The sequence below is a fragment of the Streptomyces sp. NPDC020845 genome (assembly GCF_044334165.1).
Taxonomy (GTDB): Bacteria; Actinomycetota; Actinomycetes; order Streptomycetales; family Streptomycetaceae; genus Streptomyces.
The window spans coordinates 1-57,671 of record NZ_JBIRSJ010000014.1 but is presented as its reverse complement, the minus strand read 5'-3'; the positions used below and the strand labels follow the sequence as shown (position 1 = coordinate 57,671).

45 protein-coding genes (1 of these 45 running past the window's edge) are annotated in these 57,671 nt (G+C 73.0%); 28 read left to right on the top strand and 17 right to left on the bottom strand.

Annotated features, from left to right (window positions below):
• The 9 genes from ACH4U7_RS34355 to ACH4U7_RS34315 form a co-directional block, all read left to right on the top strand.
• Positions 1-727, top strand: the 3' portion of a protein-coding gene (locus tag ACH4U7_RS34355) for a hypothetical protein (protein WP_398531690.1). It extends 878 nt beyond the left edge of the window; 727 of the gene's 1,605 nt are visible here — the last part of the coding sequence; the start codon falls outside the window, past its left edge; its stop codon occupies positions 725-727.
• Positions 728-767: 40 nt separating this feature from the next.
• On the top strand, positions 768-1,205 hold the full coding sequence (locus ACH4U7_RS34350) for a phage tail protein (RefSeq protein WP_014181553.1): 438 nt from the start codon (positions 768-770) through the stop codon (positions 1,203-1,205).
• On the top strand, positions 1,202-2,026 hold the full coding sequence (locus tag ACH4U7_RS34345) for a peptidase M23 (RefSeq protein WP_398531689.1): 825 nt from the start codon (positions 1,202-1,204) through the stop codon (positions 2,024-2,026). Before ACH4U7_RS34350 ends, ACH4U7_RS34345 begins: the two co-directional genes overlap by 4 nt.
• Before the next feature lie 2 nt (positions 2,027-2,028).
• Positions 2,029-3,981 carry a VgrG-related protein gene (locus ACH4U7_RS34340; RefSeq protein WP_398531688.1) on the top strand — a complete coding sequence of 651 codons (1,953 nt, stop codon included), beginning with the start codon at positions 2,029-2,031 and terminating at the stop codon, positions 3,979-3,981.
• Positions 3,982-4,047: 66 nt separating this feature from the next.
• Positions 4,048-4,323 (top strand): PAAR domain-containing protein, encoded by a 276-nt coding sequence (locus tag ACH4U7_RS34335; protein WP_398531687.1) that lies wholly within the window; start codon positions 4,048-4,050, stop codon positions 4,321-4,323.
• A gap of 6 nt (positions 4,324-4,329) precedes the next feature.
• A complete protein-coding gene (locus tag ACH4U7_RS34330) occupies positions 4,330-4,737 on the top strand; it encodes a GPW/gp25 family protein (RefSeq protein WP_398531686.1) in 408 nt (135 codons plus the stop codon).
• Positions 4,734-6,719, top strand: a complete 1,986-nt coding sequence (locus ACH4U7_RS34325) for a putative baseplate assembly protein (protein WP_398531685.1) — start codon at positions 4,734-4,736, stop codon at positions 6,717-6,719. The genes ACH4U7_RS34330 and ACH4U7_RS34325 overlap by 4 nt, the downstream gene beginning before the upstream one ends.
• Positions 6,720-7,280, top strand: coding sequence for a phage tail protein (locus ACH4U7_RS34320; protein WP_398531684.1), 561 nt, complete (start codon positions 6,720-6,722; stop codon positions 7,278-7,280).
• Positions 7,277-8,293, top strand: coding sequence for an NADase-type glycan-binding domain-containing protein (locus ACH4U7_RS34315; protein WP_398531683.1), 1,017 nt, complete (start codon positions 7,277-7,279; stop codon positions 8,291-8,293). Before ACH4U7_RS34320 ends, ACH4U7_RS34315 begins: the two co-directional genes overlap by 4 nt.
• A gap of 33 nt (positions 8,294-8,326) precedes the next feature.
• On the opposite strand, the gene ACH4U7_RS34310 is transcribed toward ACH4U7_RS34315, so the two are convergent.
• Positions 8,327-8,872 (bottom strand): tyrosine-type recombinase/integrase, encoded by a 546-nt coding sequence (locus ACH4U7_RS34310; protein ID WP_398531682.1) that lies wholly within the window; start codon positions 8,870-8,872, stop codon positions 8,327-8,329.
• Positions 8,873-8,987: 115 nt separating this feature from the next.
• On the opposite strand from ACH4U7_RS34310, the gene ACH4U7_RS34305 reads away from it, so the two are divergent.
• Complete coding sequence (locus ACH4U7_RS34305) at positions 8,988-9,491, top strand: metallophosphoesterase family protein (protein ID WP_398531681.1); 504 nt, start codon at positions 8,988-8,990, stop codon at positions 9,489-9,491.
• Between the two features lie 70 nt (positions 9,492-9,561).
• Here ACH4U7_RS34305 and ACH4U7_RS34300 read toward each other — a convergent pair whose 3' ends face one another.
• From ACH4U7_RS34300 to ACH4U7_RS34265, 8 genes are all read right to left on the bottom strand, one after another.
• On the bottom strand, positions 9,562-11,535 hold the full coding sequence (locus ACH4U7_RS34300) for an amino acid transporter (protein ID WP_398531680.1): 1,974 nt from the start codon (positions 11,533-11,535) through the stop codon (positions 9,562-9,564).
• 85 nt (positions 11,536-11,620) lie between these two features.
• A complete protein-coding gene (locus ACH4U7_RS34295) occupies positions 11,621-12,046 on the bottom strand; it encodes a hypothetical protein (protein WP_398531679.1) in 426 nt (141 codons plus the stop codon).
• A gap of 417 nt (positions 12,047-12,463) precedes the next feature.
• Positions 12,464-14,497 carry a DUF2264 domain-containing protein gene (locus tag ACH4U7_RS34290; RefSeq protein ID WP_398531678.1) on the bottom strand — a complete coding sequence of 678 codons (2,034 nt, stop codon included), beginning with the start codon at positions 14,495-14,497 and terminating at the stop codon, positions 12,464-12,466.
• A gap of 166 nt (positions 14,498-14,663) precedes the next feature.
• On the bottom strand, positions 14,664-15,644 hold the full coding sequence (locus ACH4U7_RS34285) for a hydroxyacid dehydrogenase (RefSeq protein WP_398531908.1): 981 nt from the start codon (positions 15,642-15,644) through the stop codon (positions 14,664-14,666).
• 35 nt (positions 15,645-15,679) lie between these two features.
• On the bottom strand, positions 15,680-16,594 hold the full coding sequence (locus ACH4U7_RS34280; protein WP_398531677.1) for a carbohydrate ABC transporter permease: 915 nt from the start codon (positions 16,592-16,594) through the stop codon (positions 15,680-15,682).
• Positions 16,591-17,541, bottom strand: coding sequence for a carbohydrate ABC transporter permease (locus tag ACH4U7_RS34275; RefSeq protein ID WP_398531676.1), 951 nt, complete (start codon positions 17,539-17,541; stop codon positions 16,591-16,593). The genes ACH4U7_RS34280 and ACH4U7_RS34275 overlap by 4 nt, the downstream gene beginning before the upstream one ends.
• A gap of 94 nt (positions 17,542-17,635) precedes the next feature.
• Positions 17,636-18,985 (bottom strand): ABC transporter substrate-binding protein, encoded by a 1,350-nt coding sequence (locus ACH4U7_RS34270; RefSeq protein ID WP_398531675.1) that lies wholly within the window; start codon positions 18,983-18,985, stop codon positions 17,636-17,638.
• A gap of 101 nt (positions 18,986-19,086) precedes the next feature.
• Positions 19,087-20,184 carry a LacI family DNA-binding transcriptional regulator gene (locus tag ACH4U7_RS34265; protein WP_398531907.1) on the bottom strand — a complete coding sequence of 366 codons (1,098 nt, stop codon included), beginning with the start codon at positions 20,182-20,184 and terminating at the stop codon, positions 19,087-19,089.
• A gap of 308 nt (positions 20,185-20,492) precedes the next feature.
• Here ACH4U7_RS34265 and ACH4U7_RS34260 point away from each other — a divergent pair, with 308 nt between their 5' ends.
• The 3 genes from ACH4U7_RS34260 (at position 20,493) to ACH4U7_RS34250 (ending at position 21,922) form a co-directional block, all read left to right on the top strand.
• Positions 20,493-21,002, top strand: coding sequence for a hypothetical protein (locus ACH4U7_RS34260; protein ID WP_398531674.1), 510 nt, complete (start codon positions 20,493-20,495; stop codon positions 21,000-21,002).
• Positions 21,003-21,109: 107 nt separating this feature from the next.
• The gene (locus ACH4U7_RS34255) at positions 21,110-21,382 is read left to right on the top strand and encodes a hypothetical protein (RefSeq protein ID WP_398531673.1); all 273 of its coding nucleotides are present in this window, start codon (positions 21,110-21,112) and stop codon (positions 21,380-21,382) included.
• Positions 21,383-21,622: 240 nt separating this feature from the next.
• The gene (locus ACH4U7_RS34250) at positions 21,623-21,922 is read left to right on the top strand and encodes a methylated-DNA--[protein]-cysteine S-methyltransferase (RefSeq protein ID WP_398531672.1); all 300 of its coding nucleotides are present in this window, start codon (positions 21,623-21,625) and stop codon (positions 21,920-21,922) included.
• Between the two features lie 84 nt (positions 21,923-22,006).
• Here ACH4U7_RS34250 and ACH4U7_RS34245 read toward each other — a convergent pair whose 3' ends face one another.
• Positions 22,007-24,028, bottom strand: coding sequence for an NAD-binding protein (locus ACH4U7_RS34245; RefSeq protein WP_398531671.1), 2,022 nt, complete (start codon positions 24,026-24,028; stop codon positions 22,007-22,009).
• 344 nt (positions 24,029-24,372) lie between these two features.
• On the opposite strand from ACH4U7_RS34245, the gene ACH4U7_RS34240 reads away from it, so the two are divergent.
• Both ACH4U7_RS34240 and ACH4U7_RS34235 read left to right on the top strand, forming a co-directional pair.
• Positions 24,373-25,593 (top strand): family 2 encapsulin nanocompartment cargo protein terpene cyclase, encoded by a 1,221-nt coding sequence (locus tag ACH4U7_RS34240; protein ID WP_398531670.1) that lies wholly within the window; start codon positions 24,373-24,375, stop codon positions 25,591-25,593.
• 5 nt (positions 25,594-25,598) lie between these two features.
• On the top strand, positions 25,599-26,510 hold the full coding sequence (locus ACH4U7_RS34235) for a geranyl diphosphate 2-C-methyltransferase (protein ID WP_398531669.1): 912 nt from the start codon (positions 25,599-25,601) through the stop codon (positions 26,508-26,510).
• Between the two features lie 78 nt (positions 26,511-26,588).
• On the opposite strand, the gene ACH4U7_RS34230 is transcribed toward ACH4U7_RS34235, so the two are convergent.
• Positions 26,589-28,055 (bottom strand): MFS transporter, encoded by a 1,467-nt coding sequence (locus ACH4U7_RS34230; protein ID WP_398531668.1) that lies wholly within the window; start codon positions 28,053-28,055, stop codon positions 26,589-26,591.
• A 101-nt stretch (positions 28,056-28,156) separates the two neighbouring features.
• Positions 28,157-29,365 (bottom strand): XdhC family protein, encoded by a 1,209-nt coding sequence (locus ACH4U7_RS34225; protein ID WP_398531667.1) that lies wholly within the window; start codon positions 29,363-29,365, stop codon positions 28,157-28,159.
• A 46-nt stretch (positions 29,366-29,411) separates the two neighbouring features.
• Here ACH4U7_RS34225 and ACH4U7_RS34220 point away from each other — a divergent pair, with 46 nt between their 5' ends.
• The 5 genes from ACH4U7_RS34220 to ACH4U7_RS34200 all read left to right on the top strand — a co-directional run bounded on the left by ACH4U7_RS34220 (position 29,412) and on the right by ACH4U7_RS34200 (position 34,847).
• Entirely contained in the window at positions 29,412-29,981 is a 570-nt protein-coding gene (locus ACH4U7_RS34220) for a (2Fe-2S)-binding protein (RefSeq protein WP_398531666.1), read from the top strand.
• On the top strand, positions 29,978-30,994 hold the full coding sequence (locus ACH4U7_RS34215; RefSeq protein WP_398531665.1) for an FAD binding domain-containing protein: 1,017 nt from the start codon (positions 29,978-29,980) through the stop codon (positions 30,992-30,994). The genes ACH4U7_RS34220 and ACH4U7_RS34215 overlap by 4 nt, the downstream gene beginning before the upstream one ends.
• The gene (locus ACH4U7_RS34210; protein ID WP_398531664.1) at positions 30,991-33,150 is read left to right on the top strand and encodes a xanthine dehydrogenase family protein molybdopterin-binding subunit; all 2,160 of its coding nucleotides are present in this window, start codon (positions 30,991-30,993) and stop codon (positions 33,148-33,150) included. The genes ACH4U7_RS34215 and ACH4U7_RS34210 overlap by 4 nt, the downstream gene beginning before the upstream one ends.
• Before the next feature lie 10 nt (positions 33,151-33,160).
• Positions 33,161-33,793 (top strand): TetR/AcrR family transcriptional regulator, encoded by a 633-nt coding sequence (locus tag ACH4U7_RS34205; protein ID WP_398531663.1) that lies wholly within the window; start codon positions 33,161-33,163, stop codon positions 33,791-33,793.
• A gap of 160 nt (positions 33,794-33,953) precedes the next feature.
• Positions 33,954-34,847, top strand: a complete 894-nt coding sequence (locus tag ACH4U7_RS34200; protein WP_398531662.1) for a siderophore-interacting protein — start codon at positions 33,954-33,956, stop codon at positions 34,845-34,847.
• A gap of 40 nt (positions 34,848-34,887) precedes the next feature.
• Here ACH4U7_RS34200 and ACH4U7_RS34195 read toward each other — a convergent pair whose 3' ends face one another.
• On the bottom strand, positions 34,888-38,583 hold the full coding sequence (locus tag ACH4U7_RS34195) for an AfsR/SARP family transcriptional regulator (protein WP_398531661.1): 3,696 nt from the start codon (positions 38,581-38,583) through the stop codon (positions 34,888-34,890).
• Between the two features lie 427 nt (positions 38,584-39,010).
• Between ACH4U7_RS34195 and ACH4U7_RS34190 the strand changes: the two genes are divergently transcribed.
• Both ACH4U7_RS34190 and ACH4U7_RS34185 read left to right on the top strand, forming a co-directional pair.
• Positions 39,011-39,664 (top strand): LysE family translocator, encoded by a 654-nt coding sequence (locus tag ACH4U7_RS34190; RefSeq protein WP_385615031.1) that lies wholly within the window; start codon positions 39,011-39,013, stop codon positions 39,662-39,664.
• 185 nt (positions 39,665-39,849) lie between these two features.
• On the top strand, positions 39,850-40,755 hold the full coding sequence (locus tag ACH4U7_RS34185; RefSeq protein ID WP_398531660.1) for an MBL fold metallo-hydrolase: 906 nt from the start codon (positions 39,850-39,852) through the stop codon (positions 40,753-40,755).
• Positions 40,756-40,846: 91 nt separating this feature from the next.
• Here ACH4U7_RS34185 and ACH4U7_RS34180 read toward each other — a convergent pair whose 3' ends face one another.
• On the bottom strand, positions 40,847-45,328 hold the full coding sequence (locus ACH4U7_RS34180; RefSeq protein ID WP_398531659.1) for an HAD-IC family P-type ATPase: 4,482 nt from the start codon (positions 45,326-45,328) through the stop codon (positions 40,847-40,849).
• Between the two features lie 140 nt (positions 45,329-45,468).
• On the opposite strand from ACH4U7_RS34180, the gene ACH4U7_RS34175 reads away from it, so the two are divergent.
• Together ACH4U7_RS34175 and ACH4U7_RS34170 are read left to right on the top strand one after the other, a co-directional pair.
• Positions 45,469-45,993, top strand: coding sequence for a hypothetical protein (locus tag ACH4U7_RS34175; RefSeq protein ID WP_398531658.1), 525 nt, complete (start codon positions 45,469-45,471; stop codon positions 45,991-45,993).
• Positions 45,994-46,196: 203 nt separating this feature from the next.
• On the top strand, positions 46,197-49,037 hold the full coding sequence (locus tag ACH4U7_RS34170; protein WP_398531657.1) for a SpoIIE family protein phosphatase: 2,841 nt from the start codon (positions 46,197-46,199) through the stop codon (positions 49,035-49,037).
• A 77-nt stretch (positions 49,038-49,114) separates the two neighbouring features.
• Here ACH4U7_RS34170 and ACH4U7_RS34165 read toward each other — a convergent pair whose 3' ends face one another.
• Positions 49,115-49,912, bottom strand: a complete 798-nt coding sequence (locus ACH4U7_RS34165; protein WP_398531656.1) for a DJ-1/PfpI family protein — start codon at positions 49,910-49,912, stop codon at positions 49,115-49,117.
• A gap of 204 nt (positions 49,913-50,116) precedes the next feature.
• Here ACH4U7_RS34165 and ACH4U7_RS34160 point away from each other — a divergent pair, with 204 nt between their 5' ends.
• On the top strand, positions 50,117-51,904 hold the full coding sequence (locus ACH4U7_RS34160; RefSeq protein ID WP_398531655.1) for an RNA polymerase sigma factor: 1,788 nt from the start codon (positions 50,117-50,119) through the stop codon (positions 51,902-51,904).
• Positions 51,905-51,932: 28 nt separating this feature from the next.
• Here ACH4U7_RS34160 and paaK read toward each other — a convergent pair whose 3' ends face one another.
• Both paaK and ACH4U7_RS34150 read right to left on the bottom strand, forming a co-directional pair.
• Positions 51,933-53,270 (bottom strand): phenylacetate--CoA ligase PaaK, encoded by a 1,338-nt coding sequence (gene paaK / locus ACH4U7_RS34155; protein WP_398531654.1) that lies wholly within the window; start codon positions 53,268-53,270, stop codon positions 51,933-51,935.
• Between the two features lie 239 nt (positions 53,271-53,509).
• Positions 53,510-53,995 (bottom strand): hypothetical protein, encoded by a 486-nt coding sequence (locus ACH4U7_RS34150; protein ID WP_398531653.1) that lies wholly within the window; start codon positions 53,993-53,995, stop codon positions 53,510-53,512.
• Positions 53,996-54,237: 242 nt separating this feature from the next.
• Here ACH4U7_RS34150 and ACH4U7_RS34145 point away from each other — a divergent pair, with 242 nt between their 5' ends.
• From ACH4U7_RS34145 to ACH4U7_RS34135, 3 genes are all read left to right on the top strand, one after another.
• Complete coding sequence (locus tag ACH4U7_RS34145; RefSeq protein WP_398531652.1) at positions 54,238-55,122, top strand: lysozyme; 885 nt, start codon at positions 54,238-54,240, stop codon at positions 55,120-55,122.
• Positions 55,123-55,347: 225 nt separating this feature from the next.
• Entirely contained in the window at positions 55,348-55,992 is a 645-nt protein-coding gene (locus tag ACH4U7_RS34140) for a DUF4142 domain-containing protein (protein ID WP_398531651.1), read from the top strand.
• A gap of 13 nt (positions 55,993-56,005) precedes the next feature.
• The gene (locus tag ACH4U7_RS34135; protein ID WP_398531650.1) at positions 56,006-57,526 is read left to right on the top strand and encodes a DUF1996 domain-containing protein; all 1,521 of its coding nucleotides are present in this window, start codon (positions 56,006-56,008) and stop codon (positions 57,524-57,526) included.
• Positions 57,527-57,671 lie beyond the last annotated feature (145 nt).

Here is a 57,671-nt window from a genome sequence, read left to right as displayed (position 1 = left end):
GGTCGCGCAGCGGTCGGTGCCCCTCTTCTCTGGCGTGCTGCCGCCCTCGGCCGACGGCCCGGCCGACGGCCCGTCGGGAGGTTCCCCGTCCCCCGCTGCCGAGCCTCCGGTCGTACCGGTGCGGTGGTCCGACCCGAACGACAACCCCCCGGCGGGCAGGGTCGTTGGCGTTTCAGGAACGCCCTCGGCTCAGCGGTCCGTCGCTTCGGCGGCCGCGCCCCCGCCGGTCTCCCGCTCCGTACCAGGTGTTACGCCGCCCCAGGCTGGGCCGTCGAAGTCCTCGGGCGGTCGGCTGGTCGACGCCGGGGCCGTGGCCATCGCCGCGGGTGTCGCGCAGCGTATGGCCGATGGGTCGGTGGTGTTCCGGCCCCCGTCACCAGGGCCCCCGTCGTCAAGGCCCTCTGCGCCACCGTCGCCCGCGCCGCCACCATCGGTTGCGGGCGCCCCTACCGTCTTCTCACTCCCACCGCCCGTCCAGCGCGACTCCGAGAACACCGAGCCCCCACCCCCCGAACCCGAGCCCGAACCCGAACCCACCCCCGAACCGCCACAAGGCTCCGAAGCCGCCACCCCTCCGGCCCCCACCGGCGACGGCAAGGGCGGCGGGCCGCCGAAGGTCGACGACGAGCTGGTCCGGGCGCTGTACGCGCCGCTGAGCCGACTGCTCAAGGCGGAGCTGCGGCTGGAGCGCGAGCGAGCCGGTTTTCTGATCAACACCAGGCACTGACAAGTCAGGCACTGACAAGTGCGGAGAGAAGGGAGACGGCGTGGCCGTTACCGATGACCCGGCGGTCAGCGTCTGCTTCGTCGTCACCGTCGACGGTATCGAGCTCGGCTCGTTCAACACCTGCGAGGGCCTGGGCTGTGAAGTGGTGCTGGAACAGCGCGAGGAGGGCGGCAACAACACCCATCTCTGGCAGCTGCCGACCCGCCTGAAGTACCCCAACATCAAGCTGTCCCGGCCGCTGACCCGCGACACCGAGAAGGTGGCCAAGTGGTTCGCGAGCATGACCACCGGCATCCGCCGCAGGACCGCGCATATCGAGGCGCGTACGGGCGACGGCCGCAAGGTGGCCCAGTGGGGGCTGCTGGAGGTCGTGCCGGTGCGCTGGACCGGGCCCTCGTTCAACCCGGAGTCCCCCAAGGTGGCCATCGAGACCATTGAGATCGCGCACCACGGTTATGTCATGGAGCCGGAGTCATGAGTTCACCCGTGGCGTTCAGCGCGGCGGGCGGGGCTGCCGCGGCCAAAGGTGCCAAGGGGGGCGGCGGTGCGCGGCCCAAGCTGGAGCATGCGTATCTGGAGCTGCGCACCCCGCCACCCGGCGGCGGGCTGACCCCGGGCGGCGCCTGCGGACGTATCGACTTTCAGTTCAACCCCAAGGAGCTGAGCCTGACCAAGGCCGCGGCGTGGAAACGCACTCCCGCCAAGGGCGCGAAGAGCGCCGGGCCGCCGGAGTACCAGGGGCCGCAGCCCAGCAAGCTGACGGTCGAGATGTTCTTCGACGCGAGCGACACCCAGGACACCAGCGTCGTGACCTCCGTGGAGCAGCTGTTCACCTGCTGCGTACCGACCAATGAGACCCGGCAGCAGCAGCGCTCCTCGCCGCCGTGGGTGGTGTTCCACTGGGGCGGGCTGACCGGGTTTCCCGGCTATGTGAGCCAAGTACAGGCGAAGTACACCCTGTTCACCACCTCCGGTGTGCCGATCCGCGCGGTGTGCCAGGTGACGATGGAAGAGATCACCGGGGACACCCCGGGCCAGAACCCGACGTCGGGCGCCCTGCACGCCCGCCGGGTGCACCGGGTGCGCGCCGGTGACACGCTGCCGCTGCTGGCCTGGCGGGAATACGGCGATCCGGCCGCCTGGCGGGTGATCGCGGAGGCGAACGGGATCGACGATCCGATGCGCCTGGCAGGCGGCCGTGAGCTGCTGCTCCCCGCCCTCGATGAGCTGGAGCGCCTTGAAGCCACTGCCCAGGAGCAGGGCCGGAGCGCCGACCACGGCAGGGGGGCGGTGAGCTAGGCATGGTCAATCAGAGTGTGGCGAAGTCCCTGGTCGTGGAGTTCGGCGGCCGTCCACTCCCGCCCGCCCTCGCCAACACGCTCGTCGAGGGGTACGTGGACGACAGCCGTACCCTGCCCGATCTGTTCGTGCTGCGCTTCCGCGACCCCAGCCGGGTGCTGCTGGAGCAGGCGGGGCTGACCATCGGCACCGAGGTACGGCTGCTGGCCGGCGCGGGCGGCGGGCCGTCGCCGCGCCCGCTGCTGTCGGGAAACGTCACCGCGCTGGAGGTGGAGATCGACGACACCGGCACCTTCACCGTGGTCCGTGGCCTCGACGAGTCGCACCGCCTCTTCCGCGGCCGCCGGGTCGCGAGCTACCAGAACATGACGCTGTCCGACATCTGCACCAGCGTCGCCCGGCGGGCCGGGCTGCGCCCGGGGAAGATGGATGTCGCGGGCCCGGTGCTGGAACACGTGGCGCAACCGAACATCAGCGACTGGGAGTTCATACGCGCACTGGCCGAGGAGGCCGGCGCACAGGCGTATGTGACGGAAGGCCAGTTGCACATCGCCAAGCCGACGGAGGCGGGTGGCGCCCCGGATGTGTCGGCGCGCGCCGCCCGCGAGCCGCTGGTGCTGGAGATGGGCGACAATCTGCTGCGCTGCCGGGCCGGAGTATCCGCCGCCGAGCAGGTGTCGGCGGTGGAGGTGCGGGGCTGGGACGTACGGGCCAAAGAGCCGCTGGTGGGGCGGGCCGACGCGGGGAAGGCGGCGACACTGGAGCTGGGCCTGACGGCGGCGGAAGTGGCGCGGCCCTTCGGCGAGGCGAGTTTTGTGGTCTCCGACGCCCCGTACGGCAGCCAGGCCCAGGTGGACCAGGCGGCCAAGGCGCTGGCGGCGCGTATCGCGGGGTCGTTCGCCGAACTGGAGGCGGTGATCCGGGGCAACCCGGAGGTACGGGCGGGCGGCGCGGTCACGCTGGCCGGGGTGGGCAAGCCCTTCGAGGGCCGCTATACGGTCACCTCCTCACGGCATGTCTTCGACCCGGTGCGCGGTTACGAGACCTGGGTGACGGTCTCCGGGCAGCAGGAGCGCTCGCTGTTCGGGCTGACGGGCGGCGGCTCCGGCGGGGGCACGGACACCAGTGCGCGGTGTTCGGGGCTGGCCAACGGCACGGTCACCGACACCAAGGACCCGGAGGGGCTGGGCCGGGTCAAGGTGCGTTTCCCCTGGCTGTCGGACGAATACGCCAGTGACTGGGCGCGCACCGCACAGGCGGGCGGGACGGCGGGTGGCGAGGCGTTCATCCCCGAGGTGGGCGACGAGGTGCTGGTCGGGTTCGAGCAGGGGCATCTGGACCGGCCGTATGTGCTCGCCGGTCTGTACAACGGCAAGGACAAGCCGGGGCAAGGGGGACAGGGGGGCCAGGGCCAGCCACAAGGTCTCGGCCCCGGCCAGGCACAGGGCCAGGGCCAGGGCCAGGCACAGGGCCAGGGGAACGGGCAGGACGCGGAGGCCGTCGACCCCACCAGCGGGGCGGTCAACAAGCGCGCCTTCGGCTCGCGCGGCGGCAACAAGCTGGAACTGCTCGACGCCGCGAACGGCCCGCAGGGGGTACGGCTGGTCACCGGCGACGGAAAACTCAAGATCAATCTCGACCGCCAGGGCACCACCATCGTGGTGCACAGCGACGGCAAGGTCGAGATCGAGGCCAAGGAGCAGGTCTCCATCAAGGCGGGCAGCGGGGTGACGCTGGAGGCCGGCAAGGGCCCGCTCGAACTGGGCGGCGACTCGGTGAAGCTGACGGCCCGCAACGGAGTGGCGGTGGACGGCGGCAACGGCCAGGTGAAGCTGTCCACCGGCGGCACGGTGGAGGTGCAGGGCGGCCAGGTGGCGGTGGGCAGCACCAACCGCACCGAGATCAAGGGCGGCAACTCCCTCTCCGTCAACGCGCCCCTGGTACGGATCAACTGACCAACTCAGCAAAGCAACCGAACACAGCACACAGGAACGGACCAGGACAGTCAGGGGGCACCACATATGCCAGCAGCCGCACGCGTCGGCGATCCGACCGGTCACCCCGGCGTGGTCGGCCCGCCCGGCGAGCCCACCGTGCTCATCGGCGGCCGGCCCGCGGCCACCGTGGGCACCCCGCACCAGTGCAGCGCGCCCGCCGCCCATCCGCAGTCCCAGATCGCGCCGCCCGGCAGCGCCACCGTCCTGATCGGCGGGCAGCCCGCGGCCCGCGTGGGCGATACGGCAGGCTGCGGCTCCCCCATCACCGGCGGGTGCCCGAGCGTACAGATCGGCGGGTGAGCGGGCATGGGCCAGCAGTTCATCGGCGCGGGCTGGGCGTTCCCGCCCCGTACGGACGCCACCGGCAGCATCGCGCTGGTCCGGGACGAGCGCGAGCTCGAGGAGTCGATCCGGCTGATCCTCGCCACCTCCCCCGGCGAGCGGCCGATGCGTCCGGAGTTCGGCTGCGCCCTGGGCGACTACGTGTTCGCACCCGCCGACGCCGGTACGGCCGGACAGCTGGCCTACGAGGTACGGCTGGCCCTGGAGCGGTGGGAGCCGCGCATCGAAGTGGCGGAGGTCGCCGTCCGGTTCGACGAGGCGGACCAGGGGGTGCTGTACATCGACATCAGCTACGCGGTGCGCGGTGCCAACGACCCCCGCAACCTCGTGTTCCCGTTCTACGTGATCCCGCACAGTGAGGACGGCGCATGACGCTCCCCAGCCCCAACCTGGACGACCGGCGCTTCCAGGGCCTGGTGGACGAGGCCAAGCGGCTGGTGCAGCAGCGCTGCCCGGAGTGGACCGACCACAACGTCTCGGATCCCGGGGTCACCCTGATCGAGGCGTTCGCCACCATGGTCGACCAGCTCGTCTACCGGCTGAACCGGGTGCCGGACAAGAACTACCTGGCCTTCCTCGATCTGATCGGCGTGCGGCTGTATCCACCGACCGCCGCGCACACCGACGCCACCTTCTGGCTCTCCGCCCCGCAGCCGGAGCCGGTGCGCATCAGGGCCGGTACGGAGATCGCCACGGTGCGCACCGAAACCGAGGAGGCGGTGGTCTTCACCACCAGCCGGGACCTTTCGGTGGTGCCGTGCGCGCTGACCCACCTCGCCACCTGGCCGGCCTCCGGCAATGCCGCCGACCGCTCGGAGGAGCTGGCGCTCGGCCGTGACGTACCGTGCTTCGGCCCGAGCCCCACCCCAGGGGACAGCCTGTACATCGGGCTGTCCAATCCGGTGCCCGGCTGCGCGGTGGTGCTGCGTCTTGACTGCCGGGTGGACGGGGTGGGCGTCGACCCGCGCCGCCCGCCGCTGCTGTGGGAGGCGTGGGACGGCAACGCCTGGGTGGCGTGCGAGGTGGAGAAGGACGACACCGGTGGGTTCAACAAGGCGGGAGAGGTCATCCTGCATGTGCCCGCCACCCACACCGGCTCGGTGCTGGTACGGCAGTCCGCGGGCTGGCTCCGCTGCCGGCTGCTACAGGCCGCACCGGACCAGCCCACCTACGTGGCGTCGCCGACGGTACGTCAGGCCGGCGCGTTCACCATCGGGGGCACGGTGGAAGCCGAGCACTCCGAGAAGGTCGTGGAGGAAGTCCTCGGGCTGTCCGAGGGGGTGCCGGGGCAGAGTTTCCGGGTCGCCAGGCCGCCGGTGGTGGCGGGCGAGGAGCCGTTCGTGGTCGAGGTGGCGGAGGGCCCCGGCTGGCTGGAGTGGACCCGGGTGGACAGTTTCGCGCACTCCACCCCGTACGACCGGCATATCACCGTGGACCCCAACTCCGGCCAGGTGGACTTCGGCCCGGCGGTCCGGGAGGCCGATGGCACCCTGCGGCTGTTCGGCGCGGTGCCGCCGAAGGGGTGTCCGGTACGGGTGCGCGCCTACCGCACCGGCGGCGGGCGGCGCGGCAATGTGTCGCGCGGCGCGCTGCGGGTGCTGCGCAGCTCACTGCCGTACGTGGCACGGGTGGAGAACCGGCGTCCGGCGCTGGGCGGGGTGGACGGCGAGACCGTCGAGGACGCCCGGGTGCGCGGGCCGATGACGCTGCGCACCCTGCACCGGGCCGTGGTGCCGCACGACTACGAGCAGCTGGCCCGCGAGTTCGCACCGGACGCCGCCCGGGTGGCCTGCATACCGGCAGGTGAAGACCGGGCCGAGGGCGGGGACGGGGCACAGGCGGGCGGGGCATGGACGGGCGGGGTGCGGCTGCTGGTGGTGCCCGCGGGTGGCGACGACGAGCAGGGCCGGATCCGGTTCGAGGACCTGATCCCGCCGCAGACCACCTTGGCCAGGCTGGCCGACCATCTGGAGGAGCGGCGCCCGATCGGGGCCCAGCTGTCCGTCGAACCGCCCTACTACCAGGGCGTCACGGTGGTCGCCACCGTATCGCCGAGCCGCGGAACGGCCGCCGAACGGCTGCGCGACGCGGCCCTGACCGCGCTGTACGGCTACTTCAACCCGCTCACCGGCGGCCCGGACGGGCAAGGCTGGCCGTTCGGGCGGCCGGTCCACTCCGGTGAGGTGTTCGCGGTGCTCCAGCAGGTGCCCGGGGTGGATCTGGTCGAGGACGTACGGCTGTTCCCGGCGGACCCCGTGACGGGGCAGCGGGGCGAGGCGACCAACAAGATCGAACTCGATGGACACGCGCTGGTGTTCAGCTACGAGCACCAGCTCCGGGTGCGGGAGGCCTGAGTGCGCGGACTACTTCCCGGGCTGCCCACCGCCCACCCCCTGCTCCACCAGCTGCCGGCGGTCTACCACGGCGAGGAATTCCTCGAACGCTTCCTGAGCGCTCTGGACGAGATACTGGCGCCGGTGCTGCTCACGCTCGACAACCTGCCCGCGCATCTGCATCCGCGCACCGCCCCCGAGGACTTGCTGGCCTGGCTGGCGCAGTGGGTGGCGGTGGAGGTGGACCAGGACCGCCCGGTCAATCAGCGGCGGGCGGTGGTGGCCACCGCCGTGACCCGCCACCGTCAGCGCGGCACCCGGCAGGGGCTGGCGGCGGCGGTGCGGGTGGAGACCGGTATCGAACCGGAGATCAGCGAGAGCGGCGGTACGTCGTGGTCCTCGGAGCCCGGGGCGGCGCTGCCCGGTTCGGCCCGGCCGTGGGTGACGGTACGGCTGCGGGTGCCCGATCCGGAGCGGTTCGACCGGACGCGGGTGGAGAAGCTGGTCGCGGCGGAGGTTCCGGCGCACGTTCCGTACCGGGTGGAGATCGTGGCCGCGACGGAGGAGGCGGGGCCGACATGATTTGCCCCGAGTGCGGACATCGCAATGCGGTGGGGGCGCAGTTCTGTGCGTCGTGCCAGGCGTTCTTGGAGTGGGAGCGGGAGGGGGCGACGACGGAGCCGACCGCTGCCACTCGGCGCCCCGGCGACCCGCTGGACGGCCCGCCCGACGCAGGCCCGGACCACCACCGTCCGGAGTCAGCGGCCGGAGCGGCCGGGCCGGCCGCTCCGGCCGCCCCGGCCACGCCCGCCACGCCTCCGGTGCCGCCCCGCCCGGATGTCGCACCGCGCCGGCCGGGCCGCCCCTGCCCACGGTGCCGGGCGGAGACCCCGTACGACCGCAGGCTGTGTGTGCGCTGCGGCGTGCTGCTCGACGTCGCGTCCGCGCCCGCCGCGAACCGCCCGCTCCCCTGGTGGCGGCGGATCTTCCGGCGCGGGGCCCAGCGCCCGCTGACGGCCGGGAGCCGGCCGCGGCTCAGGAACCGGCCGCGGCCCCGGCTGATGCTGCCGGTCGTGCTGCTCGTGCTGGCCGCGGCGGCCTGGTTCGGCCGCGGGCAGCTCTCGGAGCTGTTCACCTTCACCCAGGACCGGACCAGCGATCCCAAACCGCTGCACGCCGATCAGTTCCGCGGCTCCAGCCAGGCCCCCGGGCATACGGCCCATGCGGCCTTCGACGGCTACAACAACAAGTACTGGGCGCCCGCCACCGGCGGCCCCGCCGACGGCCAGTATCTGGAGGCCGACTTCGACCAGCCGGTGCGGCTGCGGAAGCTGCTGATCACCTCCGGGAGCTCGGCGAAGGAGGCCGAGTTCCTGACCCAGGCGCGGCCCTCGGAGCTCACCGTCACGCTGGTCTCCTCCGAGGGGAAGCGCAGCACCAAAACCCTCAAGCTGAACGACAAGCCCGGCCAGCAGACCTTCGACGTCACAGGGACGGAGGTCACTCGGGTGCGGCTGACGGTCGGCGGCGCGTACGGGGTCCGGTCCGATCGCCGGGTGGCCATCGCCGAGGTGGAGTTCTTCGGCCGACGGTGACGCCCGGCGCCCGACAGCCCGGCGCGCGGCGGCTCAGCCCGTGGACCAGACGCGGCGCAGCTGTTCGAAGCGGGTGGGCAGCGGGGGGCGCCGGGCGGCGTAGGTCGCGTTCGTACGGTGGACGAAGCGGCGCCAGGAGAGCACCAGGCCCTGCCGGGTGATGGGCAGCCCGGCGGCGACCGTGATCCCGTTGTCATGGGTGTGGTGCACCGTCAGCAGTAACGCCCTCGGCACCGTCCCCTCCAGCTCCGCGCACAGCTCCTGACGCACCCGCAGCCACCGCCGCAGCACCATGACGGTGCCCGGATCCAGGCCGTGCCGGCGCGGGACGCGGTGCTTGCCGTGCTCGATGGTCACCGAGCCCGCGTCCAGGTCCAGCGCGTCGGTGGTGCAGCGCAGCAGGTCCCCGTACCGGGCGCCGGTGGCCCGGGCCAGCCCGACCACCACGGCCAGCCGCACCGTCTCCGGCCGTGTGCCCTGCTCCATCGCCTGCACCGACAGCAGCCGCCACACCCACTCCGCCTCGGCGTCCGACACCACCGGCCGCGGATACCGGCTGTCCGCCCCGTTCCCCGCCATCACCGTCCGCCTCTCCGGACCCGATCCGATCCGCTTGGCACACTATTTCATGCGACTCTCCTTCCCACTCCCGATCGCGGGCATTCCACGGCAGGCCGCGCGGTACGGTCGCCGGGTGCGGTTGCTGCTGATGTCCGACACCCATGTCCCGCTGCGCGCCAAGCGACTCCCCGAGGAGCTGCTGACGCAGGTGGCGCGCGCCGACGTCGTGATCCACGCCGGGGACTGGGTCGACACCGCCACCCTCGATCTGCTCGAGGCCCGCTCCCGGCGGCTGATCGGGGTGTACGGCAACAACGACGGCCCGCCGCTGCGGGCGCGGCTGCCGGAAGTGGCGCACGCGGAGCTGGGCGGGGTGCGCTTCGGGGTCGTACACGAGACCGGAGCGGCGCGGGGGCGGGAGGCGCGCTGTGCCGCGCGCTTCCCCGAGCTGGATGTGCTGGTGTTCGGCCACAGCCACATCCCGTGGGACTCGATGGCCGAAGAGCGGTTGCGGCTGCTGAACCCCGGCTCCCCCACCGACCGGCGCCGTCAGCCCCACTGCACCTATATGACGGCCGAGGTGTCGGCGGGTCGGCTGACCGGTGTGGAACTGCACCGGCTGCCGCCCCGCCGCTGACGCGCCTGGCCCTGCGGCCGCTCAGCCGACATGCATACGCGGCCGCTCAGCCGACATACATACCGGCAGCTCAGCCCACGTGCACATGCGGGCGCCGGGCACGATCCGGCTCGGCCTCGCGCAGCACCTCGCGGGTGACGGGCGCGACCTCCCCCTGTCCGAAGAGGAAGAACCGCAGGAAGTGGTGGATCGGGTTGCCCTCGGTCCACTCGAAGTAGATATGCGGCCGCTGGTCCGTCAGATCCCGTACGTGCAGCAGCATCCCGGCGAGCGCGTTGGGGATGGAGGAGCTGACCAGCGTCAGCACGCGGTAGCGGCCGTGCAGCACCTCCCCGCACACCCGCAGCTGTGTCTCGAATTCCGACGGGTCCGCGACGGTGACCTCGACGAAGATGAAGTCCTCCTCGGCCGGCAGGTCGTTGTCGGTCCGGATCTGGCGGAGCTTGTCGCGGTACTCGGCCATGTCGCGGCGGTCCGGCTCGTTCGCGATGAAGCGGATGGTGCGGTGTGCCATGTCGCGGACGAACCGGTTGGCCATCGGGTCCAGGTCCACCTGGGTGACGCGCAGTTCGAAGGCGCGGGCGGCCCGGGACATCAGGGAGAGCCCGATGATGCCGGCGATGAAGCAGGCGCCGATCTTCACACCGTCCGGCCGCTCCACGACGTTCGCCGCCGTGGTGTACACGAAGACGGCCGCGATGGTGGCGAAGACCACGGTCCAGCGGCGCTGCCCGGCCTTGCGCGCGGCGATGGTGACGGCGATGGCGGCGGAGGAGATGAGCACCAGCACCCCGGTGGCGTAGGCGCCACCCTGGGCGTCGACATTGGCGTCGAAGATCCAGGTCACCAGGAACGCGATGAGGGTGAAGACCAGCACCATGGGCCGCACCGCGCGCGCCCAGTGCGGCGCCATGCCGTACCGCGGCAGATAGCGGGGCATCAGGTTGAGCAGCCCGGCCATGGCCGAGGCGCCCGCGAACCAGAGGATGACGATGGTGGAGACGTCGTAGACGCTGCCGAAGCCGTTGCCCAGGTGTTCATGGGCCAGATAGGCGAGGGCGCGGCCGTTGGCGGCCCCGCCGGGCTCGAACTCCCGGTGCGGGATCAGCAGGGTGGTGATGAAGCTGGTGGCGATCAGGAAAACGCTCATGATCAGCGCGGCCGTGGTCAGCAGCTTCTTGGCCCCGTGGACCCGCCCGACCGGGCGCTCCTCGGTGTCGCCGGGGTCCCCTTCGACATGCGGCATGACGGCCACGCCGGTCTCGAAGCCGGACAGGCCCAGCGCCAGCTTGGGGAAGACGATCAGCGCGATCCCGATCATCAGCAGCGGGTTGCCGTGTTCGGTGGTCAGCGCCGTGGTCCAGTCCGAGACCACATGCGGTTCGACGATCACACGTTGCAGGCCCACCACCACGACGACCAGATTCAGCGTCAGATAGATGCCGACCAGCACCACCGCGAGACCGATGGCCTCCGTGAAGCCTTTGAGGAACACGCCGCCGAGCAGGGCGATCAGCACCAGGGTGACGGCCACCTCGTGGCCGCGCAGAGCGCCGCCGACGTTGGGGTTCTCGATCAGGTGGGCGGTGGCGTCCGCCGCAGAGAGGGTGATGGTGATCAGGAAGTCGGTCGCCGCGAACCCCAGCAGGACCAGGACGAACAGCTTGCCCTGCCAGAACGACAGCAGCCGCTCCAGCATCGCGATCGACCCCTGGCCGTGCGGGCTCTCCTCGGCCACCCGCCGGTACACCGGCAGCGCGCCGGCGACGGTGACCAGTACGAGCACCAGCGTGGCCACCGGGGAGAGCACGCCCGCCGCCAGGGCGGCGATGCCCGGCTGATAGCCCAGGGTGGAGAAGTAGTCCACACCGGTCAGACACATGACCTTCCACCAGGGCCGCCCCGGGTGTTGCACCTCGGCGTACGGACCGGGCTGCTGCTTGGCGATATCGGCCAGGCCCTCGAGCATCCAGGTGCGCAGGCGCCCCCGCACCCCTCGCACCCCTCCCCCGGCGCCGGGGCCCGCACGGGCGGAGCTGGCCATGACGTACTCCTGTCGAACCGTCGGGTCGAACCGGCCGCTTGTCAGACGGCCAGGTCAGCGTACGCAACGGTCGGGTCGGAGCCGGTCATGGCACACCGTGCCCGGCAGGGGGCACCCCGCAGGCTCGCCCACCCACAAGGGCCCGCAGCGTCGCCGCCTCCCTCGGCAGGATCCCCTCGTCGTCCCCGGGCACGAACTCCAGCAGTACGTCCAACGGGGCACCGGCCCCCGCGGCCCGGTGGGCACACAGCCGCTCGAAGGCGGCGCGCCACATCTCCTCGCGGGCCGACAGCGGCAGCCGGGTGGTGCCGGGCCACCAGGAGAAGGCGTGCACGGCGGCCACCCGCTCGATCAGCGCGTCGAGGCCGGACAGCGCCTCGGCGTCGGGCAGATCGGCAGGTGGCTGCCAGTAGCTGTGGACACCGCCCAGGCCGACCTCGTCGACCAGTCCGAGCGCGTGGTCAGCGCCGTCGGTGAGGGTGTTCCGGTGGAATTCGTACGCGAGGGCCACCCCGGCGTCCGCCGCGAGCGCGGCGGACGCCGGGTGTCCCGGGCGATCCGCCGGCGCCGCTCGGGCGGGGTCTCGCGGGTGCCGGTGGTACCCGCCCAGATCCGTATCCCGTCATACGGTCCGCTCCGTCACCGTTCCTCGCGTTGTTGGCCGCCATTGGCCGAACTTCGCATCCGGGATGTTCCGGACTGCCCCGCGAACGGTCTTCGGGGTCAGAGGCCGCGCTGATCCACCTCGGCGATCCGCGTCTTACTGCTCACAAGGCTGCGCGAAGTCCTCAGCGGGGCTGTCCACCCTCCCGCGGTCCTCGGCTGCAAGCGCCCCGACGGGTAGCTCTCTCGGCACGATCCTCCGGTCGCACACAAGTCACACCTCGCCGATAACAGGCACTCCGCTGTAACCGACCACATCAGCATATCACCCACAGGGAGCACCCGGTGACCAACCGTGGCCAACCCGCAGCGCGTCCCCGTCCGGGCCGCCGCCGAAGTCCACCACGGTGCTGCGCCCGTCCGCCCAGCGGACCGTGACGGTGGTTCCGCTCACCTCGGCGGTGGCGAGCCCGGCCAGGGGCGGGGCGTCGGGGTCGCCGGTGAGCGAGGCCAGCGCGACGAAGACGGTGCCGGACGCCTCCTCGCCGACGGTCCCGACGGGGGTGCCGACGGTGCCGGTGAGTTCGGGGACCAGGGCCCAGGGCCCGTACGCGGTGCCCTGCGGGGCCCTGCGCACCGTGGAGCTCCGCCAGCCGTGCAGCGGCAGCAGCCGGCCGGTGACCTCGGCCCCCGCCACGCAGGTCTCCCCCGCCGGGCCGGCCCCGTCCGCCTGTTCGGCGGCGGTGTCCGGCGGGACGGCGACGGCCCAGCCGCTGTGGTGGACCGCCGTACCCGCGGGGACGTTCACCGTACGGTGCACCCGCAGCTCCAGCGGGCCGCGGGCCAGGGTCAGGCTGTCGATGCGCGCGGCGGGCAGCACGGGGCCGCCGTCCGGGAAGACGGGGATATGCGAGGAGGCCAGCCAGTTGGGGCCCGCGGCCAGCGGGGTGATCCGGATCCGGAAGCTGCGCAGCCCGCGCAGTTCGAGGCCGATGTGGTTGTCGGGGGTGTTGGCGGCGCTGGTCGGGCCGGTGCGGGTGGAGTAGGCGAGGCGGGCGTACAGCGGGTCGCTGGGGGGCCGCTCCGCGTCCCAGGGGCGGATCTTGGAACTGCCGTGGTTGTGCAGCCGCACCAGCCCGTCGCGGCCGGTGGTCTGCACCAGGAAGCCGGGTGCGGGCAGCGCCAGCACCCGGTCCCGGCCCTGGGACGGGGCCGGTTCCTCCGTGGCGGTCCACACCGGGTGGTCGGGCGGGAGCAGCAGGGCGATGAACCCCTTGGACGCCCAGTAGGGGGAGCCCGGTCCCGAGTAGCGCTGCAGTGTGGCCTCATGGGGCCCGTACCAGCCCAGGCTCAGCACACCGTCCCCGGTGAGCGCGCCGCGGTCGAGGAAGTGCCGCAGCGCCCCGCTGAGCAGGCGCCGGGTGGCGCCCGGGGCCAGCGGGGTGTGGTCGGTGAGTGCGCCGAGCGCGACGGCGGCGCCGGCGGCGAAGCGGTAGGTGAGGGAGCGGCCGTGGTGGATGGGGGCGCCGTCGGCGTCGAAGAGCAGCGAGAACCCTTCCAGGAACTCGCGCAGCCGCGGGCCGAGGTGGTCGAGCAGCGCGTGGTCGGCGGCGAGATGGGCGTGCAGCAGCGGATACATGTGCAGGGCCCAGCCGTTGTAGTGGTCGAAGGCCCGCCCGTCGCCGTCGGTGTACCAGCCCTGGCCGCGGTACCAGCCCTCCAGCAGGTCGAGGCCGCGCTCGATGGCCCGGGCGGTCTCGGCGTCGCCGCGCCCGACCGACTCCAGGAAGCCGGCGACGGTCAGCGGGAAGAGGTACCAGTTGTTGGGCGCGGGCGTGTGCCGCAGCGCACCGCGCAGCCACTCCTCGGTGCGGTCCCGGGCGGCGGCGGGCAGCCTCTTCCAGGTCCATGGCGCGGTCATGCGCAGGGCCAGCGCCACGGACGCCGACTCCACCATCGGCTGGCCCTGGATGCCGTGATGGCCGATCAGCGGCCAGGACTCGGCGTCGTCCCGGCCGGGGGTGAGGGTGCCGCGCTCGATGCCCGCGGTGTAGCGGGGCAGAAAGCTGTGCGGGTCGGCTCCGCCGGCGCCCGCCACGCGCAGGGCGGCGAGCAGGAAGGTGCGGGCGAATCCTTCGAGGCCGTCGGAGCGCACTCCGGATTTCGACGGCGGTCCGGGCAGGTCGATCAGGCCGTGGCCGGGGGTGGCGTACCGCAGGGCGGCGCGCAGCATCCCGTCGGCGACGGCCTCCCAGTGGGCGCGGGTCAGCCCGGTGTACGGGCTGAGCGCGCGGTCGTCGGCGGGGAACGGGAAGGGGAGCGGCGCGGTGGGGGTGCTGGAGAGGGTGGAGGTGGGCATGGCGGGGATGGGTCTCCTACTCGCGTCTGTGCTGGATGGCCCGGTGTCCGGCCTCAGGCGTTCAGATGTCCGGCGACAGGTGTCCGGCGTCAGGTGTCCGGCCTCGCGCGTCACGCCTCGCGCGTCACGCCTCGCGCGTCACGCCTCGCGCGTCACGCGTCACGCGTCACGCCGAGCGGTCCAGGACCTCCGGGCGTACCGGATGGGCGAACGGCCGCCCCTGGGCGTACGCCTCGACCTCGCCGATCGCCAGGTCGGCGAGGCGTCTGAGCTCACCGCCCTTCGACCCGGCGATATGCGGCGTGATCAGCGCGTGGTCGCAGTCGTGCAGTGGTGAGTCGGCGGGCAGCACCTCCGGTTCGGTGACGTCCAGCACCGCGTACAGCCGTCCGGCCCGCACCTCGTCGGTCAGCGCGGTCTGGTCCACGATCGGGGCGCGGGCGGTGTTGATCAGCGTGCCGCCGGTGGGCATGGCCGCCAGCAGCTCGCGGCTGACCAGGCCGCGGGTCTGGGGCAGCAGCGGGGTGTGCACGCTGACCACGTCGCTGGTGGCGAACAGGTCCGCCAGCGGGACCAGCCGGACGCCCAGCTCGCGGGCCTCTTCGGCCGTGACGTACGGGTCGTACAGCAGCACGTCGAGGTCGTGCGGCCGCAGCAGTTCGATGACGCGCCGGCCGATGGCGGAGGCGCTGAGGATGCCGACGGTCCGGCGGTAGTTGCCCGCGCCTGGGTATCGCTCGGTCCAGTCGATCCGGCGGCGTTCGGCACGGTAGTCGCGGGCGATGTCCAGGACGCGTTTGTTGGCGAGGAGGATCATGGCGAGGGTGTACTCGGCGACGGGTACGGCGTTGGCCGCGGCGGCCGAGGAGACCGCGATGCCGCGCTCCCAGCAGGCTTCGGTGATGTGGTGGCGCACGGTCCCGGCGGTGTGCACGATGGCGCGCAGCCGGGGGGCGGCGTCCAGCGCCCGGCGGTCGACGGGCGGGCAGCCCCATCCGGTGACCAGGAGCTCGGCGGTGGCGAGGGCGTGCTGGGCGGCCGGCGTGGTGAAGTCGTCGAGGACGAGCCCCGGGTCGAGATCGGTCAGCCGGGCCAGCCGGGCCAGCGCCTCGGCGTCGAGCACCTGTTGCGCGGTCCTGGAGGCCATGGCGAGGACGGCGCGCGGACGGGGGTGCGGTGGGATCACTTGACGCTCCCTGCGGTGAGGCCGGACTTCCAGTAGCGCTGGAGCAGTACGAAGGCCGCGATCAGCGGTACGACGGCGAGCAGCGAGCCGATGACGACCAGGGGGTAGTACTCGGGCGAGACGGTCGCGGCGCTGTTCCAGGTGTAGAGGCCGAGGCTCAGCGGATACAGGTGCTGGTCGGAGAGCATCACCATGGGGAGGAAGAAATTGTTCCAGATGGCCGTGAGCTGGAAGAGGAAGACGGTGACGAAGCCGGGGCCGAGCATCCTCAGGCTGACCCGGAAATAGGTCGTGAGCTCGCCCGCGCCGTCCATCCGGGACGCCTCCAGGACCTCGTTCGGCACATAGCCGCTGCTGAGCAGGCGGGCGAGATAGACGCCGAAGGGGTTGAAGAGGACCGGGATGAAGACCGCCCAGAAGGTGTTGACCATGCCGACGTTGGAGGCCACCAGATAGAGCGGGAGGGCCAGTACGGTCGGCGGCACCATGACACCGGTGAGGACGAGGCCGAACAGCTTCTCCTTGTGCCGGAACTCGTACTTGTCGAAGGCGTAGCCCGCGGAGACGCTGATGAGCGAGCCGACCAGGGCGCCGACGACCGCGTACAGCAGGCTGTTGACGTACCACTCGCCGTAGAGCCCACCGTCCATGGAGAACAGGTCGGAGAGGTTGCGCGCGAAGGAGAAGTCGCCGAGGGAGAAGATGTCGCTGCCGAAGAGGGCGTCGGCGTTCTTGGTGGACGCCAGCACCAGCCACAGCGCGGGCAGCATGGTGTAGAGGGCGGCGATCAGGACCACCGCGTTGGCGATACCGCGGCTGGTCGGCTTGGAACGGCCGAAGGGCTTGCCGAGCGGTCGGGCCGGCGGTCCGCCGGCGGCGTTCACGGCGGTGGTGGGTGTGGTCGTGGTCATCCCACTCTCCGTTCCCGGCGGCCCGACCAGCGCGTCACGGCGTACGACAGCACGCAGGTGACGATCAGGAGGATCACGGAGGCCGCGGAGGCGAGTCCGTAGTTGTTGCGGCGGAAGGCCGCGTCGTAGATGTACATGTTGGGGGTGAAGCGGGAGTTGACCATCGGGGTGGCCTGGTTCATCAGCATGGGTTCGGTGAACAGCTGGAGCGCACCGATCAAGGAGAACATGCACACCAGGACGACGGAGCCGCGCACGATGGGCACCTTGACCTGGAGCGCGGTGCGGATGCCCCCGGCGCCGTCGATGGTCGCCGCCTCGATCACCTCACGCGGCAGCGCCTGGAGCGCGGCATAGAAGATGATCATGTTGTAGCCGAGTCCGCTCCACAGGGCGATGTTGACGATCGACGGCAGCACGGTGTGCAGACCGAGGAAGTCGATGGTGATGTCGGCCTGGGCGAAGAGTTTGATGACCGGGCTGAGCCCCGGGGTGTAGAGGTACAGCCAGATGACGGCCGCGATGATGCCGGGGACGGCGTGCGGCAGATAGACCAGCATCTGCGCGGTCCGCCGCAGCCGGATGAGGCCCGAGTCGAGCAGCAGGGCGAGCGCGAGCGAGCTGATGACCACGAGGGGTACGAAGATCACGCAGTAGAGGGCGATGGTGCCGAACCCGGCGAGGAAGCTCGGGTCCTGCAGCACCGAGAGATAGCTGCGCAGCCCGGTGAAGACGGTGCGCCCACCGCCGAAGCCGAGGCCCTCGTGGTCCTCGGAGAAGAGGCTGAGGTAGATGGCATAGCCGACGGGGATCAGGAACACGGCGATGAGCAGTGCCGTGAAGGGGGTCAGCAGCACGGTGGCGGCGATCCGCTGCTGGTGTCGTCCGGTTCTGCGGGGCGGGTCGGCGGCGGCCGCCGATGGCGGCGCCGTCCGTTTCGAGGACATGACTGTGCTCACGGGTTACCTCGGCTTAGGCAGGGTGAGGTGCGGCTCAGGGGTGAGACAAGCGGCTCAGAGGTGAGACAACGGGGCGGCGGGCTCAGCCGGTGGTGACCGACAGGCCGAGGCTCTTCAGATCGGGCATCGTCTTGTTCTGGGCCTCACGCAGGGCCTTCAGGATGTCGCCGCTGCCGACACCGGCCTTCGCGAGCCCGTCGTCGCCGGAGGTGGTGGTCGAGACCATCCGCGGCCCCCACTTCCAGGTCGGGGAGATCAGCTCGGCCTGCTGCTGGAAGAGGCCGAAGATGTCCTGGCCGGAGTAGTAGCTGGTGTCCATCTCCTTGCGGGCGACCGGGACCAGATCGGGCACGACCGGGAAGGCGCTGCTGACACCGCTGGCGAGCTTGGCGCGGAGTGCGTCGGGGCTGGTGACCATCCAGGAGATGAACTCCATGGCCTCCTTGGGATGGTGACTGTCCTTGGTGACCATGAAGGTCGAGCCGCCCTGGGTGGACACCTTCGGCTTGGCCGGGTCCCACTGCGGAACCGGCGCGATGGCCCATTTGCCCTTGCCGTCGGGGGTGGACGCCATCATGGACCCCGCGGCCCAGGCGCCCGCCAGATAGCCGACGGTCTCCCCGCTGCGCAGATGGGCCCGCCACTGCTGACTGGACCCGGGCTCCACGCGTACCAGGTCCTGGTCCATCAGCCGCTGCCAGTACCGCGCGACCTTGCGGGTGGGGGCGTCGTCCATGTTGATGCGCCAGGTGTCATCGGCGGTGTCGTACCACTGGGCCCCGGCCTGCCAGGCGTACGCGGCCATGTAGAGCGTGCCGCCGGTGGTGAAGAGGCTGGCGATACGGGACCGCGGCTCGGCCTTCTTGAGCTTGCGGGCCGAAGTCTCGAACTCCGCCCAGGTCTTGGGCACCGGGATGTGGTTCTTGGTGAAGATGTCCTTGCGGTACAGGAAGACCATCGGCTCGATGTCCACCGGTACGGCGTAGGTGCGGCCTTCGAAGGTGGTGAGGTCAAGCGCCTGCGGCAGGATCTTGCCCCGTACCGAGTCGGGCAACAGCTTGGTGATGTCCCGGGGCACGCCGTCGATGGTGAAACTGGGCAGCTGCGGGTACTCGATGGTGGCCACATCGGGGGAATTGCCCGCGCGCGCGGCGTTGCTGAGCTTGGCCCAGCCGCCCTGCTCCCCCGAGGGAACCTGCTGGAAATCGACCTTGATCTTGGTGTGGGTGCGGTTGAACTCGTCGACGACCTCCTGACTGCCGCGCAGCGCCGACCAGAAGGTGAGGCGCACGGGACCGTCGCCGACGGTGTCGGACCCGCGACCTGTGGAGCAGCCCGCCAGTACGAGAGCGAGCAGAGTGAGCAGTGCCGTTGTTCCGGCCGTGGCCCGGCGTCGGGTTGCCAGGCGTCCTGGGCGTCTATGGCCAGGCATGGACCCTCCCCTGATTCAACGGTGGAGTCACGGGGAATCCTGATCGCTTGACTGAAAAGACGTCAATACATCGAACAGAAGAAACTAAAGCGGTCAAACGATCAGAACTGGCGGGCCGCCGCGGGCGCCGTGGACTCCCGGACCACAAGGGCCGGCAGCAGCTCCAGATGACGGGTGGCACCGGGCCGCCGGCCCTCGCGCGCCGCGTCGAACTGACGGCGCAGCACATCCAGCGCCGCGCGCCCGATCTCCGCCTTCGGCGGGGCCACCGCGGTCAGCGCGATATGCCCCATGTCCGCGACCACGTCGTTGTACGCCACGACCGCGCAGTCCCGCGGCACCTCGATACCGGCCTCCTTGAGCCGCTGCAACAGCACCAGCGCGTCCATGTCGCTGTGGATCAGCGCCGCCGTCGCCCCGGTCTCGCGCAGCGCGTGTACCAGATCGACCGCCCGCGCGTCGGCGACGTTCGGATCGGGCCCCGCGGTGCGCGAGCTGAGGATCGTACGGCACCCCTCGGCGATCTCGCGGGCCGCGGTCTGCGCGGCGAACTCGGCGCGGATCACCCGCGCGGTGGGGCTGTCGTCGCGCGCAGCCAGCACAATCCGCCGGTGGCCGAGGGAGAGCAGATGGTCCAGGGCCAGATGCACCCCGTGCCCATGGTCCGCGCGGACCGAGTCGAGGCCGTAGATGGCGCTGCCCCGCTCGGGGCGGCGCTCCACCAGCACCACCGGCACATCCAGGGCCGACAGCCACGCGTGGTCCGCCGCCGCCTCCGCCGCCGTACGCCAGCGAGGTGCGAGCAGCAGACCGCGCACCCCGGCGTCCAGCGCCTGGCGGACCGCGCGGCGGCCCGCGCCCGGCTCGTCGGCGGCGATGTGCAGCGCGAGTCGCAGACCCGCCTGTTCGGCGGCTTCCCGCGCCCCCTGCACGGCCTCCGTCAGATAGGTGTTGCGCTCGGGGACGATCATGCCGATCGCGTCGCCGGTGCCCCCGCCTGGCTCGGGCAGCGGCCGCAGCGAACGCGCCACCCCGTGGCCGCGGCGCACCTCCCCGCGGCGCGCCAGCTCCTCGATGTCCCGGCGCACCGTGACGACGGAGACCCCCAGCTCATCGGCCAGATCGGTGATCTTCGCCAGCCCGCGGGCCTCCACGATGCCCACGATCCGCGCCTGCCTGCCCCGCGCCGGCTCCCGCATACCCCACCGCCCGTCTCCGCCGCCCACGCCGGTCACCTACGACCGGTTGCGCCCGGCGTGATCGGCTTTCCCAGAACCCGGCCATAGTAGCGATCATTCGATCAGGATCGAGCGGCCCCCGGGGCAGGCCGGTCGGCTGAAGGAAAACCAACGAGGGAAACCCCTAGGAAAGACGAGGTGTTGAACGAGGCATTGAACGGGCAGGGGCCGGGCCACGTACCACCCTTCGTGCGCCGGTGCACGGCGCACGGCGCACGACGCCGACCCGACAGCGGCCCAACAGCTGCCCGACGCTTGGAGAACCGATCGTGAACGAGCCGGCCATCCCTCCCGTACAAGCTCTCCCGGGCGGGGACGCGGAACTCCGCCTCGTGCTCCATCTGTCCTGGGAGGACATCGCCAGGCTCGGCCAGGAGGCCGGCCGACTGGCCGCCCAGCTGCAACGCCCGGTGAGCCTCGACGAAGCCGTCAGCCACCGGCTGCGCGGCCGGCCGGCCTCCACCGTCCACGCCACGCACACCACTCACGCCTCCCACGCCAAGCCCGCCCAGGACCGCGGCCAACAGCTCCCCGCACCCGCCCCGGCCCCGGCCGCACCCCTGACCGCCCGCTCCCCCGGTGAGCAGGCGCGGCAGGCGATCGAGAAGATCAACGGTTCCGCCCAGCCCTACCAGGGTGCGGCCGAGACCACGGGCGCACCGCCCGGCCCGGCCCCCGAGGCGATCCCGAGCGACGCCCGGGGCATCCTGGAGCGCCCCACCCGCCCGCCGTCCTCCGTCAACGGCACCGGCGACCACAACCAACTGCGAGGCGCCTGACGGCGACCGCTCGCGTACGACAACCGGCCGCTCCGTACGACACCTACTGGGCGCCGCCGACACCCAGCCCCGGACCGGGTGTCGGTGGTGCCCAGTAGGGTCGCCGGGTGAGCGTGCTGTGGGTGATCGTGGAGACGCCGCTTCCCACCGGGCGGATGCGGGTGGGTGTGACCGACCGGGGCGTGGTCGCGGCGGCCTACACCCCGCAGGGCGCGGCCGGGTTACCGGCGGGGCCGCTGATATCCGAGGCATCCGGCGACCGCAGGGCGGCGGTGGCCGGTGAGCGTGTCTCGGGGCGCTGCGCGGGCTGGACTGAGGAGCCGCGCAGTGACGAAGGAGCGAGCAGCGACGAGGGAAGCCCGCGCGTTGAAGCGCCCTGAGACTGAGCGGGGAAGGGGGCCCGCTTCGCCGACTACTTCGCCGGACGGCGGCGGGAGTTGGACCTGCCGCTCGACTGGACGCTGACACCTTTTCCGAGGCTCGATTCGCCTCCGGGGCGCCTCAGCCCCTGTCGACGGTCGACCGTGCTCGGCCCTTCGTTCCTCAGGGCCTCCGCGCGCTCTCCCTTTCGACAGCGGCGCGCCCCTTCGGCTCACTCCCCGGGCGGGGCGCAGCAGTCCGTGCTGCGTACGCTCCAGCAGACCGTCGGTTTCGGACGCACCGTCACCTACGGCGAACTCGCCGAGCGCAGCGGGGCGTTCAAGGCGGCGGATCCGGAGCGGCGGGCGCTCGCGGCGCGCACGGTCGGGTCGATCATGGGCTCCAACCCGATCTCGCTGCTGGTGCCGTGCCACCGCGTGGTGGCCGCCGATGGCATCGGCGGCTTCGGCGGCGGGGAGACGGGGCTCGCGGTGAAGCGGTGGCTGCTGACCCTGGAGGGGGCCCTGGCCCCCACGCTGGACTGGGCAGGCCCGTCCTGACTCCAGGGGCCTCCTGATCCCAGGCGCCTCCTGATCCCAGGCGCCTCCTGACCCCAGAAGTCTCCTGACCCCATGGGCCCCTTTTCAGGCCGGGCCCGGGGAGGCGGGGCGCGCGGCGGGTTCCGTACGGCCGGCCACCGGCCCGCGACCGAGGAGTTCGCCCAGACCCTGGCGGGTCGCGGCCAGCACCACGCGGTCCTGGGGCCGCAGGACGTAGTCCGGCGGGAGGTCCCACACCAGGCCCCGCTGCCGCCCGCTGCCGTCGTCAGGGGGCGCGACGGCCAGATCGCGGAGCCGACCGCCGGCGTCCGCGGTGTCCAGGGCGACCACCCGCCAGGCGCCCGGCCGGAACGCCTGGGCGACGGTGCGGCCCTCCAGTTGCGGATGGCCCGCGGCCGGCACCGCGGCGAAGAGCAGCACCCGCCGCTCGACCGGGACCGCGCCGAGGATCTGACGCCCCATCATGGCGCCCGCGAAGGCCGGGGCCGCCAGCGTGGACACGCTCCGGCTGCGGGTCAGCGCCTGCGGATGCGCGGCCCGCAGGGTGCGGTAGACGGCTCTGGCGAAGCGGTCGTCGTACAGCCGCATGGCCACCCGCAGGCCGGGCTCGAGCGAGCGGGCGTACAGCGCGGCCTCCAGGTTGGTGGTGTCGGAGCTGGTGACCGCGAGCAGTGCGTGTGCCCGGTCGATCTTGGCGGCCTCCAGCACGCCCTCCTCCGAGACGTCCCCGATGATGGTGGGCACCCGCAGCCGACGGGCCAGCGGAATGCCACGCGCCTGGGGGTCCTCCTCGACGCACACCACGGGGATGTCCATCTCCCGCAGCCGGGCCAGCACCCGGGTGCCGACCTTGCCGAGGCCGAGCAGTACGACATGGCCGGACAGCCCGCGCGGCGGCCGGCGCAGGGCGGACGCGGTCCGGAAGGTGCCGAGCCCTTCCAGCGTCGCGGCCACCAGGACGGGCAGCAGCATCAGGCCGACCAGCCCGGACAGCAGCTGCAGAATCTGCCGGGCGAGCGGCTGGCCGAGCGCGGGGTCGCCGGTGCCGAGGATGTCCAGCAGCGTCAGATAGGCGGCGCGCAGCGGGTGTTCCCCGGTGATCTGCCAGGACGCGACGGCGAGGGCCAGCAGCGCCGCGGCGAACCCCAGGACGGTCCGCCGCAGCCGGCGGGAGAACAGCGAGCCGAGCGGCACGCCCCGGCCGCCGAGCCGGCGCGGCGGCAGCGCGGATCCGGTGTGCGAGACGGCCTCCAGCACCACCGTACGGCGCCCGGTCGCGGCGGCCGCGGCCTGGTCGTCGGGCAGCATGCGCGGCCCTTCGGCCCCGCTGCTGTCCGAACCCTCCTGGCCCGCCGGGTCGTTGGTGGTCGAGGAGAGCAGGGCGAGGGTGGCCAGCCCGGGGTCGGCGATGGCGTCGCGGCCGCGCGGGGTGCGGATGGCGGCCCGCAGCAGCACCCCGTCGGCCTGGATCACCTTGCTGGTGCCCGCGACGGCGGTGGCCGCGAGCGCGGGCGCGGCGGTGTCGGCGTCCGACAGGACGGTGGTCGAGGCGTCCGGCTCCGTCGCGTCCAGGCCCGGGTCGGCGACCGCCGCGGCCTGGTCGAGCAGTTCCCGCAGATGTTCGCCGAGCTTGCGGTTGTAGAGCCGGATCACCAGCCGCAGCCGGGGGTTGAGGCGGCGGGCGCGCAGCGCGGCGTGGATGTTGGTCTCGTCATCGTCGTAGACCAGCGCGAGGGCGGCGGCCCGTTCCACCCCGGCCTCGGTCAGCACCTCGTCGTCCGGCTCGACCGCCTCCAGGACCCGTATGCCCGCACCCGAAGGCGCGGCGGCGGGCTCCGGCGGGGACAGCGACGGGCGGCCCACGGCCGCCGTCATCCGTCCGAAGAGCGCCGCGGCCCGCGCCCGGCCGCGCCCGGCCCCCGGCGCCGCGGTCCGCGCCGGCCGTGGCTCCCAGGCGGAGGGCGTGGCGGGGATGACGACGGTCACCTGCTCCAGGTAGACGTCCTTGAGTTCGGCGGCGAGGCGGTGGGCGAGCGCGTCGTCGCCGCAGACGACCATGTGCGGGCCGGGCGGATCCGCCGACGGCTGCTGAGGCAGGGTGGGCATGCTGAGTAGAGCCTCCTGGGCCGCTCGGCGGTTCCGGACGGGCTCGCGCGGGGTTGGCATGGCCACGGCCGTCCGTTGATCATCACGGTACCCACGACCGTGTCCGAATACCGTCGGCTGCCCGGGCAAACATGGTGCGGGGTCAGATCATCGCATCGAGTTAATGTCATCGGCTTCCGAAGGCCCCTGGGCGCACCGGCCGTTACTGTTCCCCGGGATCTGGACGGATTCCCGGATGTTTGCCCCCTCCTTTCCGCTTCCCCGGTGACGCGTTTCCCGGTGACGCGTTTCCCGGTGACGCGTACGCACGCCGGCCACCGCCCTGACGAAGGAGAGTTCGCCCGATGACTGTTGACACCAGCCCGGAAGCACAGCCGGAGCCGTCTCGGCAGTCCGGTCCACAGCCTCCGCAGTCGGGCCTGCCCGCGGCTGCTTCCCGCCTCGCGGCACCGAGCACCGTCCTGGAGCGGATCCTGCGTGGCCCCAGTGGCCTGGGCACGGCGAGCCTGCACCTGGCCCGGCGCGAGGAACTACCAACACCGTCGGAGCCGCTTGAACTGCCCACAGCTCCAGCAACTCCGGCGGAGGGCAACCCGGTTCCGGGCCTCTACCACCACCCGGTGGCGGAGCCCGACCCCGTGCGGGTGGAGGAGGTCGGCCGCAGGATCAAGACCTGGGCGTTGGACGAGGTCGATCTGTACCCCGAGGACTGGGAGGACCAGTTCGACGGCTTCTCGGTGGGGCGCTACATGGTCGCCTGCCATCCGGACGCTCCCACCGTCGACCATCTGATGCTCGCCACGCGCCTGATGGTCGCCGAGAACGCGGTGGACGACTGCTACTGCGAGGACCACGGAGGCTCGCCCATCGGCCTCGGCGGACGCCTTCTGCTGGCGCACACCGCCCTCGACCCCCTGCACACGACCAAGGAGTACCAACCGCGGTGGGCGGAGTCGCTTCATTCGGACGCGCCCCGACGCGCCTACCGCTCCGCCATGGAGTACTTCCTGCAAGCCGCCAGCCCCTCCCAGGCCGACCGGTTCCGGCACGACATGGCCCGGCTGCACATGGGGTACCTCGCCGAGGCCGCCTGGGCCCAGACGGACCACGTCCCCGAGGTGTGGGAATACCTGGCGATGCGCCAGTTCAACAACTTCCGTCCCTGCCCCACCATCACCGACACCGTCGGCGGCTACGAACTGCCCGCGGACCTGCACGCCCAGCCCGCCATGCAGCGGGTCATCGCGCTCGCCGGGAACGCCACCACCATCGTGAACGACCTGTACTCGTACACCAAGGAACTCGCGAGCCCCGGCCGGCATCTGAACCTGCCCGTGGTGATCGCCGAACGTGAGGGCATCTCCGACCGCGAGGGCTATCTGAAGGCGGTCGAGGTCCACAACGAGCTCATGCACGACTTCGAGGCCGAGGCCGCGGCCCTGGCCGCCGCCTGCCCCGTCCCCAGCGTGCAGCGCTTTGTGCGCGGCGTGGCCGTATGGGTCGACGGCAACCACTACTGGCACCAGACCAACACCTATCGCTACACCCTGCCCGATTTCTGGTAAGAAGAATGGATCCATCCGTGACCAGCGCCGATCTCACCACCGTCGCCACCTCTGCCGGCACCTCCATGTTCATCCCCGCCCCGAGCACGCCCTACCAGGGGGACATCGCCCGCTACTGGGACCACGAGGCCAGGCCCGTGAACCTGCGGCTCGGTGATGTCGACGGCCTTTACCACCACCACTACGGCATCGGAAGCGTCGACCACGCCGCCCTCGGCGACGCCGACGACGGCACCGGCGAATACGAGAAGAGGCTGATCGCCGAGCTCCACCGTCTGGAGTCGGCGCAGGTCGAACTCCTCCTGGACCACCTCGGCCCCATTGAGCGCGACGACACGCTCGTGGACGCCGGATGCGGCCGCGGCGGCTCGATGGTCATGGCCCACCAGCGCTTCGGGTGCACGGTCGAGGGCGTCACGCTGTCGGCCAAGCAGGCCGACTTCGCCAACCAGCGCGCCCGCGAACTCGGCATCGAGGACCACGTCCACGCCCGCGTCTGCAATATGCTCGGTACGCCCTTCGAGACCGGGCAGGCCGCGGCCTCGTGGAACAACGAGTCGAGCATGTACGTCGACCTGCACGACCTCTTCGCCGAGCACTCCCGCATCCTCGCGGTCGGTGGCCGCTACGTGACCATCACCGGCTGCTGGAACCCGCGTTACGGCCAGCCCTCGAAGTGGGTCTCCCAGATCAACGCGCACTTCGAGTGCAATATCCACTCCCGCCGGGAGTATCTGCGCGCCATGGCCGACAACCGGCTCGTACCGCAGGCCGTCGTCGACCTCACTCCCGCGACCCTGCCCTACTGGGCGCTGCGAGCCACGTCCTCGCTGGTCACAGGCATTGAGGAAGCGTTCATCAACTCCTACAAGGACGGCTCCTTCCAGTACTTCCTGATCGCGGCCGACCGCGTCTGACCGCCCGCAGACCGACCGCCCGCCCGCAGACCGAAAACGGCCGGGCCCGTCCCTGACGGGCCCGGCCGGGGCGTGTCCTCAGGCGGTGTAGCGCCGGAAGGAAGGAACCGCGGCGGTCAGGGCGAGCATGATGACGACGACCAGCAGGCCGCCCGCAGTCACCGCCGCCCGGGGGCCGAACAGCGAGCCGGCCGTGCCGTGCAGCAGATCGGCCAGGCGTGGCCCGCCGGCCACCACGACGGTGAAGACGCCCTGCATCCGGCCGCGCATATCGTCGGTGGCGGCCGACTGGAGGATCGCCCCGCGGAAGACCATGGAGACCATGTCGGCGACCCCCGCCACGGCCAGGAAGACCGCCGCCCACCAGAGTCCGCCGCTCAGCCCGAACCCGGTGATGGCCAGCCCCCAGACCACCACGGCGGCGCTGACCATCAGCCCGTGGTGGCGGGCCCGGGAGAAGGTCCCCGACAGCAGCCCGCCGGCCACCGCCCCGATGGGTATCGCCGCGAACAGCAGCCCGAGCGCGAACCCCTCGCCCCAGGGCGCGTAGGTGCTCGACGCCAGCTGCGGGAACAGGGCCCGCGGCATGCCGAAGACCATCGCGACGATGTCCGCGAGGAAGGACAGCAGCAGCACCCGCTGCGCCACGATGTAACGGAACCCGTCCGCCACCTCCCGCCCGCCGGCCCGCCGCCTGCCGCGCCGCTCGTCCTTGCCCGCGTCCTTGCCCGTGTCCAGCGGGGGCAGCGCGGGCAGCCGCCATACGGCCCACAGGGTGAAGCACAGCGCGACGGCGTCGATCAGATACAGCGTGGACAGGCCGATGAGCGGGATCAGCGCCCCCGCCAGCAGCGGCCCCAGCACCATGCCGGTCTGCGCGACGGTGGACTGCAGGGCGCCCGCGGCGGGCAGTTCATCGGCGGGGACGAGCCGGGCTATCGAGGCGCTACGGGCGGGGAAGTTGATCCCGAACAGGCCCTGCTGGGCGGCGAGCAGCACCATCAGCAGCGGCACCGAGTGGATCCCGGCGGCGGACTGCGCCCAGAACAGCACCGAGATGACGGCGATACCGACCCCCGTGACCAGCATGAGGGTCCGCCGGTCCACCCGGTCGGCGACCGCGCCGCCCCACAACGCGAAGACCACGAGCGGCAGCAGTCCCGCGAAGCTGGCGTAGCCGACCCAGGCCGAGGAGCCGGTGAGGTCGTAGATCTGCTTGGGCACGGCCACCGCGGTGAGCTGGCTGCCGATCGTGGTGATGGAGGTGGACGCCCACAGGCGGCGGAACGGACGGTGCCGCAGGGGCCGCACATCCATGACCCACCGCCGCCACCCCCTTCCGGCCGGCCCGTCCCCTACCGGCCCGTCGCCGACCGCCCTCTTCTCGCCCGGGCCGTCCCCGTGAGGCCCGTCCCCGACCGGCCCCCTCCCGCCCGGCTCGTCCCCGCTCGGCCCGTCCTCGCTCGGCTGGTCCCCGCCCGCCCCGGCGGGTCGGCCGTCCTGTGCCGGGCCGGTCTCCTCCTCGGTGTTTCTCGCGGTCTCCACGGCTGACTCGATTCCCCTTACATCCATCTCCGGAAACGGACCCATTGTGGCCCCGGCCCGCCCCGCTCCGTACGCCCGTCTCAGCCACCGGCCGCCGGATGTCAGCCACCGGCCGCCGGATGGATGGATCCGGTGCGCGAGGTCAGGCGGGTGCCGCTGCCGCCCCAGCGGTCGGCGACGATCTCGGCGGCGATGCTGACCGCGGTCTCCTCGGGGGTACGGGCGCCCAGGTCGAGGCCGATGGGCGAGGCCAGGCGGGCGAGGCGGTCCTCGCCGAGGCCGCGCTCGCGCAGGCGGCGCAGCCGGTCCTCGTGGGTGCGGCGGGAGCCCATGGCGCCGATGTAGCCGAGCGGGAGGCGCAGCGCGAACTCGAGCAGGGGCACATCGAACTTGGGGTCGTGGGTGAGGACGCAGACCACGGTCCGCTCGTCCAGCCGGCCCGCCGCCGCCTCGGCCCGCAGATAGCGGTGCGGCCAGTCGGTCACGACCTCGTGCGCCTCGGGGAAGCGGCGCCGGGTGGCGAAGACGGGGCGGGCGTCGCAGACGGTGACGCGGTAGCCGAGGAAGCCGCCGATACGGGCCAGTGCCGCGGCGAAGTCGACGGCGCCGAAGACCAGCAGCCTGGGCGGCGCGGCGTGGGCGGATACGAACAGGGTGAGCTCCTGGCCGAGGCGCCGGCCGTCGTAGCCGTGGCGCAGGGTGCCGGTGCGCCCGCCGGCCAGCATGCCGCGCGCGGCCTGGGCGGCTGCCGCGTCCAGCCGCCCGGAGCCGAGCGACCCGGTGGTGCCGTCGGGGTCGACCACCAGGCGGCGGCCCAGCCTGCCCGCGGGGTCGGGGCCGTCGACGGCCACGCAGATCACCTCGGCCACCGGCGTCCCGGCCCGGATCGCCGAGGCCACCTCGCCGTACTCGGGAAATCCGGTGGGGTCGATCCGCTCCACGTGGATGTCGATGACTCCGCCGCAGGTCAGCCCGACCGCGAAGGCGTCGTCGTCGCTCACCCCGTAGCGCTGGAGCACCGGTGTGCCCGAGGCGATGACCTCCTGGGCCAGTTCGTAGACCGCGCCCTCGACACAGCCGCCCGAGACGCTGCCGACGGCGGAGCCGTCCGGCCCGACCAGCATGCTCGTGCCCGGCGGCAGGGGTGAGGAGCGCCAGGTGTCCACGACGGTGGCGCGGGCGAAGGGCTCGCCCGCCCGCCACCACCGGTACGCCTCCTCGACCGCCCTCGGCGCCTCGCCCCCCGGGGTCCCGGCAGCCCATCCCCCAGGGCCCGGCATCGCGACACGCGGCATCTCTGCCTCTGGCATGTCTGAAATTCCCTCAACTCATGTAAGAGATTGATACATTGGATGTATGACCCTCTCACATTCGTCTCCAAGTAGCGACATCACCTTGCGCATCAACGGCGCCGCACACGCCCTGACCGTGGACAACCGGACCACCCTGCTCGATGTGCTGCGCGAGCGGCTGGGCCTGACCGGTACGAAGAAGGGCTGTGACCACGGGCAGTGCGGCGCCTGCACCGTCCTGATGGACGGCGAGCGGGTGAACAGCTGCCTGATGTTCGCGGTGGCTGCCGAGGGGCGGGAGATCGTCTCGATCGAGGGGGTGGCGGACCTTACGGACGGCGGGGAGCTGCACCCGGTGCAGCGCGCCTTCCTCAACCACGACGGGCTGCAGTGCGGCTACTGCACCCCCGGTCAGATCTGCTCGGCCATCGGGGCGCTCGACGAGGCCCGGCGCGGCTGGCCGAGCCAGGTGACCGAAGACATCGCCGCCACCGCCACCGCCGCGGGCGTCGGCGCGCTGGACCACGAGGAGGTCCGCGAGCGGATGAGCGGCAATCTGTGCCGCTGCGGCGCGTACGGCGGCATCGTGGAAGCGGTCCTGGAGGCGGCGGGCGCGGAGGGGGGCGCGCGATGAGGGAGTTCGCGTACGTACGCGCCGCCGACTCCGCCGAGGCGGCCGCGCTGGTGGCGGAGCGGCCCGATGCCGTGTATCTGGGCGGCGGCACCAATCTGGTGGACCTGATGAAGCTCGGCGTCGCCGGGCCCGGCCTGGTCGTGGACGTCTCCCGGCTGGACCACGACCGGATCGAGCACCGCGCCGACGGCTCGGCGCTGATCGGCGCCGCGGTGCGCAACGGCGAGCTGGCCGGCGACCCGGGCGTACGGGAGCGCTTCCCGCTGCTGTCGCAGTCGCTGCTGGCGGGCGCGTCGGGGCAGCTGCGCACGGTCGCCACGGTGGCGGGGAATCTGCTGCAGCGCACCCGCTGCGGCTACTTCCAGGACGTGACCAAGCCCTGCAACAAGCGCGAGCCGGGCTCGGGGTGTCCCGCGATCGAGGGGGCGCACCGGGACCTCGCGATCCTGGGCACCTCCGAGCACTGCGTGGCGAGCCACCCGTCCGATATGGCGGTGGCACTGGTCGCGCTGGACGCGGTGGTGCGGCTGCGCTCGGCGGACGGCGCCATGCGCACCGTCCCGGTGGAGGAGCTGTACGTGCTGCCCGGCGACACGCCGCAGCGGGAGACCGTACTGGAGCACGGCGACCTGATCACCGCCGTGGAGCTGCCGGCGCCGCCGCCGGGCGCGGCGATGGTCTACCGCAAGGTGCGCGACCGCCGCAGTTACGCCTTCGCGCTGGTCAGCGTCGGCGCGGCGGTGAGTGTGGACGAAGCGGGCAGGCTCGCGGACGTCCGGATCGCGCTCGGCGGCGTGGCGCCGCGCCCGTGGCGGGCCAGGGCGGCGGAGGAGCTGCTGCGGGGGCAACGCCCCGACGAGGGGACACTGCGCGTGGAGACGCTGCGCGAGGCGGCGCGGGCGGAGCTGGCGGCCGCCCGCCCGCTGCCGGACAACGCGTTCAAGGTCGACCTGACCATTGATCTGATCGTCGCGGCCATCCGCGACCTGGTCGCGAGGAAGGACCGAGCATGACCACCGTCGAGCAGACGATCGGCGCCCCGCTGACCCGGGTGGACGGCCCCCAGAAGGTCACCGGGGAAGCGCTGTACTCCTATGAGTTCCCGACCCCGGACATCACCTATGTCTGGCCGGTGCAGTCGACGATCGCCCGCGGCCGGGTGACGGAGGTGGACGCCTCCACGGCCCTCGCCCTGCCGGGCGTGCTGACGGTCCTCGACTCCGGCAGCGCCCCGCGGCTGAACGCCGACGCGGAGGTCAGCGCCGACCTGTTCGTGCTCCAGTCCCCCGAGGTCGCCTACCACGGCCAGATCGTGGCGGCCGTGGTGGCCACCTCCCTGGAGTCCGCGCGCGAAGCCGCGGCGGCGGTGCGGCTGAGCTATGCGCCCGAGCCGCACGATGTGGTGCTGCGCGCCGATGACGAGGCGGCGTATGTCCCCGAGCGGGTGACCGACGGCGGCCCCGGGTTCGAGGAGCGCGGCGATGTGGAGCGCGCGCTGGCGGCCGCCCCGGTGCGCACCGACGCCACGTACACCACCCCGGTGGAGCATCCGAGCCCGATGGAGCCGCATGCCACCATCGCCTCCTGGCAGGAGGGCCGGCTGACCCTGCACGACTCCAACCAGGGCCCGCGCATGGCCGCGCAGTTGATGGCCGCGCTGTTCGGGCTCGACCTGGACGCGGTGGAGGTGGTCACCGAACACGTCGGCGGCGGCTTCGGGTCCAAGGGCATTCCGCGCTCGCCGGCCGTCCTGGCGGTGCTGGCCTCCCAGGTCGTACGGCGTCCGGTGAAGATCGCGCTGACCCGGCAGCAGATGTTCGCGCTGGTCCCCCACCGGGCGCCGACGATCCAGCGGATCCGGCTCGGGGCCGAGCGGGACGGCCGGCTGACCGCGATCGACCACGAGTCGGTGCAGCCGCGGTCGAGGATGCTGGAGTTCGCCGACCAGACGGTTTCCTCGACGCGGATGATGTACGCGGCGCCGGATGTGCGCACCACCGTGAAGGTGGCGCCGCTGGACATCATGACGCCCGCCTGGTTCCGGGCGCCCGGCCATACCCCGGGCATGTTCGCGCTGGAGTCGGCCATCGACGAGCTGGCCGTCGAGCTGGGCATGGACCCGATCGAGCTGCGTATCCGCAACGAACCGGAGCTGGACCCGGGCACCGGCAAGCCGTTCAGCAGCCGCAGCCTGGTCGAGTGTCTGCGCGAGGGCGCGGCGCGCTTCGGCTGGGAGCGGCGCGATCCGGCGCCGGGGGTCCGCCGGGAGGGGCGCTGGCTGGTGGGCACCGGCATGGCCGCCTCGCACCACCCCGACTACACCTTTCCCTCGACAGCCACCGTGCGTGCCGAGCCGGACGGCACCTTCGTGGTCCGGATCGGCGCGGTCGACATCGGCACGGGGGCGCGCACCGCGCTCACGCAGGTGGCGGCGGACGCGCTCGGGGTGTCCCTGACGCGGCTGCGGCTGGAGATCGGCCGGGCCTCGCTGGGCGTGGCGCCGTTCGCGGGCGGCTCGATGGGCACCTCGTCGTGGGGCTGGGCCGTCCACAAGGCGTGCCGCGCGCTGGTGGAGGAGATGCGCGGCTACGCGGGTGTCGTCCCGGACGGGGGCCTGGAGGTGATGGCCGACACCACCGAGGACCTCCAGGAGCGGGCTGACCTTTCGCGCCACACCTTCGGCGCGCAGTTCGCCCAGGTGCGGGTGGACGCCGACACCGGGGAGATCCGCGTCGACCGGATGCTGGGGGTGTTCGCGGCCGGGCGGATCCTCAGCCCCACGACGGCCCGCTCGCAGTTCCTGGGGGCGATGACGATGGGGCTCTCCATGGCGCTGCTGGAGGTCGGCGAGGTGGACCCGGCGTTCGGCGACTTCGCCAACCACGACTTCGCGGGCTACCACATCGCCGCCAACGCCGATGTGCCGAAGCTGGAGGTGCACTGGCTGGACGAGCGCGACAGCCGGCTCAACCCGGTCGGTGGCAAGGGCATCGGCGAGCTGGGCATCGTGGGCTCGGCCGCCGCGATCGCGAACGCCTTCCACCACGCCACCGGGGTGCGGGTGCGCGATCTGCCGATCCGTATCGAGCGGTCGCGCGAGGCCCTGCGGGCGATGCGCGACCGGGCCATGCGCGACGGGGCCGGAGAAAACCGAACGGATATCCGATAAGGTCAGCCGGATGGCACGCAGCGGGGGCAGGGAACGCGGCGCCTACCACCACGGCGACTTGGCTGCCGCGCTGGTCCGGGCGACGCTGGAGATCGTGGACGAGGTAGGGGTGCGCGGCTTCTCGGTGGCGGAGGCCGCGCGCCGCACCCGGGTGAGCCCCGGGGCGCCCTACCGGCACTTCGCCGACCGCGACGCGCTGTTGGCGGCCGCCGCCCTGGAGGTGTCGCACCGGCTGCGGGCCATCCATCTCCAGGCCATGGCCACGGCCTCCTCGCCCCATGAGCGCCTGGCCATGGTCGCCGGCAGCTATGTGCGCGCCGCCGCCGTCCACCGGGGCGGCTTCGAGCTGCTCTTCGCCCCCGGTCTGCGCGCCCACCACCTCGAACTGCGCAACAGCACCCGGGAGTTCATCGACCTGCTGCTGCCGAGCGCGTTCGAGGTGGTGCCGCCGGGGCAGGGGGCGAAAACCGCGGTCGAACTGCTCGAAGCGCTCTCGGTGATGGCGCGCGGCTATGTCGCCCTGCTGCTCGACGGGATGTTCGGCGACCCCAGTGCGGTGGCGGCGGAGGTGGCCGCCCGCGCCACGCGGGCGGGGCGCGCGCTGGTGAACGGGTACGGACTCCCGGACACGGCCCCTTCATGACGGGCGTTACGGGGGTCTGCGGGGGTCTGTAGACGAGCTGTAGACCGGTTGTAGGGAGCGGCTGGGACTGTCGTGGGCATGGGCGGCGCACCGGGTGTGCCGCCCTGGTGAAGGCCCTACAGCCTTCAGCCCTACAGCCCCACAGCCTTCAGGAGATGCGGTGCAGCAGTCGTTGCCGGTCCGGTTCATCCAGGTCACCGAGGTCCAGCGGATCACCCCGCGCATGGCGCGCGTGACCTTCGGCGGGGACGACCTCGCCGACTTCGTCTGCGACGCGCCCGACCAGCAGGTCAAGTTGTACTTCCCCAGGCCCGGCCAGTCGGCGCCCCGCCTCCCGGCGCCCGGCGCGGACGGCGATGTGATGCGGTGGTACCAGGCGTACCAGGCGATCCCCGAGGACGAGCGGCCGTGGATGCGCAGCTACACCATCCGGGCGTACCACCCGCGGCGCCGAGCGCTGGACATCGACTTCGTCCTGCACGGGGACGGGGAAGAGGACGGGGGTGAGGGGCCGGCGACGCGCTGGGCGCGGGTGGCCAGGCCCGGTGACACGCTCGGCATGTTCGGCCCGTCCGCGGCCTTCGCCCGCCCAGTGCCGCTCGGCGTGGCCGACTGGACGCTGCTGGCCGGTGACGAGTCCGCGCTGCCCGCGATGGGCACGCTGATCGAGGCGCTGCCCGAGGGCGCCCGCGCGGTGGCCTACATCGAGGTGGCCGACGCGGCGGAGGAACAGCGCTTCACGACCGCGGGCCAGGTGCAGGTGCACTGGCTGCACCGCGGCGGACGCCCCGCCGGATCCCGCGGGCTGCTGCTCGACGCGGTGCGCTCGGCCGCCTTCCCGCCCGGCTCGGTGTTCGCGTGGCTGGCCGGTGAGGCGGGGGCGGTACGGAGCCTGCGCCGGCATCTGCTCGACGAGCGCGGCATCGACCGGCGGTCGGTCGACTTCACCGGCTACTGGCGGCTGAAGCTCACCCAGGACGACGCCCCGACGGACGAGGACCTGGCCGAGGCCCGGGAGCGGTTGGCGGACGCCCAGTCGGAGCCGAACGACTAGCGCCCCGGGGCAGATCGTTCAGACTCGGGGCTGGGCTCGATCACACGAGGGTGGCGGCCTCCTCCACCGGGAGGCCGCCGCCCTCGGCGTAGGCCCGCTCGTACGCCGTCGCGTCCAGCGCCCGGCGCAGCTCCGTCTCGGCCCGCTGCCGTACCTCGGCCGCGGCCGAGAAGGAGCGGAAGCAGAAGCCCTCCATCACGGGCCCGCGGTCGTACGCGCCCAGCAGCCGCGCTCCGTCCTCCGCCGCGCCCAGGTGCGCCTTCGCCCAGGCGGCGCTGATGAACTGCTCGGCCACCAGATGCGGGGCGACAAGGTAGGCCAGGGTCTCCAGGCAGCGCACGGCCCGCCGGAGGTGCCCCTGGGCGCGCTCGTACGCGCCGTCCAGACAGTCCAGCCAGCCGTGCAGGCCCGCCACCATGCCGGTGAGAAACGCCGGGGTGGCGGCCGGAAAAGCCTGCTCCAGCTGGTCGAGCTGATCCCGCGCGGCGGTGGTACGGCCCGTGCGGCCGAGGCGCTGGACCAGGATCAGCCGCGCCGTGTCCAGGGCCTCCCCCGCGTACTGACCCGACTCCGCCACCGCCTGCCACAGCACCCGCTCGGCCTCGGCCTCCTCCCCCGCGTCCCGGGCGGTCTCAAGACGTACGGACGCCAGCCTGGCCTTGAGCGCCGGGACCTGGCCCTTGGCGCCGCCCCGCGCGGCGATCCCGATGGCGCGCGCGAAGTCGGCGGCGGCCTCCTCGTACCGGCCCCGCCACTCGTACGCCTCGCCACGTACGGACAGCGACTCCGCGATCCCCCACGGATCGCCGGCCCGCTCGAACTGGGCCAGCGCCTGGTCGGCGTCGCCCTCCGATCGCTCCGGGCCGCCCGGGTGGCCGTACCGCAGCCTCGCCCGCAGCAGCAGGACGAGGCCGAGCTCCCAGACGTACCCGAACTCCCGGCAGTCCCGCACCGCGTCGTCCAGGGTCTCGCCGAGGCTCGCCGACTGACCGGTGAGCAGCCTGGCGGAGAACCAGAGGAAGCCAGGCTGGCGGCAGGTCTGCGGCAGCCCCGGCCGGTACGCGTCGACGATCCCGCGCAGATACTCCTGGGCACCCTCCCCGTCCGCCGGAGCGGCGCCCCCTCCGCCGCTCGCGAAGACCATCAGCCGCACCCCGCGCCTGGCCTCCCACAGCTGCTCCTCGGACCAGGGCGGCGCCTGGGCGGTGCAGGGGTCGGGCAGCGGCACGGCGGGCCGTACGGGCGGGAGGAACGGGTCGGGGCCGAGCGCGGCGACGGCGGGCGCCCACGAGCGGGCGTCCCCGTAGTGGTTGCGCAGCTGCCAGAACCAGCTCATGGACAGCGCCAGGCACAGCCCTTCCTGCTCCTCCCGCAGCTCCACGGCGCGCCGCAGCGCGGCCCGTACGTTGTCGTGCTCCGCCTCGAACCGCTCAAGCCACCGCGCCTGCTCCGGGCCGCGCAGCAGGGGGTCGCCGGTGCGGACCAGCTCGCGGTAGACGGTGAGATGCCGGCGCTCGACGGCCTCCCGCTCACCTGCCTCGGCCAGCCGCTGCGCGGCGTACTCGGCGACGGTCTCCAGCAGCCGGTAACGCATTCCGTCCGGGCCCTCGGGGAGGGCGAGCACGAGCGACTTGTCGACAAGGGAACTGAGGATGTCGAGGGTCGCTGGGGTGGTGGCCTCGGGGCGAGGGGGCTCGGCGCGAGGAGGCTCGGCGCGGGTGGTCTCGGCGTCGGCGGCCTCGGTGCGGGTGGTCTCGGCGCGGGCGTCTCCGGCGCGGACGGCCCCGCCGCAGGCGTCCCCGGCGCGGACGTCCTCGGCGTAGACGGTCCCGGCGTGAGCGTCCACGGCGCGGGTGGCCTCGGCGCGGGTGGTCTCGGCGCGGGTGGTCTCGGCGTCGGCGGCCTCGGTGCGGGCCTCCCTGCCGCAGGCGGCCCCGGCGCGGACGTCTCCGGCATAGACGGTCTCGGCGTGAGCTTCCGCGCCGCAGACGTCCCCGCCGCAGACGTCCCCGGCGCAGACGGCCTCGGCCTCCTCCAGCGCGCAGCCGCCTGCGAAGACGGCCAGCCGCCGCAGCACGGTCCGCTCACCGTCGTCCAGCAGGTCCCAGGACCAGTCCACCACCGCCCGGAGCGTTCGCTGCCGGGGCAGCGCGGTTCGGTGGCCGCCGGTCAGCAGCCGGAAGCGGCTGTCCAAGCGGTCGGCGATCTGGCGCGGGGTCAGCGCCCGTAGCCGGGCCGCGGCCAGCTCGATGGCCAGCGGCAGGCCGTCGAGCCGACGGCAGATCTCCTCACCCGCCGGCCGGTCAGCCTCCGTACCGAACCCGGGGCGTACGGCGGCGCCACGCTCGGCGAACAGCCGCAGCGCCACCTCGGGCGGCAGCGGCTCGACGGGCCGTACCCACTCGCCCGGCACGCCCAGCGGCTCCCGGCTGGTGGCCAGTACGGTCATGCCGGGGCAGTCGGTGAGCAGGGCCTGGGCCAGCTCGGCCGCGGCGCCGACCACATGCTCGCAGTTGTCCAGGACGAGCAGCATCCGGCGCCGGGCGCAGTGTTCCAGCAGCTCGGCGAGGGGGCCGAGCGCGGCTCCCTCGGCCGCCCGAAGCTCCCGGGCGCCGGGCCCGCCCAGCGCCGTATCACGCGCCCCGAGGGCGGTCAGCACCGCCTCCGCCACGGCCTCCCCGCCCCGTACGGGCGCCAGCTCGGCCACCCACACCCCGCCCGGCCACGCCCCGTCCGCCGCCTCGGCGGCCTCCAGGGCCAGCCGGGTCTTCCCGACACCGCCGGGGCCCATCAGGGTGACCAGCCGCCGGGAGCGCAACTCGTCGACCAGCCCGTCCAGTTCAGTCTCGCGCCCGACGAAGGTGGTGAGCCGGGGCCGCAGATTCCCCGGCCCGTGTTGCCTGCCGCTCCCGTCAAGCTCAGGCGCGCCGCTCCCGGCAGGCCACGCCGAACCGTCCGGCGGCGACGGGGTCGCGTCCTCGGCCAGGAGTTCGGCGTGCAGGGCGCGCAGTTCGCCGCTCGGATCCGCGCCGAGGCGATCGGCGAGCCGGAGGCGGACTTCCTCGTACGCCTGCAGGGCCTCGGCACGGCGGCCGGTGGCGCGCAACGCGCGGATCCACAGCGCCTGCAGCGGTTCGTCCAGCGGCTCCTGGTCCGCAAGCGCCGCCAGTTCCGCCAGGGCGCCCTCCGCACGGCCCAGCGCCACCTCGGCCGCCAGGCGGTCACGGCGCGCCTGGGCGTGGCGGCGTTCGGCCCGTACGGCGGCGGGGCCGCTGCGCAAGGCGGGGGACGCTCCGCTGGCGGCGCCCGGCAGATCCGCGAGCAGCGGGCCGCGCCACAGCGTCAGCGCCTCGTCGAGCAGCGCGGCGGCCAGACGCGGGTCGCCCGCGCCGATCGCGGCGGAGCCCTCCGCCGCCAGCCGCTCGAAGCGGAACAGGTCGATGTCGTCCGGCTCGGCCACCAGGCGGTAGCCCCCGGGCACCGAGGCCACCGCCTCCTTGCCCAGCGCCCGCCGCAACCGCCCCACCAGCGCCTGCACCGCCGCCACTTCGTCGGCGGGCGGCGCTTCGTCCTCGCCCCAGACCTGGGCGGCCAGCTGCGCCATGGACGCCGGACGGCCACCGCCCACGGCCAGCGCGCCCAGCAGCGCACGCAGCCGGGCGCCGCCCAGCGGCACCTCGGTGCCGTCCGGACGGACGGCCTGGGTGGCGCCGAGGACGCGGTAGCGGTAGGTCACCCGCCCATTGTCCCCGCACCGCCGCCGGGGCCGTCCCCCGCGCCGTGCCCCCTGCCACGTCCATGGCGCGGGCCCGTCACTACTCCCTGCCCCTGCCCACCGTGCCCGGCCACCACGCGCCGGCCCCGGGCGAGAGGCCCCCACCCACCGCACCCGGGCACCACGCGCCGGCCACCGTCGGCGCGGCCTGACGGGCCAACCCCGGGCGAGAGGCCCGCTGCCGACCGCCGGTGCCGGGGCGCCCACGACCCCACGCCCCGGGGGCGCCAACCCCGCCGTGCAGACGCACGGCGCCCCGCCCACAACGCGCCGGCCACGAGGCGACGCTCCCCGGCCCAGGCCCCGACAGCCGACGCACCGCCCACCGCACCCCAGCCACCACGAAAACGCCTTTGGTCAGCTTCATCGCCCCGGTGATACTCGCCGCATGGAACTCTCTCTCATCGCCGCCTTCGTCGCGGCCGCCTTCCTGCTCAGCATCGCCCCCGGTCCCGACATGCTCTTCATCGTGGCCAACGCCACGGCCGGAGGCCGCCGCGCCGGGGTGGTGGCCGCGCTCGGGATGTCGACCGGGCTGGCCGTGCATACGCTCGCCGCGGCGCTCGGTCTGAGTGCGCTGTTCCGGGCGGCTCCGGAGGCGTTGGAGGTGGTGCGGCTGGCCGGTGCGGTGTTTCTGATCTACCTCGCCATCACCTCTTGGCGGGCGGGCCGCCGTACGCCCGGCGAGGCCGAGCAGGGGCCCGCGCCGGCCGCCGCCGCGCCCCGTCGGCCGCTGCGCAAGCTCTATCTCATGGCGACGCTCACCAATGTGGCCAACCCCAAGGTCATCCTCTTCTACCTGGCGTTTCTGCCGCAGTTCCTGACCGTGGGCGATGGGGCGTGGCCGGTGTGGCTGCAGCTGCTGACGCTCGGCGGGCTGTTCATCATGGTCGGGCTGCCGGTGGACGCCACGGTGGGGCTGGCGGCCGGAAGCCTGGCGGACAAGCTGCTCAGCCGGCCTTCCTTCCGCCGCCGGCTGGAGCGGGCGTCGGCCGTGATCTTCGGCGGGCTCGCGGTCCGGCTGGCGCTCGACACCCGCTGACGGGCCGACAAATCACCACAGACCTACCGCGTGTGTCGCGGTCGCCCAGAGTCCCCTCCCCGGAGAACAACAAGGTCCGGCCCCTCTTCTTTTTTGGGCCGCACCCGGGATATCCATGGGGTGAGCGGCCGCACACCGGCCGTGATCGACAGAGGAATCGGCACAGACGGAAGGGACCTCGAACCATGAGCGACACGGCGCAGCCAGCCCAAGGCGGCCGACAGGGCGGCTGGCACGTGGACGACCGCTGTACGAACTGCGATGTGGCGCGGCAGCTCGCGCCGGGGCTGATCGGCGAGGCCGACGGCCGTTCGCGGGTGTTGCGCCAACCGCGCGACGAGGCGGAGACCAGGCTGCTGCACACCGCCGCGTACGCCTGTCACACCCGGTCGATCCGCCCTCCCGCCGGGCAGCGGCTCGATCCGGCGCTCGACCCGTTTCCGCTGGCCCTGGACGACTCCGTCTGGCTGTGCGGACACAACTCGACGCACACCGCCGCGGCCAACTCCTATCTGCTGCGCCGCCGTTCGGGGAGCGTCATGGTCGACACCCCGCGTTGGAGCGAGGCGCTGGCGGGGCGGTACGAGGCGCTGGGCCCGGTGACCGATGTGCTGCTCACCCACCGCGACCACGCGGCGCACGGCCGCCGCTGGGCGGACCGCTTCGGCGCGCGGCTGTGGATCCACGAGGGCGATCTGGCCTCAGCCCCGGACGCGGACCGTGTGCTGCGCGGCATCGAGCCGGTCGAGGTGGCCGACGGCGTGGTCGCCCATCCGCTCCCCGGGCACACCGAGGGCAGCGTGCTGTACGTCGCGGACGAGCGGTACTGCTTCAGCGGTGACAGCCTCTACTGGTCGCGCACCACGGCGGACATCGAGGTCGTGGAGAGCGTGACCTGGTACTCCATCGAGGAGCTGGCCGCGTCCCTGGTCCGCACGGTCCCGCGGCTGCGCTTCGAGTGGCTGCTGCCCGGCCATGGGGACCGTAAGCGGCTGCCCGCCGCCGAGACGGCCCGCCGCATGGCGGGGCTGACGGACCGGGTGCGGAAGCTGAGGCCCCAGCCGATCGACTTCTCGGCCGTACGCTGGTAAGCCCCCCGCACGCCGTACGCCCGCGCCCTGGCCCTCGCCCCAGGCCGCGCCCCAGCCCACGACCCGTCCTACGCCCTAGCCCACGACCGCCCTACGCCGCCATACCGCGCACCAGCGGTGTCAGCGCAGAGCCGACCAGGGTGGCCGTGACGATGGAGCCCATGGTGATGCCCCACGCCACCGGGCCCAGCGGGGTGCAGCCGAAGAACTGGCTGACGCCCGGTGTCTGGACGATGCCCGCGAGGACCGCCGCGGAGCCGAACCCGGCGATCAGGACGTGCCGGTCCAGGCCGCCGGTGGCCAGGGTCTGGGCGAGTTGGGTGCCGACCAGCGCGACGAGCGCGACCGTGCTCGCGCGTCGGCCGCGGCCGGTGAGCCGGGCGCCGGACCAGGCCATGCCCGCGCCGAGGGCGGTGATGGCGCCGCGCAGCAGCATCTCGTGGGTCAGGGCGGTGCCGAGTGAGCGGTGCGGGCCTTCGCGCAGCAGCCGCTCGCCGGTGTGGCCGGTCGGCTCGCGCACCGCGATGGCGAGCGCGGGCGCGAGGTCGGTGAGCAGGTTGACCAGCATGATCTGCCGGGCGCTCAGCGGTGTGCCGCCGGTGAGCGCGGAGGTGACCACGCTGAAGGTGACCTCTCCCAGGTTGCCGCCGATGAGGATGGCGAGCGCGGCCCGTACCGAGGCCCACATGGCCCGCCCCTCCATGAGCGCCGAGACGATGGTCTGCAGCCGGTCGTCGCCGACGACCAGGTCGGCGGCGGCGGTCGCCGCGGGCGTGCCGCGCCGGCCGAGGGCGATTCCGACGTCCGCGAGGCGGATGGCGGGGGCGTCGTTGGCCCCGTCGCCGGTCATCGCCACGACCCGCCCGAGGCGCTGGTACGCCTGGACGATGCGGACCTTGTGGTGCGGGCTGCACCGGGCGATCACATCGACGGTGGGCAGCAGTTCGTCGAGTCTGGCGTCGTCGAGCTCGTCCAGTTCGGGGCCCGTGCACACCTTGGGTTCGGGGACGTCGCTGACGGTCGCGGCGATGGCGTCCGCGGTGGCCGGGTGGTCGCCGGTGAGCATCACGGTGTGCACGCCCGCCTCGTGCAGCCGTCTGGTGGCGGGGGCGGCGCTGGTGCGGACCGGGTCGGCGAGCGCGATGAAGCCGAGGAAGTCCAGGTCCCGTACGGACTCGTCGGTCAGCTCCTCGTCGTCCGCCATGGGCCGCTCGGCGACGGCCAGGATCCGGCGGCCCGCGCCGGCCAGTTCCTCGGCGCGGTCGGCGAGTTCCTTGGCGGCGGCGGTGTCCAGCGGGGTCCGTACGTCCCGGGCCCGTACGTCCCGGGTCCGCCGGCGGGTGCAGCGCAGCAGCACGTTCTCCGGTGCGCCCTTCACGCTCAGCAGCATGCCGCGCGAGGCGCGCCCAGCGGTGGCGTGGTAGGCCCGGGACGGTTCGAAGGGCAGTGAGTCGGTGCGCCGCCAGCGGGGGGCGCCCTGTCGTACGGCGACGCCGGCGCGGCGGGCTCCGGCCATCACCGCGCGGTCGGTCTGGTGGGCCATGGGCTCGGCCTGGCGGGCCGGCGGGGTGGCGCGCAGCGCGGCGGCGAGCACGGCCTTGCGCGGGTTGTCGAGCCGGTCGGCGGGCAGTTGGTCCCCTCCGTCGCTGATGACGGACGCGAGTTGGAGGTTGCCCTCGGTGAGGGTGCCGGTCTTGTCGAAGCACAGGACGTCGGCGCGGCCCAGCGCCTCGATGGTGCGGGGGTTGCGCACCAGCGCGCCGAGGTCCGCCAGGCGGCGTGCGGCGGCGAGCTGGGCCGCGTTGACCAGGAAGGGCAGCCCTTCGGGTACGGAGGCGACGGCGAGGTTCACCGACTGAGCGAGCGTGTCGGTCAGCTTGCGGCCGTGCAGCAGCCCGGCCGCGGACACCGCGGACGCGGAGCCGAGGGCGATGGGCAGGCTGGCCCGGGTGAGCCTGCCAAGCCGGGCCTCCACGCCGGTGACGGGCGCGGCCTGGCGCGCGGTGGCGAGGCTGCGGCCGACCTCGGTGGAGGTGCCGGTGGCCACCACGACGGCCACCGCCCGTCCGGCGGAGACGGTGGTGCCCTCGTAGAGCATCGAGCGGCGCCCGGTGATGTCCGCGGCGGCCACCGGCGCCGGGTCCTTGGCCACCGGGAGGGATTCGCCGGTCAGCGACGATTCGTCGACCTCCAGGCCCTCGGCCTCCAGCAGCCGGCAGTCGGCGGGCACCACGTCCTCGGGGCGCAGCGCGACGATGTCGCCGGCCACCAGGTCACCCGCGGCGACCAGCCGCTCGGTGCCGCCGCGGCGTACCCGCGCGCCGATGGCGGAGCGGGCGAACAGCTCGGCCAGGGCGCGTTCGGTCCTGACCCGCTGGACCCCGCCGACCAGCGCGGAGGTGCCGGTGATGGCGGCCACGAGGGCGGCGTCGGTGCGCGATCCCACGGCCGCGGCCAGCGCGGCCCCGGCGGCGAGCACAGGGGTGAGGGGGTTGGCCAGTTCCTCGATGAACGCCGTGGGCAGGCTGGTGGCGGGCGGCTCTCCGGTGCGCGGCGCGCCGGGGGCGCGGGCGCGGGCGGCGGCCTCGGCCGGGGCGAGGCCGTCGGACCGGGTGCCCAGGCGTTCCAGGACGCGCGGCACGGGCATCAGATGCCAGGGGGTGGAGGTCACCGGCGGGGCCAGGGGGCGCGCTATCAGCTGCCGGGCGCGCCAGTTGCCCATGCAGAAGGCGAGGGTGCCGGCGATGTTGCTGGCGCCGGTGGCGCGTGCGGCGGCCTGGCGGCGCCGGGCCCGGAGGGCGGCGACGGCGCCGACGCCGCTGCCGCCGGCCGCGAGTATGGCGCTGTCCCGGTCGACCCGGGCCGCCACTCCCACGGCGTCCACGATCACCCCGGCGGACTCCAGGTCCGCGCCGACCAGCAGATGCGCGCCCCAGGCCGGGGGCTCGCCCTCCCGGTGGGTGCCGATGCTGCAGTCGGCGGCGCCCAGCGCCCGGCGGTTGCCCGAGAGCAGCAGCACCACGGCGCCGTCGGCCTGCAGTGCGCGCACCGAGGCGACCAGGCGTCCTCCGGCGGGCACCACCGCGTCCGCGAAGGCGAACGCGGGGTGAGGGCGGTCGGTGGCCAGGACCACGCGGGCGCCCGCCCGGCGGGCGGCGGCCGCCACGGCCTCGGCGCCCGGGGCGGTCTGCACGGCCAGCCCCACCACGGCCCGCAGACGGCGGCCCTTGGCCAGGCCGAGGACGCGCTCGCTGCCCTTGCGGCCCAGCCGGGAGGCGGCCTGGCTGCCCGTACGGCCCGTCAGATCGAGCCGGTCCAGGGGTCCCAGCGCCCAGCCCTGGCCGTTGCGGCGGATCTCCAGGGGGCCGTCGGGGTCGAAGAGTTCGAAGAGCCGTTCGGCGATCAGCGGGGCCTCGGCCCCGTCGAGCACCTCGATGTCGATGGGCTCGTACCGGTCGCTGCGCAGCGCCTCCTCGTCCAGCAGCACGGTGTCGACCTGGCCCAGCCGCCGTAGCGCTCCGCGGTCCATGGCCACCACGCCGCGCAGCGCGAGAAAGCGGCCGAGGCTGGTCGCGAACCCCTCCCGGCCGCCCCCCGGCGCCTTGGGTATGGAGGCCAGCGCCACGGCGAGCCCGCGGCGGGGGCCGGCGAACGGCACGGCGAGGGCGCCGGCGACGGCCCCGGCGCGCATGGACCGCTCCGCGTAGTGCGCGGTGGCGTCCCTGGGGGGCGGTCCGGGCCGCTCGACGATGATCGGCTCGGCCGCCACGTCCCGCGGTCCGTGCACCAGATGCGGTTCGGCCGCCTCCCATGCCTCGCTCTCCGCGTCGGCTTCCCGCCACTGGGCGATGCGCTCGACCGTGTCCAGGGCGAGCCCTCCGCCGTGTGTCGCCACGCCCTGGGCCAGCGCGCTCAGCGCGGTCAGGGCCGAGTCGGCCCGTTCCGAGCCGCCGATCGCCGCGGCCAGCCGGTGGACCCGCGGATGGTGCTGGAGCAGGGAGGCCAGCGCGCCCACCTCGGTGGGCAGTTTGAGCCAGGGGGCCAGGCGCAGCGCGGTGGACAGGGTCAGGCCCACGGTGTCCGCGGTCAGCGCGGAGAGGGATTCGGGAGTGTTGGCGCCTTCGGAGGGGTGGTGCGGTTCCGGGCGCCATTCGTCGAACTCCTCGGCCACGACGGCGGCTCCGAGGGCTTCGGCCTGTTCGACCAGGGCGACCAGTTCGGATTCGCGCGGCGGCGGGGAGACGAGCGACACCACGACGCGTTCGGTGGGCGCGTTGACCCGCGCCCACCGGACACCGGGGTGTGTTTCCAGCGCCGTCTCCACGCGGCGGCCGACCCGCTCGCCCCCGATGCCGTGCACCCCCCGGACCTCGATATAGCAGCGCCCGGGGTGGGACCACACTCCGCGCTGTGGCAGCCTCGCCAGCCGTCCGACCAGTCCGGCCGCGCCGCGCACACCGGCGGCCACCCCGCCGGCGAGGGGTCCCAGCAGCGGGGGCGCCGGGATGCGCGGTCCCGATCGCCGCGACCGTTCCGGCTGTTTCGGCCGTTCTGACCGTGGTGCCTGGGACATCGGCGCGGCCTCCCTGTACGTCGCCCGGCAGCCGCCCCCACTCGGCGCCCTGTTCGACGGAAGGCGCCCTGTTCGGCAGAAGATGAATCCCGATTACCCTGAAAAGTGAGGAATTACCGCAACGTCAACCATGTGTGGACGTGAGATCTGTGAGTACTCCCACCACCACCCGCAAGCGCGGGGCCTCGGACAAGACGAAGACAGCAGCCCGGCAGAAGACGACGGCCCGGCAGAAGACGGCGGCCGCCGCGAAGAGCACGGCCACGAAGAGCACCGCCGCGAAGGCCACGGCCACGAAGGCCACGGCCGGTACGGCCACGAAGAGCACCAAGGCCGTGACGAAGGCCGGTAAGCCGGTCAAGGCCACGGCGGAAGGCGGCAAGCGGTCCTTCACCGTCACCGTCCCCACCATGGGGCGCCCCACGATGGGGAGCGTGGCGGGCGGCCTGATGGACGCGGCGCTGCTGCCGGTGGCGATGGCCCGCCGCTGGCTGCCCGCCAAGGGCGGCCTGCCGCTGTACGTGGGCCTGGGCCTGCTGGGCGCCGCGGACGCGATCGAGTGGCCGGTGGCCGTGGGCATCGGCGTCGGCTACGCGGTCCTGCGCCGCGGCGGCATCATGGCGCCCCCGTCCACCGGCCGCAGGACCGTCGCCCAGGCGGCCTGAGGGCCCCTGTTCGGACGCTCCGCCCGACGGACCGGCGCCGTCCGGGCCCCGGTCCGTCGGGCGGGTCACCCCGCGCACCAGGACGCGGTTCACCAGCGCCGATACCGTCCGTCACCCCCCTTCACCCCTCTGCTGGCAGATGCCCCCATTTGGGGTGAAACTTGAATTCTGAAAGAGGGACCATTCCTCGGGGAAGTGATGAAGTGCCGGTCAGCTGGGACGACACCGCCGTCCTCACCGATGCCCACAACCGATTTCTGGCGGGCAGACTTGTCAGCCGCGCCGTACGTCCGCCGATCCTCAGCTCCTGGGAGCGCTGCCGGTCGCTGGGCATCGCCGCCGACCACGTGGACGTGCTCTACCACACGGAGCTGGACCTCGGCGGCAGCCTGACCGAGGCCGCCCGGCCGGTGCTGGACCGGCTCGAGTCCCAGGTCTCCGGTATCCGGGTGAGCGCGGTCCTGTGCGACCAGGACGCCCGAGTGCTGGAGCGCCGGGTCGGCGAACACTCGCTCAACCGCTTCCTCGACTCCCTGAACCTCGCCCCCGGCTTCGGCTTCTCCGAGGAGCTCACCGGCACCAACGGCATGGGCACCGCGCTCGCGGCCCGGCAGCCCGCCTTCGTATGCGGCCGGGAGCACTTCGCCGACATCATGCGACAGTTCGCCTGCGCGGCCGCCCCCATCCGCGACCCGTTGAGCGGGCGCGTCCTCGGCGCGCTCGACCTCACCTGCGACCACCGCCACGCCGATGTCTCGATGCTGGGCCTGGTCCACCAGGCGGCGGTCGCTGTCGAGCAACGGCTGCTCGACCGCATCACCGCCCGCGAGCGGGCCCTGCTCGCCTCCTTCGCCGTCGACGGCGCCCGGGAGGCCCCCGACGCCCTCGACCGGCGGGATCGGCTGGTCCTTCAGGAGCTGGCCGTACAGCTCATCGCCGACGGACGCGCCTGTGTCGTGGAGGCGCGGCTCCCCGAGGGGCGCGGTGTCACGCTCTGGTGCCATGAGGCCCACGGCCCCACCGGCGCGATCGGCTTCCTCGTCGAGGCCGTGCTGCCCGGCGGCAGGCGCTGCCGCTGTGCCGCTGAGGACCGTACGGGCTCCCCCGAGCCGCCCGTCCTCGCGGGCGGAGGCCCGATGTCCCATCCGCCGCTCGTCCCGGGGAGCCTCGCGATTCCCACGCTCCCGCCCGCCGACGGCCCCACCCCGCCTGTCGCGTCGGGCCACCCCGGCCCCGTACCTTCCTCCGACGCGTGGGCGCGCGGCGGGCCGCTCGCCGTCGGGGAGCCCGGCGTCAGCCGCCTGGCGCTGCTGGCCCGGGAGCGGCTTGGGCTGCTGTGCGAGGCGGGCGTGACGGTCGGCACCACCTTGGACGTCACCCGCACCGCCGAGGAGCTGACCGAGGTGGCCGTGCCGCGGTTCGCCGACTGTGTGGCCGTGGACCTGCCGGACTGCGTGCTGCGCGGCGAGGAGCCGATGGGGACCGGCGGCCCGCTGCTGCGGGTGGCGATGGCGGGGGTGCGCACGGGATCCCATCTGTACGCGGTGGGCGAGTCGGTCAGCTACGCCGCCTCCACACCGCACGCCCGCGCGCTCGCCACCGGCGAACCCGTACTCGAGCCGTATCTGAACGAGGCGTACGGCTGGCTGGCCAACGATCCGGCCCGCGGCGGACAGGCGCTGCGCGCGGGGATCCATTCGCTGATCGCGGTGCCGATGCGGGCCCGGGGCGTCGTCCTGGGCGTGGCCGCCTTCTACCGCTCCGCGCTCAAGCAGCCCTTCGAAGAGGACGATCTTTCCCTGGCCGAGGACCTGGTCAGCCGCGCCGCCGTATGCATCGACAACGCGCGGCGCTTCACCCGCGAGCACACGACCGCGCTGGCGCTGCAGCACAGCCTCCTGCCCCGTGGGCTGCCCGCGCAGCACGCCGTGGAGGCCGCCCACCGCTATCGGCCCGCGACGACCGGGGTCGGGGGCGACTGGTTCGATGTGATCCCGCTGTCCGGCGCCCGGGTGGCCCTGGCGGTCGGCGACGTGGTCGGGCACGGACTGCACGCGACGGCGACGATGGGCCGGCTGCGCACCGCCGTCCACAACTTCTCGGCGCTGGACCTGGCGGTCGACGAAGTGCTCAGCCAACTCGACGATCTGGTCTGCCGTCTCGACCCGGACGCGACGGGTACGGACGCCCCGGGCACCGACCCGGCGGGCGGCACGGATACGTACTCGACGGACACCGGGCCCGAGCCGGGCGGCGAGAGCGAGCCGGGCATCGTCGGCTCCGGCTGTCTGTACGCCGTCTACGACCCGGTGAACCGCCGCTGCACCGCCGCCCGGGCCGGACACCCGCCGCCCGCCCTGGTGCTGCCCGACGGCACCGTGGAGTTTCCCGACGTGCCCCCGGGGCCGCCGCTCGGCGTGGGCGGCCTGCCGTTCGAGACCGCCGACTTCGAGGTCCCCGAGGGCAGTCTGCTGGTGCTCTACACCGACGGCCTGCTCACCGGCGACGGCCACGACCCGGGGGTCGGCTTCGAGCGGCTGCGTGCGGCGCTGGCCCGCCCGGGCCGTACGCCGGAGCAGACCTGCGCCGCCCTGGAGTCGCTGTTCCCGGAGCGTCCCGTGGACGATGTGGTGCTGCTCGTGGCCCGTACCCGGGCCCTGGGCGAGGATCAGGTCGCCGTCTGGGATCTGCCCGCGGACCCGGCCGAGGTGTCCCGGGCGCGCCAGGAGGTCATCGCGCGGCTGACCGAGTGGGGCCTCGATGCGCCGGCGTTCACCACCGAGCTGATCGTCAGCGAGCTGGTCACCAACGCCATCCGGTACGGCCGCGAACCACTGCAACTGCGCTTGCTGCGCGAGCGCGCGCTCATCTGCGAGATGGCCGACGGCAGCAGCACCTCCCCGCGGCTGCGCCGGGCCCGCACCACCGACGAGGGCGGCCGCGGGCTGTTCCTGGTCGCGCAGCTCGCCCGGCGCTGGGGCACCCGCTACACCGAGCACGGCAAGGTGATCTGGACGGAGCAGCCGCTGCCCCGGGGCGGCTGAGCGCGTCCGCGCACATCACCGCGGCTCCCCCCGCGCATCGCCGCGCGTCACCGCAGGTCAGCACACGCCGCCGGACATCATGTCGCGGCGTCCGCCAGCAGCTTCAGGGCCAGCCGCTGGAGCTCGGGGCCGGCCTTGTCGGGGCTGCCGGTGTCGTACGGCGGGGCCGGGTCGTACTCGACGGCCAGCTGCATGGCCTTGGCGGTGTTCTCGTCGGACAGCCGTGCGGCGAGATGCAGGCCCATGTCGATCCCGGCGGAGACCCCCGCGGCGGTGATGATCTTCCCCGTCTCGATGAACCGCCCCGGTGTGTCGATGGCGCCCACATCGGCCAGCGAGGGGCGGGCGGCCCAGAACGTGGTGGCGGGCAGGCCGCGGAGCAGTCCGGCGGCGCCCAGGATCAGCGACCCGGTGCACACCGAGGTGGTCCACACCGTCTGCTCGTGCATACGGCGCAGCCAGTCGAGGATCGCCTCGTCGCCCATCGAGGCCGTGGTGCCGCGCTCGCCCCCGCCCGGCACCAGCACGACCTCCGCCCGGGGCATCTCGTCGAGCGACCGCTCGGCCACCAGCGCCAGCTCCCCGGTGTCCGTGCGCACCCGCCCGGCCCGCTTGGCCACCATGGTCACCGAGACGTGGGGGACGCGGCACAGCACCTCGTACGGGCCGACGGCGTCCAGCGCGGTGAAGCCGTCGTACAGCAGCACCGCCACCCGTATCGGCCGCCCGGACGCCCCGCCGGTCGCGGCGCCGTCCTCCTCGCGGGCCTGCTGGGCGCGGGCCGGGGCCGCCGCGACCGTCGTCAGCCCCGCGCCGAGGCTTCCCGCCGCCGCTGCACGGAGCAGTTTGCGGCGGCCGTTGCCGGTACCTGCCATGAATCCCTCCCAGGTCGAGTCCTCCGGTGAAATGCCGGTGAGCAGGTAGTCGGCCCGGAGTTCGGCGGGGTTCCGGGGCGCAGGAAGCTTTCCGGGATTTGTGTTATCCAGACCGCGTGGCTCCGTCTCCTGTGGGGGGCGCCCCGGCATGACCGGGGTGGTCGGCCGTAATGGGGCCCTGATCGGGAGAGAGCGAGGTGGCGCGTGCGCACCAAGGAGCAGTCGGACGCCGCGGTCGTCGCGGCGGCGCGGGCCGGGGACCAGCGAGCGCTGGCGGAGCTGCTGGAGGAGTACCTGCCGCTGGTCTACAACGTGGTGGGCCGGGCCCTGGACGGCCACGCCGACGTCGATGACGTCGTGCAGGAGACGATGCTGCGGGCGGTGACGGGGCTGGCGGGCCTGACCGACCCGGAGCGGTTCCGGTCCTGGCTGGTGGCGATAGCCCTGAACCAGGTGCGTCAGCGCTGGCGCGAGGGGCGGGCGGGGGCGCGGGCCGGGCAGTTGGAGGAGGCCGTCGAGGTGGCCGATCCCGGTGCGGACTTCGCCGAGCTGACGGTGTTGCGGCTCGGGCTGTCCGGGCAGCGGCGGGAGGTCGTGGAGGCGACCCGCTGGCTGGAGCGGGACGAGCGGGAGGTGCTGTCGCTGTGGTGGCTGGAGGCCGCGGGCGAGCTGACCCGCGCCGAGCTCGCGGCGGCCTGTGAACTCGCCCCGAAACACGCCGCGGTGCGGGTCCAGCGGGTCAAGAGCCGACTGGACACCGCCCGGGGCGTGGTGCGGGCGCTGCGCGCGTCGCCGCGCTGCCCGGAGCTGTCGGCGCTGGTGAAGCCGTGGCACGGCAGACCGTCCGCGCTGTGGCGCAAGCGCCTGGCCCGCCATATCGGGCAGTGTCCGCGGTGCGGCTTCGCCGCGGCCGATCTGGTGCCCGCCGAGGGGCTGTTGGTGGGCATGGCCCTGGTGCCGCTTCCGGCAGGGCTGGCCGCGTACGCGCTGGGACAGCTCGCCTCGGGGACGTCAGCGGCAGCAGCCACGGCGGCGGCGTCGAAGACCGCCGGGGGCAAACTGGCTCAGCTCCTGGCGCAGACCACGGCGAAGCCGGTGGTGGCGGTGGCCGCGGCGGGCGGTCTGGCGGTCGCCGCCACCGCCCTGTACGTCCAGGCCGGGCCCGGCTCCGCCCCGAACCCGGGGCGTCCGCCGTCCGCCGCGGCGTCCTCCGCACCCGCCGTACCCGAGGCGTCGGCGGCGGCGCCGACCGGGGAGGTGGGCGAGGCGGTCTCCCGCCCGCCATCGAGCAAGCCCAAGTCCTCGCGGTCGGCCCCCGCCTCGGCCGTTCCGCGCTCGCTGTACGGCACGGTGGTCGACAAGGCCGACGCGGCCCCGGCGGCCACCGCCCGCCCCGGTCCGCTGCCGAAGCGGCCGGAGGGGCGTGCGATCACCGGTTCCGGCAGCTATGAACAGCCGGGCCCCGGCAGATATGTGATGGTCAACAACGCCCAGTATGTGACGCTGACCGGGCAGGGGTATGTGCTGGTCCGCTGGCAGCTGGTGCCCGCCGAGCGGTCCGGCCGGCTGCGGATGCCCAGCTGGACCGGGCTGAGCGGGCGGCTGTTCCATGTGGCCTCCGGCGGGGGCCGCCGCATGGATGACCAGATGCCCGGGGCCACGGACCGGCCGCACACCTGGATGGGCAGCGCCGCCACCGGGTTCGACACCCTGCCCGCGGGCGCCCAGCAGATGTGGCAGAACGAGTACTACTACCTCGACGGCAGCGTGACCCTCCATCTCAACGAGGACTGGGCCGACTACAACCTCACGGTCTCGGCCGTGGACCGGGCGAAGATCCTCCAGGACGTGTCGCAGCCGCCCGGGGACGCGGCGATCCGCTACGGGCTGGTGCGGGACACCGGCACCGACGCCGCCCCGGTCCCGCAGTATGTGACCCGCTCGCGCGCCGCCGATCCCTTCACCGTGCCGCTCCGCGGCGATCTGCGCTGACCTGATGGGCCGCCACCACGCTGGGTCCTCAGCGCAGGTCCTTGACCCGGCGGAGCTTCCCGACGGAGCGCTCCAGCGACTCCGGCTCCACCACCGCCACCTCGACGGTCAGACCCGCCCCCTCCTTGACCGCCTGGGCGATGGCCCGCTCGGCGGCCTCGCGCGCCTCGGGCGTGGCGCCGGGGCGCGCCTCGGCCTGGACGGTGAGCTGGTCCATTCGGCCGCGCCGGGTCAGCACCAGCTGGAAGTGCGGGGCGACGCCCGGGGTGCGCAGCACGATCTCCTCGATCTGGCTGGGGAAGAGGTTCACTCCGCGCACAATGATCATGTCGTCGCAGCGGCCGGTGATCTTCTGGATGCGGCGGAACGCGGGCCGGGCCGTGCCGGGCAGCAGCCGGGTCAGATCGCGGGTGCGGTAGCGGATGACGGGCATGGCCTCCTTGGTCAGGGAGGTCAGCACCAGCTCGCCCTCCTCGCCGTCGGCCACCGGCTCGTCGGTGAGCGGGTCCACGATCTCGGGGTAGAAGTGGTCCTCCCACACATGCAGCCCGTCCTTGGTCTCCACGCACTCCTGGGCCACCCCGGGGCCGATCACCTCGGACAGCCCGTAGATGTCCACGGCGTGCAGGTCCGCACGCTCCTCGATCTCCCGGCGCATCTCCTCGGTCCACGGCTCGGCGCCGAAGACGCCGACCTTGAGGGAGGTGGTGCGCGGGTCGATGCCCTGGCGCTCGAACTCGTCGAGGAGGGTGAGCATGTAGGAGGGGGTGACCATGATGATCTCGGGCCTGAAGTCCTCGATGATCCGCACCTGGCGGGCGGTCATGCCGCCGGAGGCGGGGACGACGGCGCAGCCCAGCCGCTCGGCGCCGTAGTGGGCGCCGAGGCCGCCGGTGAACAGGCCGTAGCCGTAGGAGACATGCACCATCTGGCCGGGGCGCCCACCGGCCGCGCGCAGCGAGCGGGCGACCACCTCGGCCCACATGGACAGGTCGTTCGCGGTGTAGCCGACGACGGTGGGACGGCCGGTGGTGCCGCTGGAGGCGTGGACGCGGCGCAGCTGTGAGCGGTCCACGGCGAGCAGGCCGAAGGGGTAGGTGTCGCGCAGATCGGCCTTGGTGGTGAGGGGGAAGCGGGCCAGGTCCGCCAGCGTGCGGCAGTCCTCGGGCTCGACGCCGGCCGCGCGGAACTTCGCCCGGTACGGCTCGACATGGTCGTAGACCCGCCTGAGGGTGGCCCGCAGCCGGGCGAGCTGGGTCTCGCGCAGCTCTTCTGGCCCCATCCGTTCGGCGGCGTCGAGGAGTTCGGCCGGCGGTGGTGATCCCAGCCGGCGCCCGCCGCCGGTCGTATGCGTCGACACCGTCATGTCTGGCACCACCTCATGAACCGACCGAACATTCGGTTTAACCGCGCGACGCGATCAAGTAACCCAGTATCCGACGGGGCTGTCAAGGGGCGGCGCGGGCGCACGGGAGGGACACTCCTCGCCCTCCTTCAGCCCGCCCCTGTCCCCTATATAGGGCCGCTGGAGGACCCGCTTGTATCGGGCCCCATATAAAGGGGACAGAGAAGGGGCGGAGAGAGGGCGTGAGACGGGCCGTCACCTCAGCCCGAGGGGGGCGGGTTCGAGACGGACGGGGAGGACTTGTACGCGGTGGACTTCTCGATGGCGCCGCCGAGCTTGTCCCGGGCGGCCTTCAGGGAGCCCATGGACTCCGCCGAGACGACCCAGCGGTTGCCGACCAGAAAACTCCCGCCGTACATCTGCGCGTAGTCCAGCCAGTCCCGCTGCCCCTTGGCGGTCACAAAGCTGAGGAAGACATAGTTCTTCTTGCCGAGATGGCAGACCCCCTGGCGGTAGTCGTCGACGTCCGTGGTGATCTCCGGCTTACAGCCCATGGCCTTGCCCAGCTTCTCAACGCTCGCCGGCCGGGCGACCGGGGCGCTCGCGCCCGGTTTGGCCTTCCCGCGCTCCCCGATCGACGCCTTGTCGTTCTCGCCGTCCGAACCGCACCCGGCCGACAGCAGCGCCACGGCAGCGACGGCCGGCACCACCGCACCGACGCCGATACGGCCGCGGCGGCGCGGCACCGCGGCCCATGGCGCAGGGCACGGGGCCGCGGCGCGGCCGGGGGCCGGACGGGTGGCGTCTTCCGGGGAACACCTTCGCGGTGCGTGCTCGGGCTTCACGTCCATCGGTACGGACGTGACGGGCGAGGCGTTCAGCGAATCCGCGAATTCATTCGCGAACCCCTTCCACCCTCGCGATCTACGCGCGTATCTTCGCCGCACCGCACTTCCCCCCACGTGACACCGAGTTCGGAGGAGCAGATATGTCCGCACAGACCGGCAAGGGTGCCCACCGGAAGCGCCCCGCTCTGCGCTCGCCCTACGCCATGGGCGGGTTGGCCCTCGCGGTCACCGCCACCCTGGCCTCGTTAGTGCCCGCCATGGCCTCGACCACCGAGGCGTCCGAGGCCGGCGCGGCGCGGGCCCAGGCCCCCGCACACCCCGAGCGGGACTGGATGGGCTCGACCGTCGCCGAGCACGAGGGCGGCGACCCCAAGGCGATCCCCAAGGCCACGGTGGCCGCCACGGTGGAGGGGGTCGACGTCAGCAACCACCAGGGAACGGTCAACTGGACGTCACTCTGGAACAAGAACGTCCGGTTCGCCTACGTCAAGGCCACCGAGAGCACGACGTACAAGAACCCCAAGTTCGCCTCGCAGTACAACGGCTCCGCCAACAAGGGCATGATCCGCGGCGCGTACCACTTCGCCCTGCCGAACAAGTCCAGCGGCACCGCACAGGCGGACTACTTCGTGAACAACGGCGGCCGCTGGTCCGCTGACGGCAAGACCCTGCCGCCCGTGCTGGACATCGAGTACAACCCGTACGGCGCGTCCTGCTACGGCAAGACCAAGGCCCAGATGGTCACCTGGATCAAGGACTTCAGCGCCCGGGTCAAGAAGCGCACCGGGCGCGACCCGGTGATCTACACGACCACCAGCTGGTGGAAGTCCTGCACCGGCAACAGCGGCGCGTTCGGCACGAAGAACCCGCTGTGGCTCGCGCGCTACGCGTCGACGCCGGGGGCGCTGCCGGCCGGCTGGAAGACGCACACCATCTGGCAGTACACGTCCTCCGGGCCGGTGGTGGGCGACCACAACAAGTTCAACGGCAGCCTGACCCGGCTCAAGGCACTCGCCAAGGGCTGAGCTCAACGCCGACCCCCGGCCGGCGCCGGCCCGGGCAACTCCCGCCCCCCGACTGGGCAAAGCGGACGTAAAGCACCAGCTCAGGGGGCGGGACACAAAACAGTTCGGCAGAGTACCAGCAAGTAGCGATCGCTGTCAGGTCTTTATTCATTGGTGATGAGCTCTCCACTCCCGGCCCACACCAGGCACTAGCGTCCGGTGTCACTCCGAACCAAGGAGGGCGCTGTGCGATCAGTCATCAGCAGATCCATTGCTTCCAGCCGCACGATCGGGACCGGGCTCATCATCGGTGCGCTCGCCATGACGCTCGCGGCACTGCTCATCCCCGTGAGCCTGTTCGGCGAAAGCAGCGCCGCGGCGCTCCCGAGCGGGGTCATCGACGACGGCAAAGGAACCATCAGTACGCAATACGGACCGCTCACCGCGGTCGACAGGGACTTCGTCCGCAAGGTCAAGCTCGCCGGCCTGTGGGAGCTCCCCTCGGGACGCATGGCGCAGCAGCGTGGCAACACCGACGCCGTGAAGACCGCGGGTGAACACCTCATCGAGGGCCACACCGAGCTGGACCGCCGATCCAACGAGGTGGGCCAGGCTCTCGGAATTGACCTGCCCACCCAGCCCAATGAGCAGCAGCAGGGCTGGCTCAACGAAATGACCAACGCCGCCTCACCGGCAGAGTTCCAGCGTGTGTTCGCCAACCGCCTGCGCGCCGCGCACGGGAAGGTCTTCGGCCTGGTTGCCCAGGTGCGGGCGCAGAGCGAGAACTCCATGGTCAGGTCCCTCGCGACAAGGGCCAACGCAGTCGTTCTCGACCACATCACGGTCCTTGAGGACACCGGGCTTGTCGACTTCGAGGCCCTCAACAAATAGGTGAAGTGATCTCATGAGGCAACAGACCCATAAACGCGGGCGTTTCACGAACAAGACCGTGGCCATCGTCGCCGCGCTGGCGCTCGGCGGTGGCGGCGCGGCCATCATCGCGGCGAACGCGTCCGCGAGCGGCGACAAGAGCTCCGGCGAGGAGCGGACGCTGTCGGCGACGGCGGGCACGATCAGCTGCCCCGACGTGGGCCAGAAGCTCAACGACGTGCCCCGCCAGGCCCGCACCGAGGTCGACAGGAACCTGGCCGAGCTCGACTCCCAGGTGGCCAAGGCATACCAGCGCATGGCGAACAAGGAGGCGGGCACGGACTCCGTGCTCACCACGCTCCAGCAGCAGCGCACGGCCACCTTGGACCGTATCGGGACCGCCATCAGCCGCAGCGCCCAACGCCCCGCGGGTCTCGAGCAGATGAGCGCTTGCAAGATGCAGACCAACTTCGCCGGGCAGGGCCGGGGCGGCCAGGGCGGCAACCAGCAGCAGGGCGGCGGCCAGCAGGGCAACCAGCAGGGCGGCGACCAACAGCAGGGCGGCGGCCAGCAGGGCGGCCAGCAAGGCGGCGGCCAGCAGGGCGATGGCCAGCAGCAGGGTGGCGGCCAGCAGGGCGGAAACCAGCAAGGCGGCAACGGCGGGCAGCAGGGCAACGGCCCCTCCCCCGACGACTTCGTCGACATCACGAAGGTGCAGCCCAACGTCAAGGAGCCGCAGAACCAGGGCAACGCGTCCAAGGGCAGCTTCGTCTCGGAGTGCGGTGTCAACGAACAGGGCATCCGCAACACCGACAACGTGATCGTGGCGCCCGGTGTGGGCAACGGCGCCCACCACACCCACGACTACGTGGGTAACAAGACCACGAACGCCAACTCCACCAACGACAGCCTGGCCGCGGGCGAGACCACCTGCACCAACGGCGACCAGTCCACGTACTACTGGCCGGTGGTCCGGGTCCAGGACGGCACCCAGGAGAAGGACGCCAACCAGCTCGGCGGTGGCCTCGAGGGGAACGTCGGCAAGATCCTCACCCCCAAGAGCTCCACGATCGAGTTCAAGGGCAGCCCGGTCGGCAAGGTCACCGCGATGCCCCGCTTCCTGCGGATCATCACCGGTGACGCCAAGGCGTTCACCAACGGCACCGCCAACGCCAACGCCCACTGGAGCTGCACCGGCTTCGAGGACCGCCAGCTGACCGACAAGTACCCGATCTGCCCGCAGGGCAGCGATGTGGTGCGCAGCTTCGCCTTCCAGAGCTGCTGGGACGGCAAGAACATCGACAGCGCCAACCACCGTGACCACGTCGCCTTCGCCCAGGAGGACGGCTCCTGCCCCAACGGCTTCCAGGCGATCCCCCAGCTGGTGAACAAGATCACCTATGAGGTCCCGGCGGGCGAGACCTTCGCGGTCGACGGCTTCCCCGAGCAGTTGCACAAGCCGATCACCGACCACGACGACTTCATCAACGTGATGTCGGACCAGCTGATGAACCAGGCAGTGCAGTGCATCAACAGCGGGCAGAAGTGCGGTTGACGCCCCACCAGCCCCAGGCGTGGGGGGGGCGGGGGGCGGGGGGGGGGGGGCCCCCCCCCCCCGGGCCCCCCCCCGGGGGGGGGGGCCCCCCCCCGGGGGGCCCCCCCCCCCGCCCGCGCGGGCCCCCCCCGCCCCGCCCCCCCCG

Excerpts from the sequence above, each read along its gene's own strand:
- ACH4U7_RS34240 (WP_398531670.1), top strand. The coding sequence starts at position 24,373 with ATGACTGTTGACACCAGCCCGGAAGCACAGCCGGAGCCGTCTCGGCAG.
- ACH4U7_RS34275 (WP_398531676.1), bottom strand. The coding sequence starts at position 17,541 with ATGTCCTCGAAACGGACGGCGCCGCCATCGGCGGCCGCCGCCGACCCG.
- ACH4U7_RS34245 (WP_398531671.1), bottom strand. The coding sequence starts at position 24,028 with ATGCCCACCCTGCCTCAGCAGCCGTCGGCGGATCCGCCCGGCCCGCAC.
- ACH4U7_RS34335 (WP_398531687.1), top strand. The coding sequence starts at position 4,048 with ATGCCAGCAGCCGCACGCGTCGGCGATCCGACCGGTCACCCCGGCGTG.
- ACH4U7_RS34205 (WP_398531663.1), top strand. The coding sequence starts at position 33,161 with ATGGCACGCAGCGGGGGCAGGGAACGCGGCGCCTACCACCACGGCGAC.
- ACH4U7_RS34265 (WP_398531907.1), bottom strand. The coding sequence starts at position 20,184 with ATGCGGGAGCCGGCGCGGGGCAGGCAGGCGCGGATCGTGGGCATCGTG.
- ACH4U7_RS34345 (WP_398531689.1), top strand. The coding sequence starts at position 1,202 with ATGAGTTCACCCGTGGCGTTCAGCGCGGCGGGCGGGGCTGCCGCGGCC.
- ACH4U7_RS34180 (WP_398531659.1), bottom strand. The coding sequence starts at position 45,328 with ATGTCCCAGGCACCACGGTCAGAACGGCCGAAACAGCCGGAACGGTCG.
- ACH4U7_RS34145 (WP_398531652.1), top strand. The coding sequence starts at position 54,238 with ATGTCCGCACAGACCGGCAAGGGTGCCCACCGGAAGCGCCCCGCTCTG.
- ACH4U7_RS34215 (WP_398531665.1), top strand. The coding sequence starts at position 29,978 with ATGAGGGAGTTCGCGTACGTACGCGCCGCCGACTCCGCCGAGGCGGCC.
- ACH4U7_RS34315 (WP_398531683.1), top strand. The coding sequence starts at position 7,277 with ATGATTTGCCCCGAGTGCGGACATCGCAATGCGGTGGGGGCGCAGTTC.
- ACH4U7_RS34300 (WP_398531680.1), bottom strand. The coding sequence starts at position 11,535 with ATGGCCAGCTCCGCCCGTGCGGGCCCCGGCGCCGGGGGAGGGGTGCGA.
- ACH4U7_RS34325 (WP_398531685.1), top strand. The coding sequence starts at position 4,734 with ATGACGCTCCCCAGCCCCAACCTGGACGACCGGCGCTTCCAGGGCCTG.
- ACH4U7_RS34190 (WP_385615031.1), top strand. The coding sequence starts at position 39,011 with ATGGAACTCTCTCTCATCGCCGCCTTCGTCGCGGCCGCCTTCCTGCTC.
- ACH4U7_RS34225 (WP_398531667.1), bottom strand. The coding sequence starts at position 29,365 with ATGCCAGAGGCAGAGATGCCGCGTGTCGCGATGCCGGGCCCTGGGGGA.
- ACH4U7_RS34220 (WP_398531666.1), top strand. The coding sequence starts at position 29,412 with ATGACCCTCTCACATTCGTCTCCAAGTAGCGACATCACCTTGCGCATC.
- paaK (WP_398531654.1), bottom strand. The coding sequence starts at position 53,270 with ATGACGGTGTCGACGCATACGACCGGCGGCGGGCGCCGGCTGGGATCA.
- ACH4U7_RS34235 (WP_398531669.1), top strand. The coding sequence starts at position 25,599 with ATGGATCCATCCGTGACCAGCGCCGATCTCACCACCGTCGCCACCTCT.
- ACH4U7_RS34330 (WP_398531686.1), top strand. The coding sequence starts at position 4,330 with ATGGGCCAGCAGTTCATCGGCGCGGGCTGGGCGTTCCCGCCCCGTACG.
- ACH4U7_RS34290 (WP_398531678.1), bottom strand. The coding sequence starts at position 14,497 with ATGCCCACCTCCACCCTCTCCAGCACCCCCACCGCGCCGCTCCCCTTC.
- ACH4U7_RS34285 (WP_398531908.1), bottom strand. The coding sequence starts at position 15,644 with ATGGCCTCCAGGACCGCGCAACAGGTGCTCGACGCCGAGGCGCTGGCC.
- ACH4U7_RS34280 (WP_398531677.1), bottom strand. The coding sequence starts at position 16,594 with ATGACCACGACCACACCCACCACCGCCGTGAACGCCGCCGGCGGACCG.
- ACH4U7_RS34210 (WP_398531664.1), top strand. The coding sequence starts at position 30,991 with ATGACCACCGTCGAGCAGACGATCGGCGCCCCGCTGACCCGGGTGGAC.
- ACH4U7_RS34185 (WP_398531660.1), top strand. The coding sequence starts at position 39,850 with ATGAGCGACACGGCGCAGCCAGCCCAAGGCGGCCGACAGGGCGGCTGG.
- ACH4U7_RS34135 (WP_398531650.1), top strand. The coding sequence starts at position 56,006 with ATGAGGCAACAGACCCATAAACGCGGGCGTTTCACGAACAAGACCGTG.
- ACH4U7_RS34165 (WP_398531656.1), bottom strand. The coding sequence starts at position 49,912 with ATGGCAGGTACCGGCAACGGCCGCCGCAAACTGCTCCGTGCAGCGGCG.
- ACH4U7_RS34270 (WP_398531675.1), bottom strand. The coding sequence starts at position 18,985 with ATGCCTGGCCATAGACGCCCAGGACGCCTGGCAACCCGACGCCGGGCC.
- ACH4U7_RS34340 (WP_398531688.1), top strand. The coding sequence starts at position 2,029 with ATGGTCAATCAGAGTGTGGCGAAGTCCCTGGTCGTGGAGTTCGGCGGC.
- ACH4U7_RS34310 (WP_398531682.1), bottom strand. The coding sequence starts at position 8,872 with ATGGCGGGGAACGGGGCGGACAGCCGGTATCCGCGGCCGGTGGTGTCG.